Origin of the sequence: Cedecea davisae DSM 4568 (genome assembly GCF_000412335.2) — a bacterium.
In the GTDB taxonomy this organism is placed as follows: domain Bacteria; phylum Pseudomonadota; class Gammaproteobacteria; order Enterobacterales; family Enterobacteriaceae; genus Cedecea; species Cedecea davisae.
Window position 1 is genome coordinate 843174 of the sequence record NZ_KE161030.1, and the last position, 57671, is coordinate 900844.

Here is a 57671-nt window from a genome sequence, read left to right on the forward strand (position 1 = left end):
GCCTGGTCGGTACGCTGGTCGGCACCGTTGATGCTCAGCGTTACGCCCATCAGGCTTGGATCCTGCTGCGGCAGCGTAATTTTTGGCGAAACTTCAATGGTGGTTGGCGGTGTAGCACAGCTGGCCAGCATAAACATGGCAACCAGCGGGAAAAGTAATTTTTTTAACATGTTCGCTTTCTCAATGTACTCAAAGGGCAGGCTGATAAAAAATCACGCCATCATAACACTGCGGCCGTTCAGGGGAAGTGCTTAACGCACGGAATTTCATCGCGTTGCATTATTTCCGAACCGCAGCAACTCCTTCTGACAACATCAGGCGCTTTTAGTGCCTTAAATGCATGACTCTTCAGAGGTCTGACCCGCAAAGGCTCGCGAAAGCTAAATTTTTGTTGTGTTTGGATTAAAAGCTGGCTAAAAGCGGCTAACATTTAAAGGGATGAGTGGCATCTCTACGTTGTCGAGGAGAAAGTTCATGCTGATACGCGAGCAGATAGAAGAGAAGTTAAAAGCCGCATTTACCCCCGCGTACCTGGAAGTCGTGGATGAAAGCTATCGTCACAACGTTCCGGCGGGCTCCGAAAGCCATTTTAAAGTGGTTCTGGTTAGCGATCGCTTTGTTGGCGAGCGCTTTTTAAACCGGCATCGTATGATTTATGGCACATTAAGCGAAGAGCTGGCAGGCCCGGTGCACGCCCTTGCGCTGCATACCTACACCATTAAAGAGTGGGAGGGGCTGCAGGATACGGTGTTTGCCTCGCCGAACTGTCGCGGAGCAGGCAGCATCGCCTGATTTACCGCTAAGCGTTTGCAACTAAGGGAACTTTTCCGTTATGTTGCGGTATGTATACTGCGTTTTAAAAAAACGGCCTGCGGGCCGTTTTGTTTTGTCCGGCACCCCGGCAGGGGCAGGCAAAAAAGAATAAATGACAGAGAAGTGTGAAAAAGGCCGCAGCCGCGCGCTATTGCCGTTCTCGACTCACCCCAGCGATGCCGCTATAATGCTGCGTCTTATTTTTCGGAATGTCTTCGGGATGATTCTGACGACAAGGAATGTGTTTCTGATTCAGAGAACATCCTGGTTCTGTGAAGCCATCTGGGCTTCCGGAGTTGACCGAGCACTGTGATTTTTTGAGGTAACAAGATGCAAGTTTCAGTTGAAACCACTCAGGGCCTTGGCCGCCGTCTCACGATTACTATCGCTGCAGACAGCATCGAAACCGCTGTAAAAAGCGAGCTGGTCAACGTGGCAAAAAAAGTTCGTATTGACGGCTTCCGTAAAGGCAAAGTGCCGATGACCGTCGTTGAGCAGCGCTACGGTGCTTCCGTTCGTCAGGACGTGCTGGGCGAGCTGATGAGCCGCAACTTCATTGATGCGATCATCAAAGAGAAGATCAATCCGGCTGGCGCACCGAACTACGTTCCGGGCGAATACAAACTGGGCGAAGACTTCACCTACTCCGTAGAGTTCGAAGTGTACCCGGAAGTTGAGCTGCAGGGTCTGGAAGCAATCGAAGTTGAAAAACCGGTTGTTGACGTGACTGACGAAGACGTTGACGCGATGCTGGACACCCTGCGTAAGCAGCAGGCGACCTGGAAAGAAAGCGAAGCGGCTGCGACTGCAGAAGATCGCGTAACCATCGATTTCACCGGTTCCGTTGACGGCGAAGTGTTCGAAGGCGGCAAAGCCTCTGACTTCGTGCTGGCAATGGGCCAGGGCCGCATGATCCCGGGCTTTGAAGACGGTATCGTTGGCCACAAAGCTGGCGAAGAGTTCACTATCGAAGTGACCTTCCCGGAAGATTACCACGCTGAAAACCTGAAAGGTAAAGCAGCCAAGTTCGACATCGTTCTGAAGAAAGTTGAAGAGCGCGAACTGCCGGAATTCACCGAAGAGTTCATCAAACGTTTCGGCGTTGAAGATGGCTCCGTTGCTGGCCTGCGCACCGAAGTGCGTAAAAACATGGATCGCGAGCTGAAAGGCGCAGTGCGTAACCGCATTAAGTCTCAGGCAATCGACGGTCTGGTTAACGCCAACAACATCGACGTTCCAGCTGCGCTGATCGACAGCGAAATCGACGTTCTGCGTCGCCAGGCTGCACAGCGCTTCGGCGGTAACGAGAAGCAGGCTCTGGAGCTGCCTCGTGAGCTGTTCGAAGAGCAGGCTAAACGCCGCGTAGTGGTTGGTCTGCTGCTGGGTGAAGTGATTCGTACCCACGAGCTGAAAGCTGACGAAGACCGCGTTAAAGGTCTGATCGAAGAAATGGCTTCTGCCTACGAAGATCCGACTGAAGTCATCGAGTTCTACAGCAAAAACAAAGAGCTGATGGACAACATGCGTAACGTGGCTCTGGAAGAGCAGGCTGTTGAAGCGGTTCTGTCTAAAGCTAAAGTGTCTGAAAAAGCCACCAGCTTCAGCGAGCTGATGAACCAGCAGGCGTAAGCCTGATTTTGGCAAGTTAGCCAAAAACTGAAGCATCAGGCCCGTCACCTTCAGGTGGCGGGCTTTTTTTTATCGCTAAACCACACGATAAGCCATCAATAAATCACCTTTGCAGGGTTAGCGTATCAAGAAAAGGTTGTTATGCTTGAAACAGGGCAAATCATCCCCATAACTCGGGTGAGGTTCCATTAACAATCCCTGACTGACTCCGTCCAGAATCGGCGCAAGGAACATAGTCAATATCCTGCGTCTCAAGTAGAATCAGTACAGTAGGCAAAATTACTCCAGGAGACGGACATGTCATACAGTGGCGAACGAGATCAATTAGCACCCCATATGGCCCTGGTGCCGATGGTTGTTGAGCAAACATCCCGCGGCGAACGTTCATACGATATCTACTCCCGTCTGCTCAAGGAACGCGTCATCTTCCTGACCGGTCAGGTAGAAGATCATATGGCTAACCTGATTGTGGCGCAGATGCTGTTTCTGGAAGCAGAAAACCCGGAGAAAGATATCTATCTCTACATTAACTCACCGGGTGGCGTAATTACCGCCGGGATGTCGATTTACGACACCATGAAATTTATCAAGCCGGATGTGAGCACCATTTGTATGGGCCAGGCCTGTTCAATGGGCGCGTTCCTGCTGACCGCCGGGGCTAAAGGTAAGCGTTTCTGCCTGCCTAACTCCCGCGTAATGATTCACCAGCCGCTGGGCGGTTATCAGGGCCAGGCGACGGATATCGAAATCCACGCCCGTGAAATCCTGAAAGTGAAAGCGCGCATGAATGAGCTGATGGCTGAACATACCGGCAAATCACTCGATCAAATCGAGAAAGACACCGAGCGCGATCGTTTCCTCTCCGCCAGCGAGGCGGTAGAGTATGGTTTAGTCGATTCGATCCTGACTCACCGTAACTAATGCCCGAAGCTGCGGGCCGTTATACTATAGTGATAGTGAATGTAGCGGCCCGAACTGATGCTTCAATATCGGCTGCGCCGTAGAATGGCACTTGTGCTGCCGGTGGTAGCATAAAGAAACAGAGAAGAGGTTTTACTGATGACAGATAAGCGCAAAGACGGTTCAGGCAAACTGCTGTACTGCTCTTTTTGCGGCAAAAGCCAGCATGAAGTGCGTAAGCTGATTGCCGGGCCGTCAGTGTATATCTGCGATGAGTGTGTCGATTTATGTAACGACATCATTCGCGAAGAGATTAAAGAAGTTGCACCGCACCGCGAACGCAGTGCGCTGCCAACTCCGCATGAAATCCGCAACCACCTTGATGACTATGTTATCGGGCAGGAGCAGGCCAAGAAAGTGCTGGCCGTTGCGGTTTACAACCACTACAAGCGTCTGCGCAACAGCGACAGCGCCAACGGCGTTGAGCTGGGTAAAAGTAACATCCTGCTGATTGGCCCAACCGGTAGCGGCAAAACGCTGCTGGCGGAAACCCTGGCTCGCCTGCTGGATGTACCTTTTACCATGGCCGATGCTACCACGCTGACCGAAGCCGGTTACGTGGGTGAAGACGTTGAAAACATCATTCAGAAACTGCTGCAGAAATGCGACTACGATGTGCAGAAAGCACAGCGCGGCATCGTTTATATCGATGAGATTGACAAAATCTCCCGCAAATCTGACAACCCGTCTATCACCCGCGACGTGTCCGGTGAAGGCGTACAGCAGGCGCTGCTGAAGCTGATTGAAGGCACCGTGGCTGCCGTTCCACCGCAGGGTGGGCGTAAGCATCCGCAGCAGGAATTCCTGCAGGTTGATACCTCCAAGATCCTGTTTATCTGCGGCGGCGCATTTGCAGGCCTTGATAAAGTCATCGCTAACCGCGTTGAAACCGGCTCCGGCATTGGTTTTGGCGCAACGGTAAAAGCGAAGTCCGAAAAAGCCAGCGAAGGCCAGCTGCTGGGCCAGGTGGAGCCGGAAGATTTGATCAAATTCGGTCTTATTCCTGAGTTCATCGGTCGTCTGCCGGTTGTGGCAACCCTGAGCGAGCTGAGCGAAGACGCGCTGATCCAGATCCTGAAAGAGCCGAAAAATGCCCTGACCAAACAGTATCAGGCATTGTTCAATCTTGAAGGCGTTGAGCTGGAGTTCCGCGACGAAGCGCTGGACGCGATTGCCAAAAAAGCGATGATCCGTAAAACCGGCGCTCGCGGCCTGCGTTCCATCGTTGAAGGCGCGCTGCTGGACACCATGTATGACTTGCCGTCCATGGATGACGTGGAAAAAGTGGTGATTGACGAGTCCGTCATTGCCGGCCAGTCCAAGCCGCTATTAATTTACGGCAAGCCGGAAGCCCAGCAGGCATCCGGTGAATAATTCGCCAGAATAACCAGTCAGTTAATAAAAAAATGGGGGATTTTATCCCCCATTTATTTTTCCGTCATTCCTGCCGTTGAATGTGCGGGAAACATCCCCATATACTGATTTACTTATTGGTGGAGCTGAAGCGTTCACCTAATCACCTGGCGGACATTAAACTAAGAGAGAGCTCTATGAATCCTGAGCGTTCTGAACGCATTGAAATCCCCGTATTGCCGTTGCGCGATGTGGTGGTTTATCCGCACATGGTTATCCCACTGTTTGTCGGGCGTGAAAAATCCATTCGCTGCCTGGAAGCTGCGATGGACCATGATAAAAAAATCATGCTGGTGGCGCAGAAAGAGGCTTCGACGGATGAGCCGGGTGTTAACGACCTGTTCACGGTAGGCACCGTCGCGTCTATTTTGCAGATGCTGAAACTGCCTGACGGCACGGTAAAAGTGCTGGTCGAAGGCCTGCAGCGTGCTCGTATCACCGCGCTTTCTGACAACGGCGACCACTTCTCTGCCCAGGCAGAGTACCTGAACTCGCCGGCGATTGAAGAGCGCGAGCAGGAAGTGCTGGTACGCACCGCAATTAATCAGTTTGAAGGCTATATCAAACTGAACAAAAAGATCCCGCCGGAAGTGCTGACGTCGCTCAATAGCATTGACGATCCTGCACGTCTGGCCGACACCATCGCCGCGCATATGCCGCTCAAACTTTCGGACAAGCAGTCAGTGCTGGAAATGTCCGATATCAACGAGCGTCTTGAATACCTGATGGCGATGATGGAGTCGGAAATCGATCTGCTGCAGGTTGAGAAACGCATTCGCAACCGCGTCAAAAAGCAGATGGAAAAAAGCCAGCGTGAGTACTATCTGAACGAGCAAATGAAAGCCATTCAGAAAGAACTTGGCGAGATGGACGACGCGCCGGACGAAAACGAAGCGCTGAAACGCAAAATTGATGCGGCGAAAATGCCGAAAGAAGCGCGCGAGAAAACCGAAGCCGAGCTGCAAAAGCTGAAAATGATGTCGCCGATGTCCGCGGAAGCAACCGTGGTTCGCGGCTACATCGACTGGATGGTTCAGGTTCCGTGGAACGCCCGCAGCAAGGTCAAAAAAGATCTGCGTCAGGCGCAGGAAATCCTTGATACCGACCACTACGGCCTCGAACGCGTTAAAGATCGCATCCTTGAGTATCTTGCAGTTCAAAGCCGCGTTAACAAACTGAAAGGCCCAATTCTGTGCCTGGTAGGGCCGCCGGGGGTGGGTAAAACCTCTCTGGGTCAGTCCATCGCAAAAGCGACCGGTCGCAAATACATTCGTATGGCGCTGGGCGGCGTGCGTGACGAAGCGGAAATTCGCGGTCACCGCCGGACTTACATCGGCTCAATGCCGGGTAAACTGATTCAGAAGATGGCGAAAGTCGGGGTTAAAAACCCGCTGTTCCTGCTGGATGAAATCGACAAAATGTCGTCTGACATGCGCGGCGACCCGGCATCTGCTTTGCTGGAGGTGCTTGATCCAGAACAGAACGTGGCGTTTAACGACCACTATCTGGAAGTGGATTACGACCTCAGCGACGTGATGTTTGTGGCGACCTCTAACTCCATGAACATCCCGGCACCGCTGCTGGACCGTATGGAAGTGATTCGTCTGTCCGGTTATACCGAAGATGAAAAACTGAACATTGCCAAACAGCACCTGCTGCCGAAGCAGATTGAGCGTAATGCGCTGAAAAAAGGCGAGCTGACGGTGGATGACAGCGCGATTAGCGGCATCATTCGCTATTACACCCGTGAAGCGGGCGTGCGTAGCCTGGAGCGTGAAATCTCGAAACTGTGCCGTAAAGCGGTGAAACAGCTGCTGCTGGATAAAACGCTCAAGCACATCGAAATCAACGGCGACAACCTGAAGGACTTCCTCGGGGTACAGCGCTTTGATTACGGTCGCGCCGACAGCGAAAACCGCGTAGGGCAGGTGACTGGCCTTGCATGGACCGAAGTGGGCGGCGACCTGCTGACCATCGAAACCGCCTGCGTACCGGGTAAAGGTAAACTGACCTACACCGGCTCGCTGGGTGAAGTGATGCAGGAGTCTATCCAGGCCGCGCTGACCGTGGTGCGCGCTCGTGCCGAGAAGCTGGGCATCAACGGCGACTTCTACGAGAAACGCGACATTCACGTTCACGTCCCGGAAGGCGCTACGCCGAAGGATGGCCCAAGTGCCGGTATCGCAATGTGTACCGCGCTGGTTTCTTGCCTGACGGGTAACCCGGTTCGCGCTGACGTGGCGATGACCGGTGAAATTACCCTGCGTGGCCAGGTTCTGCCGATTGGCGGCCTGAAAGAGAAACTGCTGGCAGCTCACCGCGGCGGTATCAAAACCGTGCTTATCCCGGACGACAATAAACGCGATCTGGAAGAGATCCCGGACAACGTCATTGCCGATCTGACGATTCATCCTGTGAAGCGTATCGAAGAGGTTCTGACCCTCGCATTGCAGAATGAGCCTTACGGAATGCAGGTTGTAACCGCAAAATAGTGACCTGACGCAAATACAGTCAATAAAATAGGGGCTGGTAGGTGAATTGTCACTTGCCAGCTTTTTTTTGTGTCGCTAATTTAGTTGCTGGCTTAAGCTTATCCCCCACAACTCCTGTTGTAAGGGCATGACGAGCCTGTTATAACTGCTGCGCGGTCGCACTCTGAGGGACATCAGGTGCGATATAAATTATAAAGAGAGGAAGAGAAGAGTGAATAAATCTCAACTGATAGACAAAATTGCCGCAGGTGCTGATATTTCTAAAGCCGCGGCTGGACGTGCATTAGATGCTGTTATTGCTTCTGTTACTGAATCTCTGCAGGCCGGAGAAGACGTAGCACTGGTAGGTTTTGGTACTTTTGCGGTTAAAGAGCGTGCAGCCCGTACCGGCCGTAACCCTCAAACCGGCAAAGAAATCACCATCGCCGCAGCAAAAGTACCAGGCTTCCGTGCTGGTAAGGCGCTGAAAGACGCTGTTAACTGATTTATTAGCCCCGATTGGCTGGGGTATATGGTGTCAGGTATCGCAGGGGCGCATCGTTTGATGTGCCTTTTTTATTGCCTGAAGCTGAATTTTACTCGCTGTTGATGATTTGCAGCGGGTTTCTTGTCACAATACGCCTTTGCGCGCAGCAGTGGGCAGCTCGAGTTTCTAAGGATGCCAGCTTAGCGCCTGCGCAGGTTTACCAAGTCATACTACAGCGGAGTGTTGTTACACCATGATGGACAATTTACGAGCGGCGGCTAACCACGTCGTGCTCAAGATCATTCTGGGTTTGATTATCTTGTCATTCGTTCTGACTGGCGTGGGTAGCTACCTGACTGGCGGTAACAATAATTATGCCGCAAAAGTAAATGGCCAGGAGATCGGTCGCGGCCAGTTCGAGAACGCCGTTGCTAACGAGCGTAACCGCCAGCAGCAGCAACTGGGCGATCAGTTCTCTGAGCTTGCGGCCAACGAAGGCTACATGAAGCAGATGCGCCAGCAGGTGCTTAACCAGCTGATTGACGAGTCGCTGCTTGACCAGTACGCCAAACATCTCGGCCTCGCTATCAGCGACGAACAGGTCAAAATGGCTATCTTTAGCCAGCCTGCCTTCCAGAATAACGGTAAATTCGATAACGCCCGCTATAACGCGATAATCGGCAATATGGGGATGACGGCTGACCAGTACGCTCAGGCGCTGCGCAACCAGCTCACCACCGACCAGCTGATCAAAGCCGTAGTTGGAACCGACTTTATGCTCACCGGCGAAACCGACGAGCTGGCGGCGCTGGTTTCCCAGCAGCGCGTGGTTCGTCAGGCAACGATTAACGTTCAGGCCCTGGCTGCGAAGCAGGAAGCCTCCGAGCAGGAAATCAACGCTAACTACGAGCAGAATAAAAACCGCTACATCACGCCTGAGCAGTTTAAGGTCAGCTACATCAAGCTGGACGCTGCCTCTATGCAGGAAGATGCCAGCGACGCGGATATTCAGTCTTACTATGACCAGCATAAAGACGAATTTACCCAGCCGCAGCGTAACCGCTACAGCGTTATCCAGACCAAAACCGAAGATGAAGCCAAAGCGATTCTCGACGAGCTGAGCAAAGGCGGTGACTTTGCCGCACTGGCTAAAGCGAAGTCTGCCGACATTATCTCCGCGCGTAACGGCGGCGACATGGGCTGGCTGGAAGCTTCCACCACTCCGGACGAACTGAAAAACGCCGGGCTGAAGGACAAAGGCCAGCTTTCCGGCGTGGTTAAATCTTCCGTTGGCTTCCTGATTGTGCGCCTGGACGACATTCAGCCGGCGGTTGAAAAACCACTGGCAGAAGTGCGCGCCAGCATCGTTGATAAAGTGAAGCAGGAAAAAGCGGTTGATGCTTATTATGCGCTACAGCAGAAGGTAAGCGATGCGGCAAGCAACGAAAACGAATCTCTGGCAGGTGCAGAGAAAGTTGCGGGCGTGAAGGCGGTTGAAACCGGCTGGTTTGGTCACGATAACCTGCCTGCCGAGCTGAACTTCAAGCCGGTTGCCGATGCTATCTTTAGCGGCGGTCTGGTAGGCGAAAACGGCACGCCAGGCAGCAACTCTGACATCATCACCGTGGACGGCGACCGCGCCTTCGTGCTGCGCGTGACCGAACATAAAGCCGAGGCGGTTAAACCGCTGGCTGAAGTTCGTGACCAGGTTATCGCTGCGGTTAAGCAGCAGAAAGCCGAGCAGCAGGCTAAGCTGGACGCCGACAAACTGCTCACCGCTCTGAAACAGGGTAAAGGCACTGACGAAATGAAGGCCGCTGGCCTGAGCTTCGGCGAGGCTAAAACCCTGAGCCGCACCGGTCAGGATCCTGTCAGCCAGGCTGCGTTTGCGCTGCCTCTGCCGGCTAAAGACAAGCCGAGCTATGGCGTAGCCAACGATATGCAGGGCAACGTGGTGCTGCTGTCTCTGGACGAAGTGAAAGCGGGCTCAATGCCGGAAGAGCAGAAGAAAGCGATGGTTCAGGGCATCACCCAGAACAACGCACAAATTGCCTTCGAAGCTTTGATGTCCAACCTGCGTAAAGAAGCGAAGATCAAACTGGGCGATATTATCGACCAACAGCAGTAATGCTCGCAAATTTTTGCAACGCAGTGTAATTCCCAAAGGCCGCTTTCGCGGCCTTTTCCATTTTTGAATATTGACGTTTGTTGCTGTTTCTTCGCTCTTGTAGGGTGGCCTCGCTGTCAACATACATGGAGGACACAGCATGACATCAGGAATCAAAGCGCTCTATTTTTCTCTCGCTCTCGCGGGACTGGCGGGTTTTACTTCCGTACAGGCCGCGCCGGAAAAAGCGGACTCACCTCAGGCTTCATCTACTCAACCATCCACTAAAACGGCTGCGGCGGCTAAACCGGGCGCGCAGGCGGAGACGCTGGTCAGCATCAACCGTGCCTCGGCGGAGGAGCTTGCCAGCAGCATGAATGGGGTCGGCCTTAAGAAGGCGCAGGCCATCGTCAGTTATCGCACCGAGTTCGGGCCTTTTAAAACGCTGGATCAGCTTCAGGAAGTGCCTGGAATTGGCGCTTCGCTGGTAGAGCGTAATCTGGGTCGCATAAAACTTTGAGTTTACGTGCTCACGCTTCCACCTGAAGGGAAAAGTTTGCTACGCTGAGTTAGAGGTCATACCAGTTGTTTCGGGTATGGCCTCGTTTACCTCACCTTATTACAACAAAGAAAGTACAAGGGTTTCGCGCTATGCAAACACATATCAAAGTTCGTGGATATCATATGGATGTCTACCAACATGTTAACAACGCCCGCTATCTTGAGTTCCTGGAAGAGGCCCGCTGGGAGTGGCTGGAAAAGACCACCGGCTTTCAGTGGATGACGGCGCGCAACATCGCTTTTATCGTGGTGAATATCAATATCAGCTACCGCCGCCCGGCGGTGTTGGGCGACCTGCTGCGCATTGACAGCAAGCTGCAACAGTTGAACGGGAAAAGCGGCGTGCTCAGCCAGGTCGTGACGCTGGAGCCGGAAGGTGAAGCCGTTGCCGACGCGCTGCTGACTTTCGTCTGCATCGACTTAAAAACGCAGAAGGCGCTACCGCTTGAAGGGGAACTGCGCGAGCAGCTTGAGCAGATAATGGGCTAGGCATGCAGGGCGTGGCATTAACCACGCCCGTTACGCTTATTTCAGGCCGGTTTTTTGCTTCATTGCCGCCATCACCGCAGGCTTGTTCGCCTGGTAGTGGTTAAGGCCATTGGCGCGCAGATTACAGGCCGCACATTCGCCGCAGCCGTCGCCCTGAATGCCGTTGTAGCAGGTCAGCGTTTCGTGGCGAATGGTTTCCAGGTGCTGCCAGTAGTCCGCCAGCGCCCAGGTTTCTGCTTTATCCAGCCACATCAGCGGCGTTTCAAAGCGAATGTCCCGCGCCATGCCGAGGCTTACCGCATGGTTTAGCGCCTTCACAAATTCGTCTCGGCAGTCCGGGTAGCCGGAAAAATCGGTTTCACACACGCCGGTTATTACGGACTCGGCTTCAACCTGGTACGCGTAAATAGCCGCCAGCGTCAGGAACAGGATGTTACGCCCCGGCACGAAGGTGCTTGGAATACCGTCATCATGAGGGTTGTAGCCCGGCACTGGAATGCTGTCCCGGGTCAGGCTGCTAACCGCCAGTTCATTCAGCAAGGTGACATCCAGCACTTTGTGGGCACGGGCGCCCAGTTTCAATGCCAGTTTTTGGGCAACGTCAATCTCCGCGCGATGGCGCTGGCCATAATCAAACGTTACGCAGTGCACTTCATCATATTGCTGTAATGCCTGAATCAGGCAGGTGGTGGAGTCCTGCCCGCCGCTGAAAACCACGACTGTACGTTTCATTATTTATCCTGTCATTCACAAGAGTTATCCGGAAGGGCGCTATGGTAACGCCCCTGTACGACACGAACCAGCTTCTTCATGCCATTCCCGGAGGCGGCAGCCAGGCTTCGCTAAAATCGAACCAGCCCCAGGCGTTCAGCTCAATGCCGTTGACGCCGGGCGGAGCGCTAATCTGGTAGCGGTAATTAAACAGCGGCGTCACGATGGCGTCGCGCATCAGGCCATGAAAGACCTCTTTCAGGCCGTCGTAGCGCTCCGGTTCGCGGATATAAACCTGCACCGCATCCAGCGTCGCCTGGAGGTGAGCGTAGCGGCTGGCGTTAAGCAGGTTAGGCCAAAGCACGTCGCTGCGCAGCCACTGCTCCAGCGTGTACTCCGGCGCTTCGCCAATCAGCCGGTCGCCCATTACCATATCCGCTTCGGCCAGATGCTGGCAGCCAGCCCAGGTTTTTGCATCGTGGAAAATGACGGTAAGCTCGCAGCCGCGCTCCGCAAGGTAGCGCTTAAGCTGCTGTGCCATAGCGTGAAGTTCTACCGGCAAATGGTAAACCAGCGTGAGCTTCTCGGGTAATTTAACCGCCTGATGCTGCTCCCAGTCGGGGATTTGCCAGCCGGGGATCATTTCTGTGTTGGGCGTGATCAGGGCGCTGTTGAGCGGCAGGGTGGCTATCATTTCCGGCTCGCGCACAATTTGCATGATAGTTCTGGCCTGCCCGGCGTTAAGCCGCCCCTCCGGTTTAATCGCCAGATAGCAGAACCCAAGGCTAATACTGCTGCTGACCGGGCGCAGGTTTTCCAGCTCATCCTGCTGGCCAATCGCTATCTGCACCGGGTGAAGGCAGCTGGTGCCGAGAGTGGTTTCAAACAGCTGCGGGGTTATCCAGTATTCAATGGCTTTTAGCAACGGGTGGCGCAGGTGGTAGCTTTCAAAGCTTTCAAGCCGCACCAGGCTTTCTTTAAAGCTGGCAATGCGGAACGGTCCGCAGCCAAGCTGCGTATCCTGCGGGTGGGCAAGTCGGCTGCAATAGCTGGCAAGCCGGTGTGCCAGCCAGTAATCCGGGCGGTGAAGAACAAAGCGCAGGCATTGCGCGTGGGGCAATTCAATCCCCTTCACGCTGATAAATAGCCGCCGCAAAGCAGGCTGCTCAAGCAGCATCAGAAGCCTCTGCTGTAGCTGGTAGGTTTCTACCGGCTCGCCGTTATGCCAGTACAACGTCGAGCGAATAAAAAAGTCCCAGCACAGGCCGTTGCCGGACACCTGCCAGTGGTGAGCAAGGTCGGGCTGAGGCTGTGCGCTTTCCCGGGTAAATCGGGTCAGGCCCGCAAAAACCTGCCCGGCAAGATGCTGTTCCGCGCGGCCCGGCAGGAATCCCGGCTGCACCGGCTCAAGCGGGCGGTAATAGGGGATGCGCAGGGTGGGAACATCGTTTTGCCACTGCCCGCCCAAAAACGGCTGTAGCAGCTGGCGCAGCTGTTCAGGTGCCAGCTGGGCCAGTTCCAGGGCATTCTGATGCTGACCTTTATCCAGCACCTGCTCCATCATGCCGGAGCGGACGCTCTGCGGTGAAACCAGGAAAGTCAGCTCACCGCGCTTGCCGCGCCCGGACTGCGAGTGCCAGCTAAGCCAGCCCGCATCCTGTAGCTGGTTGAGCAACGTGCGGACGTGGCGTTCGCTACAAAAGCAGCGCCCGGCCAGCTCGGCGACCGTCACCTGCTGCGGCTGTCCGCCGGAGGGCTGCCATAAACGCTGAAACTGATTGAGTCGATTCAGAAGTCGCATATAAAACCCGGAACATTTTTCCCCAAGTATTCACTATTAGTTCCGTATATTCCAGGAGATACTTTTTTGGTCCCGCTAAACCTTTGGAGTAACCATGGCTCGTCTGGCTGCATTTGATATGGACGGCACGCTGCTGCTGCCCGACCATCATCTTGGGGAAGCAACCCTTAATACGCTGAAACGCCTGCGCGAAGAGCGTGAGATGACCCTGGCATTTGCGACGGGTCGCCATGTGCTGGAGATGCGCCATATTCTCGGGACATTGGATCTTGATGCCTTCCTGATAACCGGCAACGGCACGCGCATTCACAGCATGGAAGGCGAGTTGATGCACCGTAACGATCTCTCTCCCGAGGCGGCAGAAATCGTGCTCCACGGGCACTGGGAAACCGAGGCGAGCATTCACGCTTTTAATGATTCCGGCTGGCTGACCGGGCAGGAAATACCGGAACTGCTGCATGCTCACGTTTACAGCGGCTTCCGGCCACATATCGTTGATCTGCGCACCTTGCCTTCTTACCAGGTGACCAAGATTTGCTTCTGCGGAGACCATGACGATTTGCGTCGTCTGCGTATTCAGCTAAATGAAGCCTTAGGCGACAAAGCATTCCTCTGCTTCTCTGCGGTGGACTGTCTGGAAGTGCTGCCGGTGGGCAGTAATAAAGGCGCGGCGCTCGGCGTTCTGAGCGCGCACTTAGGTCTAACGATGAAAGATTGCATGGCATTTGGCGACGCGATGAACGACCGCGAAATGCTGTCGGCGGTAGGGCACGGCCTGATAATGGGCAATGCCATGGCGCAGCTAAAAGAGGATTTACCTCATCTGCCGGTTATTGGCCATTGCCGTAACCAGGCGGTCTCGCACTATTTGACGCACTGGCTGGACACTCCACATCTCACTTATTCCCCCGAATTCTGAGACATTACGGCACCGGGCATAGTAAGCCCGGTTTTTTTATACCCGTCATACTTCAAGCCGCAGCGGCGTTAGCTGCGCTCCCGCACCCCAGTCACTTACTCAAGTAAGCTCCCGGGGATTTACTCCCTTGCTGCCTGGCTGCAACTCGAATTATTTAGTGTATTCATTTGATGAGCTGACTAATCTCAGCCGACCACGGTGTTAAATCCCCGATATTGGCCTTCACCCACTCCGCGTTGTAGTAGGTCTCAAGATAGCGCTCTCCGCTGTCGCAAAGCAGGGTCACAATTGAGCCGCTGCGGCCTTCTTCACGCATTCTTGCCGCCAGCTGTAGTACGCCCCACATATTGGTGCCGGTTGAAGCGCCAACTTTGCGGCCCAGCTGCGACTCCAGCCACTGCATGGTGGCAACACTTGCGGCATCCGGCACGCGCATCATCTCGTCGATCACATCCGGGATAAACGAAGGCTCGCAGCGCGGGCGGCCAATGCCTTCAATTTTGCTGCCCACCTCGCTTTTCAGGCCGCAGTCGCGCTGCTGCCAGTAGTCAAGAAACACCGAATTCTGAGGGTCGACTACGACCAGTTTTGTGTCATGACCCTGGAAGCGCAGATAGCGGCCAATGGTTGCGGAAGTCCCGCCGGTTCCGGCGCTCATGACGATGTAGTCCGGGACCGGATGCGGCTCGTGGGTCATCTGGCGGAAAATGCTGTCGGCAATATTGTTATTCCCGCGCCAGTCGGTTGCACGCTCGGCGTAGGTGAACTGATCCATATAGTGGCCGTTCAGTTCGCGGGCAAGCATTTCCGAGGCCGCATAGATTTCACAGGCGCTCTCCACGAAGTGGCAGCGGCCGCCATAAAATTCAATCTGCTCTATTTTACGTTTTGCCGTGCTCGCGGGCATTACCGCGATAAACGGCAGGCCAATCAGACGAGCAAAGTAGGCTTCAGATACCGCCGTTGAGCCGGAGGAGGCTTCTATAATGGTGGTGCCTTCTTTGATCCAGCCGTTACACAGCCCGTACAGAAACAGCGAGCGCGCCAGACGGTGCTTGAGACTGCCGGTTGGATGGGTGCTTTCGTCTTTCAGGTAGAGCTGAATACCGGGGAACCCCGGCAAAGCCAGGCGAATAAGATGAGTATCCGCAGAGCGTTGATAGTCGGCGTTGATTTCGCTGATAGCGTGGTTAACCCAGGTGTTAGTCATGGCAAATACTCGTTTATCAATTTGTGCTTAGCGTAATGCAAATGGAGGATAAAAAAGTTGCCATTTTGCCTTTTTAACGCTTCCATTAGAGAAAATATTTCTCCCGGGTGTCGCTGTGATAGATAAAATTGACCGTATACTGCTGTCCATGCTGCAACAGGACTGCACCCTTTCTTTGCAGGCGCTGGCAGATGCCGTTAATCTGACCACCACGCCGTGCTGGAAGCGACTAAAACGGCTGGAAGATGAAGGTTATATTCGCGGCAAAGTTGCGCTGCTTGACCCGGAAAAACTGGGGCTTGGGCTAACCGCTTTTGTGCTGATTAAAACCCAGCAGCACAGCAGCGACTGGTACTGCAAGTTTGTCTCGGTGGTGGAGGCGATGCCCGAAGTGCTCGGCTTCTGGCGTATGGCAGGCGAATATGACTATTTGATTCGGGTTCAGGTGGCGGATATGAAACGCTATGACGATTTTTATAAGCGCCTGGTCAACGGCATCCCGGGATTAAGCGATGTCACTTCGAGTTTTGCCATGGAACAGATAAAATACACCACGGCTTTACCCATAACTTTATGAGTTCGCCATTAGCGGAACGCTAAAGCTTTTCACTCTTTTACTCTGGGTCGGCAGACTGCATTTCAGGACGTAAACTTCGTGCGATTATTTGCTCAATTAAGCTGGTATTTCACCCGCGAGTGGCGACGCTATCTCGGTGCGGTGGCCTTGCTCATTATTATCGCTATTCTGCAACTGGTGCCGCCAAAACTGGTTGGCGTGATTGTGGATGGCGTGACGCAGCATACCCTCTCTTCTCAGCAGGTGCTGATGTGGATAGGCGTAATGCTGGCTATTGCCGTGGTGGTTTATGTCGTGCGCTACGTCTGGCGCGTGCTGCTTTTTGGGGCATCCTACCAGCTGGCCGTTGAGCTGCGGGAAAACTACTACCGTCAGCTTAGCCGCCACCATCCTGAATTTTACCTGCGTCACCGCACCGGCGACCTGATGGCGCGCGCCACCAACGATGTGGATCGCGTAGTGTTTGCCGCCGGGGAAGGGGTGCTGACGCTGGTGGACTCGCTGGTGATGGGGCTGGCGGTACTTATTGTCATGTCGACCCAAATCAGCTGGCAACTGACCCTGCTGGCGCTGCTGCCGATGCCAATTATGGCGGTGGTGATAAAACGTGACGGCGCGCGCCTGCACGACAGGTTCAAGGTGGCTCAGGCCGCTTTCTCTGCGCTTAACGATCGCACTCAGGAAAGCATGACTAGCATTCGCATGATCAAGGCGTTTGGTCTTGAGGATCGCCAGTCGGCGCTGTTTGCCGCCGAGGCGCAGGATGCAGGGGCGAAAAACATGCGTGTGGCGCGAATTGACGCACGCTTTGACCCGACGATTTATGTCGCTATCGGCGCAGCCAACCTGCTGGCGATTGGCGGCGGAAGCTGGATGGTTATCGAAGGGAGCCTGACCCTTGGGCAACTCACCAGTTTTGTAATGTATCTCGGCCTGATGATTTGGCCGATGCTGGCTCTGGCATGGATGTTTAACATTGTCGAACGCGGCAGCGCCGCCTATAGCCGCATACGTGCGATGCTGGAAGAAGAGCCTGGCGTGGTGGACGGAGACAAAATGCTGCCTGAAGGGCGCGCCGAGCTGGTGGCGAATATCCGTCAGTTCCATTATCCGCAAACCGCGCAGCCGACGTTGCAGAACATAAGCTTTACCCTTAAGCCGGGTGAGATGCTTGGCCTGTGCGGGCCTACCGGTTCCGGGAAAAGCACCATTCTGTCGCTGATCCAGCGTCATTTTGACGTTGAGGACGGCGATATTCGCTTCCACGATATGCCGCTGACCGCGCTGAAAATCGACGGCTGGCGCAGCCGCCTGGCCATTGTAAACCAGACGCCGTTCCTGTTTTCCGATACCGTTGCCAGCAATATTGCGCTCGGCAAGCCCGGCGCTACGCAGCAGGAAATTGAGCATGTGGCCCGCCTTGCGAGCGTGCATGAAGATATCCTGCGCCTGCCTCAGGGATACGAAACCGAAGTCGGCGAGCGGGGCGTAATGCTCTCCGGCGGCCAAAAACAGCGTATTTCTATTGCCCGCGCGCTGCTGTTGGATGCGGAGATCCTGATCCTCGACGATGCGCTTTCCGCAGTGGACGGGCGCACCGAGCACCAGATTCTTCATAACCTGCGCCAGTGGGGCGAACACCGCACGGTAATCATCAGCGCGCACCGCCTGTCTGCCCTGACCGAAGCCAGCGAAATTCTGGTGATGCAGCACGGGCATGTCGCCCAGCGCGGCAGCCATGAAAAACTGGCGTCTCAACCCGGCTGGTATCGCGATATGTACCGCTATCAGCAACTGGAAGCCGCGCTGGATGAAGCCCCGGAGCAGGAAGCAGCAAAGGAGAGCGTTGATGAAGCGTAAACAGCAGTGGCCTACCATTAAACGCCTGCTGGCTTATGGTTCTCCATGGCGCAAACCTTTAGCGGGGGCGATGCTGATGCTGTGGGTGGCGGCCGCGGCAGAAGTCTGCGGCCCGGTGCTGGTCAGCTATTTTATTGATAACCTGGTGGCGAAGAAACAGATGCCGCTCGGGCTTGCCGCCGGGCTGGCAACGGCCTATATCCTGCTTTCAATTACGGCCGCCGGGCTGCACTACCTTCAGGCGCTGCTCTTTAACAGGGCGGCGGTGGGCGTGGTGCAGAAATTGCGTACCGACGTGATGGATGCCGCGCTGCGCCAGCCGCTGAGCGCGTTTGACACCCAGCCCGTCGGGCAGCTTATCTCCCGCGTGACCAACGACACCGAAGTCATTCGTGACCTCTACGTGACCGTGGTCGCGACGGTCTTGCGCAGCGCGGCTCTGATTGGCGCAATGCTGGTGGCGATGTTCAGCCTCGACTGGCGTATGGCGCTGGTGGCGATAACTATCTTCCCGGCGGTGATCATCGTGATGTTTATCTACCAGCGTTACAGCACGCCAATTGTGCGTCGCGTGCGCGGCTACCTGGCGGATATCAACGACGGCTTTAACGAAGTGATTAACGGCATGAGCGTTATCCAGCAGTTCCGCCAGCAGGCTCGTTTTGGCGAGCGGATGGGGCAGGCGAGCCGCTCGCATTATCTGGCGCGCATGCAGACGTTAAGGCTGGACGGCTGGCTGCTAAGGCCGCTGCTTAGCCTGTTCTCGGCGGCTATCCTTTGCGGCCTGCTGATGCTGTTTGGTTTTACTTCGGTCGGCACTATCGAAGTCGGCGTGCTGTACGCGTTTATCAACTATCTTGGCCGCCTGAACGAGCCGCTTATCGAGCTCACCACCCAGCAGTCTATTCTGCAGCAGGCGGTAGTGGCCGGCGAGCGGGTGTTCGAGCTGATGGACGGCAAACGCCAGGACTACGGCAACGACAATCGCCCTCTGGCAAGCGGCCATATTGAAGTGGATGATGTCTCGTTTGCCTATCGCGGAGACCGGCTGGTGCTTCAGGATATTAGCCTCGATGTGCCTTCCCGCAGCTTTGTGGCGCTGGTCGGGCATACCGGCAGCGGGAAAAGCACCCTCGCCAATCTGCTTATGGGCTACTACCCGCTGACTAAAGGCGAAATTCGCCTCGACGGGCGGCCGCTCGACTCTCTGAGCCACGAAGCGCTGCGCCGCGGCGTCGCGATGGTGCAGCAGGATCCGGTGGTGATGGCCGATTCGTTCTTCGCCAACGTAACGCTTGGCCGTGACATCAGCGAAGAAGCGGTGTGGCAGGCTCTGGAAACCGTGCAGCTTGCCGAGCTGGCTCGTGCGCTGCCGGAAGGTATTCATACCCGTCTGGGCGAGCAGGGCAACAACCTGTCCGTCGGGCAGAAGCAGCTATTAGCGCTGGCACGCGTGCTGGTGGAAGCGCCGCAGATCCTTATCCTTGACGAAGCGACGGCTAATATCGACTCGGGTACAGAGCAGGCGATTCAGCGAGCGCTGGCTGCGGTTCGCCAGCATACAACGCTTGTCGTTATCGCCCACCGGCTGTCGACTATTACCGACGCTGACACCATTCTGGTGCTGCACCGCGGCCAGGCCGTGGAGCGCGGAACGCACGGCGAATTGCTGGCGCAGCAGGGCCGCTATTGGCAAATGTACCAGTTGCAGCTGGCCGGGGAGGAACTTGCCGCCGCAGCCCAGGAGGAAACGCTGACTGCCTGATGCACCACAATCACGCATTAAGCCCGTTTAAAACCAGCCTCTCACTGGGTTGGTGCAAAAGAAAAACGCATCCTGCACCGCAGTGGTGCGTTTTTTCTTTTTGCGATTCTCTCATCTCTTTTCCTTCCTGAATCCACCCCTCTGAATACCGCCAGAAACCTGAAAATTTGCTGAAAAAAGCGCGATTTTTATTCCTGGCATGGGCTTTGCTTTGCTCTTTGTGTGCAGGTAACAACCTAATTCTGAGTGGAGAGAATTTATGAAGCTGGTAACCGTGGTAATCAAACCGTTCAAGCTTGAAGACGTGCGTGAAGCGCTCTCTTCAATCGGCATTCAGGGGCTGACCGTTACCGAGGTTAAAGGCTTCGGTCGCCAGAAAGGTCATGCGGAGCTCTACCGCGGCGCCGAGTACAGCGTCAACTTCCTGCCTAAAGTAAAAATTGATGTCGCTATTGCTGACGATCAGCTCGATGAAGTCATCGACGTTATCAGCAAAGCCGCCTACACCGGCAAGATCGGTGATGGCAAAATCTTCGTTGCAGAACTGCAACGCGTTATTCGTATTCGCACCGGCGAAGCCGACGAAGCCGCTCTGTAACTGCTGGCAAGCCTTGATTGGGATGGGAAAAATGAAAAAATTAGCTTCACTTCTTGGTTTCGGCGGGCTGGCGCTTCTGCCTTCTCTCGCCCTGGCTGCGGATGCGGCGCCTGCCGTTGCGGACAAAGCCGATAACGCTTTTATGATGATCAGCACCGCGCTGGTACTGTTTATGACCATCCCGGGCCTGGCGCTGTTTTACGGCGGCCTGATCCGTTCCAAGAACGTGCTGTCGATGCTGACGCAAATCTCCGTGACCTTCGCGCTGGTATGCGTGCTGTGGGTTCTTTACGGCTACAGCCTGGCATTCGGCACCGGGAATAACTTCTTCGGCAACTTTGACTGGGTGATGCTGAAAAACATTCCGCTGAAAGCCTTAATGGGCACCTTCTATCAGTATATCCACGTCGCGTTCCAGGGCTCCTTCGCCTGTATCACCGTGGGGCTGGTCGTTGGCTCACTGTCCGAGCGCGTCCGCTTCTCTGCGGTGGTTATCTTTGCTGCGGTATGGCTGACGCTTTCCTACGTGCCGATTGCGCACATGGTCTGGGGCGGCGGTATCCTGGCAACGCACGGCGCGCTGGACTTTGCCGGCGGCACCGTAGTACACATTAACGCCGCGGTTGCCGGTCTGGTTGGGGCTTACCTGGTAGGCAAACGCGTTGGCTTCGGCAAAGAGGCATTTAAACCCCACAACCTGCCGATGGTGTTTATTGGCACTGCGATCCTTTACTTCGGCTGGTTTGGCTTTAACGCCGGTTCCGCAAGCGCCGCTAATGAAATCGCCGCTCTGGCATTCGTTAACACCGTGATTGCAACGGCGGGAGCTATCCTCTCCTGGGTATTCGGCGAGTGGGCCCTGCGCGGCAAACCTTCTCTGCTGGGGGCTTGTTCCGGCGCTATCGCGGGGCTGGTAGGCATCACTCCGGCCTGTGGTTATGTCGGCGTTGGCGGCGCGCTGCTGATTGGCCTGGTCACCGGCCTGGCGGGTCTGTGGGGCGTAACCATCCTGAAAAAATGGCTCAACGTTGATGACCCTTGTGACGTGTTCGGTGTGCATGGCGTATGCGGCATCATCGGCTGCATCATGACCGGCATCTTCGCGGCGACTTCTCTGGGCGGCGTGGGTTATGCGGAAGGCGTGACCATGGGGCATCAGCTTCTGGTTCAGCTGGAAAGCATTGCTATTACCATCGTTTGGTCTGGCGTAGTCGCTTTCATTGCCTTCAAGATTGCCGACCTGACCGTAGGCCTGCGTGTCCCGGAAGAGCAAGAGCGCGAAGGCCTGGATGTGAACAGCCACGGCGAAAACGCTTACAACAACTAATCAGATATACCCTCGCCCGCAGAGATTGCGGGCGAGGTTTTTTGCTTAACCGTCAACTACCCGCGATTGCGCATTACCCCTTCCTGAACCGTCGAAGCTACCAGTACGCCATCCTGAGTGTAAAACTCACCGCGTACGAAGCCACGAGCGCTGGAGGCAGAGGTGCTTTCCACGCTGTAGAGCAACCATTCGTTCATGTCGAACGGACGGTGGAACCACATTGAATGGTCAATAGTGGCAACCTGCATACCCGGCTCCAGGAAGCCCACGCCGTGCGGCTGTAGGGCGACCGGCAGGAAGTTAAAATCAGAGGCATAACCCAGTAAATACTGATGAACGCGCAGGTCCTGCGGCATCTGGCCATTGGCGCGGATCCAGACCTGGCGGGTCGGTTTGTCTACATGGCCTTTCAGCGGGTTATGGAACACCACCGGGCGAATTTCCAGCGGTTTCTCGCACAGGAACTTATCTTTAGCGTGAGGCGGCAGAAACTTCTCCAGCGAGCGGGCTATTTCCGTTTCGGACGGCAGGCCGTCCGGTGAGCGTGCAGGCGGCATCGGTTTTTGATGTTCAAAGCCGGACTCCGGCGCCTGGAAAGAGGCCGTCATATAGAAAATCGGCTTGCCGTTTTGCACCGCTGCAATGCGGCGCGCGCTGAAGCTGTTGCCGTCGCGCAGGGTTTCTACATCATAAACGATAGGTTTTTGGCTATCGCCCGGACGCAAAAAGTAGCTGTGGAACGAGTGAACCAGGCGATCTTCAGGCACGGTTTCTTTCGCGGCATAAAGCGCCTGGCCTACCACCTGGCCGCCAAAAACCTGGCGCAGCCCTAAATCCTCGCTTTGCCCGCGGAACAATCCCTCTTCAATTTTTTCCAGGTTAAGTAACGCCAATAAATTGCTGAGCGCCTGACTCATAAAATGTCCTCAATAACGGGGGATGTGGCAAATTGTGATGATTATAACATGCCCGTAAACCTTGTATCAGGCGAGCCGGAACTGGGAAGATTCCTGGTTTTGCGCAGAATTCAGTGATCTGTGCCACACTTAGGGGGTTAAGCGTGTTTTTCAACGGGGTTAACTCCCCGGCGCTACATTGATAATAAGGAGAAAAAATCAATGAAACTTGTGCATATGTTAAGTGGTTTGGCCGTTGCGGTTGCTGTTGCGGGCTGTGCTCAAAAGAGCGCTGATGTCCCTACGCCAGCGCCGGGCGCCTCAGCAAGCGCTTCACAGCAGGCCAACATCGCAATGCCTAATGTTTCCGGTACGGCATGGATCCGTCAGAAAATTGCTCTGCCGCCGGATGCCGTGCTGACGGTAACGGTGTCTGACGCCTCTCTGGCCGATGCGCCTTCTAAAGTCATTGCGCAGAAGGTTACCCGTACCGAAGGTAAACAGCCTCCATACAGCTTCGTGATCCCGTTCAACCCGGCCGATATTCAGCCTAAAGCCCGTATCTTGCTGAGCGCGGCGATTACCGTTAACGGCAAACTGATGTTTATCACCGATACCTTCCAGCCGGTGATTAACGAGGGTGGGACCAAGGCCGACCTGACGCTGGTGCCGGTACAGAATACCGAAATCCCGCTGCAGCAGGGCGGTGGGGCGGCTACAAGCGTACCGTCCACCTCCCCGACTCAGGTCACCCCTTCATCGGCGGTACCTGCGCCAACCAGCTACTAATCATGAACGCCTCTTCGGAGGCGTTTTTTTTGCGCCCGGCTATTCATAGCGCCAGCGGTAACGCACCATATCAATATGCCCGTCACCAGAGACCATCACGCCTTCCGAGAGCAGCGCCTGGCGCTGACGCTGTAAGTCTGGCCCGGTCAGGGAAATTATGCCCTGGCGGTTAACCACCCGATGCCAGGGTAAACGGCTGCCTTCCGGCAGACGCTTCAACACACCGCCCACCTGACGAGCCGCGCGCGGTGACCCGGCTAGCGACGCAATTTCGCCATAGGTCGTGACGTAACCTTCTGGAATGGCAGCGACAATCTGGTAAACCCGCTGGGGGAAGGAATCGTGATTATCCATCGTTTGCTCCTGACAAAATCGCTAATAAGGATAATCGGCGGCGACGAAAGCACCAAGTTAAACCGCGAGTGCGCAATAAACCAACACCTGACCGGCGCTGGCTTGCAATTGCCGGGGCCAATGTGGATAATGCGCCAGCGCGTTGGATAACAACGCTCTCAATGGGGGCCCTGTTGGTTCTCCCGCAACGCTAACTTGTGAACTCGGTCAGATCCGGAAGGAAGCAGCCGCAGCAGGTGACGCGTGTGCCGGGATGTAGCTGGCAGGGCCCCCACCCAATTCTGCCAATGGCAAGATCCTCATCATCGAAGTCCATCTCCTGCTCAAACAACGATTATCTCTGGTTAGCCATAATTCCGTCTGCATCGCTTGCTCTCTAACCTCAATCTTCCAATGGGAGTTGTATTAACGGGTTGAGTAATAAAGTATTGCTATCGTTTTTATCTCTTCCGGCATGTCAGGTTCGGCTACTTAAGCTCTGCACGGCATTCTTACTGTCCTCACGATATATTCTTTAGTAAACAAATAAATATGTAATAGCCTGTGGTTCTATGCCATGAAATAAGAAAAGGGTAACGCTTCTGTCCGGGATATTTATCGTCTGTACCTCACGTCGTAATGTAATGCTATAAGCGTTTTATTGTATTAGTCCTGCAACTAAATGATTTAGATAGGGCTGCATAAATAAATGCAGAATTAAATCACAGGAGTGAAATAATGCCCGCTAATATTCAGGAAAATTCTCGCCATATACCATCCCTACCAATTTACATCAGAGATAACAACAATGTTGATGCCTCTCCAGACCAGAAGGAAACCTCTCCTCTTACCTCAAAAATAAAAAATGTTAATAACAGTAAAGAGAAGCCCTCCGGTTCGGGTAATAAAAATTTTACCGGGAAGGTTCTCGGAACGCTGAATAATTTGCTGGTGCAGCGCAGCGGGCAGACGAATGTAGAAATGGAAGATGATGGCGTGGGGATCCCGCTGGCAGAGGTGATTACCGGAGGTGAGGCTTTGCGTTCGCAAGCTGAATCACTGCTCCGTTCCCGTGATGAGCAGCCTGTACCGCGAGGATGGAGGGGAGGGATGTTTCAACGTTTCCTGGTTGGGGCCGGTATTCTTACCGGTATAGGCACCCTGGGCGGAGCGGGATATAAATATTATGCAGGCAGAAGTAGCCCCGGCGAGCGGGCGGAAAATACTGCGCAAAACTCTTCCACGGAACCGTCGCTTAACCCGCTGAATGTGTATAACAGAAGTGAGGCTACTCCAGCTGGAGTATTCACGCCCCTACAATCCGACGGCAGTACAAAAAACAAACCAAGACATATAAGAAGACACCTGCCGCACCCTGCCACTGGAACTACAGCCAGCCCAGAACTACCTGCTGGTATTCTGGATGATGGGAAAATGAGTAAAGAAGAATTACTTGTTTCCGTTGCTGAATATTTATTAGATGGAAAAGACAGCATTAATAAAGAAAGAATTACCTTACTGGCCAGGAGTATTCAGAGTGCTTCTGGTTTGTTTGGCGAGGTAAAAGGGCAAGATAATGCATTAGCGAAAGCAGAATCAATTGTCCGCCAGTGGTTTTTCTATAATACGCTGGGAACGCATCCTGAAGAATGCGTTCTGGATGTGATAATCAATCAGGTGCAACATAAGGATTATGTGGTTGGCCAGATCCCATCATTTCTGCGTTTAACGAAATACTTAACGCTGGACAGCCTGACTCAATCACAAGTGAAGTCACTCAATAATCTTTGGCGTATTTTTTTGATTAAAGAGATACCTTTGCTAAGGGTATTGGATTACTCCGTGGCGGGTTTGAAAGTCAGAGAGAATGATTTTTTTGACCTTTATGTGGGAACTAAAGCCCTTGATGGTTTTCAAACTTACTCTGCTGATGATGCGATGGAAATAGGTAAGCTAGTTAATTGTATAGTATCAAGGGATAACACTTCTAAAAAAACAGATTTATTAAAAATGCCTTTCCTTCTTTCGACTAGTAAAAATCTTACTGCACAAGATATTGAAGTGGATAGAAAAAATCATGGCACTTTAGGAAAATATATTCATGGCATGAATGTTGTTAATGAAATAAATAAACATATCGAAAAAAAATACAATGAATACTCTTCCTCTATAGAATTATTAGTTGCAAATGACGCGATGCAGAGTAATGGCGTTAACCCTGTAAATAGCAACGATAATTCTTATATAAAACTACAGAGTGATTTGCCTGATGAGTACTGGAGTCTTGCCCACAGCGTGACCGAAAAATTTGAGAAACTCGATGAAATTCTTATTCTTGCCGCATTTGGTGAATTGCCAAAAAAAGAGCGTGAATATATTTCATCCTCTCAAATAAGCGTTCATCCTATGTCAATTATAATACGTGCGAAAGAGTCTGGATCGGCAGAAAGTGGCAGAAAACATATTAATGATATTTCGCTGAGAGAAGATGATGTTGACCTGATATCTGTCAGATTGGGTGAAGAAGAAAGAATATATGCTCTGGAAAAGAAAAAAAATGACCAGCCGGGCTATCATTTTATTCGTGTAGATAGAGATGTTCATAAATATATTGAAAGCGGAATACTGAATTATCGCATAGATGATGTTTTCTCCGCTGATGAGAATACAATTACCTGCGGTGATGATACCTTCAGCTACGTTATAAATACCAGAGAGGATATCATTCAAGGGGAGCATGGAAATAATGGGGTTGATATTTTCATCAATCACTTGTCAGCGACTCACAAAATGAATATGCATATATATTTAGATCCTTCCGCTGTGTCTCCGGTAAGGAGGGATGAATTCCCCATTGTGGTTAAGAAAAAAATCCCTTTCTATAATTATATACAAGCTGGCTTTGAATCTAAATCTGCCGACCGTGCGCCATCTTGCCGAACTCGAGCAGGGCTGCCAATGACAGTTGAACTGGCAAATATAATAGCCTCTTCTGGCATAGTAGACATTACCCCTGAGTTAACACTGGATAAATTGGATCCCGCTCTCTCCAGCTCAGCGAAAGAGGAACTGAGAAATTTAGTCTCTGATGGTTTTCTAAATAAAAAAATCATGGATATAGAACAACAGATTACTGCAATATCTGGTTATTTATTTGATGTGGAAAATGGTATCACGAAAGATGAAGGACGCATTCTTTTATTAGCAAGAGAAATTTTCGATAATTCAGAGTTATTTAAGGGGAAGGATTTAGAAGAAATATCTGTCGTACAAGCCAAATCAATCATCCGCCTGTGGTTTTTTGACACACTTATGGGAAAACAACCGGACGATTTTATATTAGATGCAATGAGCAGAGACAGGCGGTCGCAGGGGTACACGGTTGGCGATATTTCAGATTTGCTTCATCTATTTAACTTCTTCATTAAAGATGGCTTCTCAGAGCAGCAATTAACGTCAGTACATAGCGTGTGGCACACTCTCCTGATGGAGAAATTACCTCTTTTAAAATTAGAGGAAAACTCTGTTAAAAACATGAGCCTTTGGGATTTTAATTTCTCTAATCTCTATACAGGAACTCAATTTCTGGAGAGCCATTCACTTCAGGATTATACTGCCGATGAGGCAATGAAAGTAGGCGAAATGCTTTGGGGCGTCGCAGATAAAGAACCCTGGATAGTGGGGGGGAATAATCTATTCAAAATGCCTGCGCTAATATTTATTGAGTCTGGAAACCCTAAGTTAAATAAAAGAGATAAATTTTATAGATTCCTGGCTGTTAATGAGTATATAAATTACCGAGCTACAATAAAGGAAGCAGAAAAGAATATAACAAATAAATACAATGATTATTTATCTTCGTTAAAACTATGGTTTGATGATGTACAGAGTAAAAAATCAGAAAGCGATGATTTTTCATCGGCTTTCAATGTCATACATAAATTCCAGGTGATTGACAAATACCTTATCTTATCTGCGTTTGGTGGTCTGCCTGTTGAAGAACGTGAATTTATCTTATCACCGCAGGCTAAAATATATCGTGCTGATGTTAATGTCGAAATAGATAACCCGGAGTCTGGCAAAGGTGAACATACTTATACGAAAAGGAATGATGTTGATATCATTTCCGTCTGGGTAAATGATGTAGAAAGAATATATGCTATTAAAAATAAAATTGATAATCGAAATGTATGCCAATTCATCCGCCTGGAACGTGATGTTCAAAGCTATGTCAGTAACGATGTTTTGGATTCTGGTAGTAATGATGAAATCATCATTTCTGATAACGATAATGTCATCTGCAATTTAGAACTTGTCAGTGAGAATTTGATAGGCGATTATGTGGATAATAATATTGAAGCACTTGCTGATAAATTTAGCTTAGATCATGGGGTCAATATTTTTTATGATTTTCAATATCCAATTGAAGGCTCTGTTCATGAAGATGATAAATGGAGTTTAGTCAATGATAGCATCCCTTTTTCTTATTGCCTGAATAATAATTCAGTACAGAGTGTTCCCTCATACTTTATGAATCAGGCAGGATTATCATCAACAATTAACTTTCAATCGGTGATAACGACTGAGAATATTTCTGAAAGTATAGATTTAGTCGTCTCAAATAAATCAAAGTCAGTTGTTCCTGCAATTGAAAGAATGGAAAGAAAAGAAGAGCAGTTGCTGGCAGTAGCCGACTATTTATTTGATGAGAAGAATGGCATAACGGACAATGTTGAAGTCATAGAAAAATTGGCTATAAATATTTTGGCCGAGTCAAACCGGTACTGGGGAGAGAGCGGGGAAGGGGTCTCTATTGCGCAGGCTAAATTAGCGATCCGCCGATGGTTTTTTCATAAAATGTTGGGAATGCTTCCCGAATACTATGTTTTTGACAAATTATACGAAGGGGAGCTTTCAGAAGATTGTTCCGTGGCTACCCTTCCGGAATTGTTATCTATAGACAAAGTTTTTAGAACTGAAGGTATACCCGAAGCGCAATTGTCCGTGTTGCGTACGGTGTGGACCTGTTTGCTGAAAGAAGAGATGCCGTTCCTGAGGTTCAGCGACAAATCAGTAACAAAGTTGGATATAAGGGGCAATGATTTTGCCAATCTTTATACCGGTATGCGCTATCTGGAGGCTAATTCTGTTAAGGAGTATACTCCTGAAGAAGCGATGAGCATTGGAGTGGCTATGTGGGATGTAGCCGTTACTGAAGGCATTTCAATAAACGAAGCTTGTTTATTTAAAACCCCTATACAGTATTATGTTAACTCCATTTCGTTCAAGTCAAAATACCGAAATGAGATGCTGGCTCTTATTTCCATAAATGAATATATTCAGTATCGGCAGGCGGTTAAGCAACAATATGAAAAAACACTAACGGCGGCAGACTCCTGGCTAAGTAAAGGGGGGTTGGCAGAAAAAATTATATCAGAATGTCCAGTCACGCGGAAAGTACATTATTTTGAGCCCTTTCATTCCAGACCCAGTGAAAGGAAGGGAAAAGATAAAGAGTATTATTTGAAAGAAGATTATCTCAGTGCTTCAGATAAACCCTGCCCGACAGCACCAGACAGTTTGTCAGACGAGTATCAAAAACAGACTAAAAATATTTCGAACAGCTTTAAAGAATTAGATAAGCTACTTCTTATTAATGCGCTTAATAAATTGCCGAAAAGCGATAGTGATTTTATTACCTCACCAGCAGCGAGCATCTTTCCGATAAAACTGAAAGGTTTTGATCCTAAAGATAAATCGTTTCATTCTTATCAGGAAATTAAATGTGAGCTTATTTCAGTTAAATTGAATGAAGAGGAAAGGATATATGCTTTGAGGCGTGGTAATGCAGATAACCCCGACGATCTTTTTATTAGAGTTGATTTTAATATCGCAAAATATCATAACTATAAAATAATAGATCGCCATGTTTATGCGCATTATGTCTGGACGAAGAAAGGAGAGAGTGAAATATCATTAAACGGAAATGCTTTTGAAGATATTGCGGAGACATGGAGTGAGAAAAATAGATTAAATGTTTACAGTTCTCTTTATGAATTGGGTAATGATAAGACTGATGCTCAGACAATATGGTCTTATATACAAGATTTTATTCCTTTTTATACCTGTGTTGAAAGTAGTATTAATCATAACCTTGAGGATGCTGTTACGGCATGTATTATCGATGGTATTTCACTTATTCCAGTTGTTGGGCAAGCAACACGTCTGGTCGTTAAAACAGCTAAAGCGGGCATCATTGGTTTTAATGCCGCCAAAATGGGGGCTAAAACAGGAAGAGTGATAAATCTTGCAGCAGCAGGATTGCCGACTAAAGCTGAAGTCACTGCACTCGGGAAAAGCATGATCGGTGCTCTTGATCCTGGATTTGAACTGGCGGCAAGGGGCAGCAGGGCGTTAACTCAGAATATTTTAAAATTCATGCGAAGTGATAAAAAAATGACCGGCGCGGTGGTAAAAGTTGCTGCTTTGGAAGCGGGTTATAAACAAGCTGTAGCTTTGCCAGAAAAAACTATCATGGCTTTACTGCCCGGCACAGAAATCCTGGTTCCTGTTGTTCCTGTTGGTGAAAGGTCTGGGCTAAAAATATATGTGCGTTTTGATGAGGAAACCGGTGAAAGGTTTGGTAGAAAATACTTTATTACCAAATCTAATAAGCTTGAGCCGGTTCCTGTTTCACTGGCGGACAGAATTAAGAAGATACAAACTGAGGGTATGGGAGGAAAGGGTTCAAAATCTGCGCCGGCTAAATGGGAATCACAAAACAACCAAAGGTCGAAAGGGAAAGCTAAAGACCCCGAGAAATTGACCAGAGGCGAAATGGAATCACTCCATGCATATGGAAGACAATATCATTACGAGGTTAATGGATTTATGATGGCAGGAATGCCAGAGGAATATGTCGCGAAGCATTATCGGGATGAGGTATACGAAACAGTAATGGAGATTAAATCAGCATTAAAAAAAATACCGCCCTATGAAGGCTGGGTTTATCGCGGTGGAAACATAGGTTCTCATAATTTAAACCGATTGAAAAAAGGCAGTCTGGTTTCGAGTCATGGTTTTTTATCAACCTCAATGGACTTTTATGAGGCGAAAAAATTTAGACGTAGAGATATACTTGATCAAGTTCCTATGGTTTATTCAATTGAACTAAAAAAAAGTGGCCACCCTATTAGCCTCTACACGGCAAACCCTCGTGAACAAGAAGTATTGATTGAGAATGACAAATTTTTTAGGGTGATAGATTTTAACCATAAATCTATTATTATGGAAGAGATTGATATGCCTTCATTCAGTCAGGTTGATGCATCCTCATTAAGCCAGGCTGAAAAGGACTCTATAATTTATATCGATGAATACCAGAGCATAATTAACTAGGTATATCATTAATAATAGGTGGCCTGTGCTATTAACAGGCCTTTTCTTTCCACACTTTTTCTCCCCATCCCAGATTAATTCCCGCAGCCGCCAGCAGGATCATTGCGCCGCCGACGAACTGAATCGGGCTCATGCTGTGATTAAAGGCAAATCTGTCCACGATGACTGCAACAATAGGGTAAATAAAAGAGAGCGAAGCGGTGATTGAGGTGGGCAGCTTTTGAATTGCTCCGTACAGAAGCTGATACATAATGCCGGTATGGACAACGCCCAGCATCACCACAATGCCCCAACTGCCATACGATATACTTTGCTGGAAATCGACTACGGGCAGCAGCGCAAGCGTACCCACGGCTACCTGAACCAGCGCAATTTGCTGGGGCGGCACGCCTTTTAGCTGACGGGTAATCAAGGCCGTGAGAGCATAAAAAAAGGCGGCTCCCAGAGCCATAATCACGCCCAATAACCAGCCGTTGCTGCCGTTATGGCTCAGGCCGCTGGAGAGCACCAGCAGCATGCCGGCAAATGAAATGCACAGCCAGAACCACTTGCTGTAGCTAACTTTCTCTTTAAGAATAAACACTCCCATACCCACCAGCATCAGCGGCTGCGTATTATAAAGCACCGTGGCCAGCCCAATAGAAGTGCGGGAATAGGCGGCGAAAAGCAGCATCCAGTTCACGACCAGAGCTACGCCGCCAAGCGCGGCGATAATCACGACTCTACGAGAAAGGTGACTACGCCAGCTTCCACCCACAACGCCCAGAACAAACAACGTTATGGCCGCAAATACGCAGCGCCAGAACACCACGTTGGCGATAGGCTGCCCGGAAAGCACCACTAAAGCGCCGATGGTGCCGGAGATGAGCATCGCGGCAATCATTTGCAGGCTGCCGGTTTTTATTTCGCTGATCATTTTTGCTCTCCTGAATAAAGAGCTTTATTTTGCTCACTCTCTCTGGCCTGATGAAGTGCTAAAATTAGGCAATATAAACAATCTACCTTTAAAAATGAGATAAAAATGAGTGATTACCTTCCCGATGATATCGACAGAGATATTCTGACTATTTTAGCTGCAGATTCCCGCATCTCATTGAAAGTGCTCAGCGGCAAAGTGGGGCTCTCTTCCCCCAGCACCGCGGAGCGGGTGAAGCGCCTGGAAGAGCGGGGCGTGATTAACGGCTATACCATGAACGCCAACCTTGCGGCGCTCGGCTACACGCTTCAGGGACTGGTGCGACTCAAGCCGCTGCCCGGCATGTTGCACAAAGTCGAGAAGATGATTCAGGCGATACCTCAATGCATCGAGTGCGACAAAATCACCGGTGAAGACTGCTTTATTATCCGGCTGGTGATCCGCTCGATTGAGCAACTCGATGAAATCCTGGATGAGCTGGCTGATTTCGCCCAGTGCAACACTTCTATAGTAAAAAGTTCCCCGGTAAAGAGAAGGCTGCCGCCGTTGTGATGCTCTTACCCGGATATATTTTATGGGTATTGAATTATGACAGAAATATTAAATTTACCGCGCTAGCTGGATCTTATTTATTCTCTATAGTATTAAACATCAACCTCTGTTTAAGCATTAAGGATTTGCAATGACGACGGCTACTTTAAACGTAAAAATAAGCAGCGAGTTAAAAGAAAAAATCCGTCACTATGCGGAAGAAAATAGTGAGACCCTGGCAAGCGTAACGGAGAAACTGCTGTCAAAAGCCTTCGACGAACTCGACGGTGACGTAGGGATTGATGAAGATGATGTCGACAGCCAGCACACCTCTGAAGTCCGCGTAACGCCGCTAAACGATCGTGAGATCAAGGCATTGCGTAAACTCCTGAAGAAGAAAAAATGAATGCCGGTACGGACAGTACCGCCCATGATTACCAGCAGGCCTGCGAGTTATTACGTTCAGGCTATCTGAAAAAGGTAAAATTGGGGTGGAATATCGGCAGCGATGAGTTTTTCCGCATCGCTTCAGACTGGTGTGATACGGGTGCCAGTATAAAAAAAGAGGGCGAATATTTTACTATTACCCTTAAAGGTTTTGCGATCCCCCGCCTGACACAACATTAATATTTAATGTTGTCGCAGAATATTATTTCCCTCGTTTATATCAGAGGGAAATAATCAGCTGTCGTTACAGCACTATTCCCCGGAATGAATCAACACGCGTTGTGACCAGATGTTGCCACAGGGGTTGTAATCGCTGCATCGCCATACGCATTTCATCCGGCTCCAGGCTAAACGGCAGGCGCAAATAGCGTTCAAAAGCACCGTCCACGCCAAAACGCGGCCCGGCCCCAATGCGAATGCCCTGGCTTTCCGCTGCGGCAGCAAAAACCGTTGCCAGCGCTCTCGGCAGCTCAACCCACCAGGAAAGCCCGCCTTCAGGCTGGCTGGTTTGCCAGTCAGGAAACAGCTCCCGCATGGCGGCAAAGCTTGCTTCGCAGCGCTGGCGTAAAAGCTCCCTGCGCTGGGGCAAGAAACTTTCTGAATCATTAAACAGATGAACCGCTGCCAGTTGCTCAAGCAGGGGCGTACCCAGGTCAAAAGTATTGCGGACCTGAATTAGCGAGCTGATGGTTTTGGTGGAGGCTCTGATCCAGCCAAGCCGCAGACCTCCCCAAAAGCTTTTCCCGGCGGAACCCAGCGAAATCGTGTGCTCCTCGTTCCCAAAAGCGGCCAGCGGGGGCGGCGGAGGTGCATCAAACCAGAGATCGGCCATGGTTTCATCCACCACCAGCATCGTGTGGCTGCGGGCGGCAATATCACTGACTCTCTGGCGCGTGGCTTCATCCATGCAGCGGCCGGTGGGGTTATGAAAATCCGGGATCAGATAGGCGAGGCGGGGCGAAGTCTGGGCTATTGTTGCCGCCAGGCCGTCAACGTCCCACCCGGTTGCGGGCAGGCTGACCGGCACCGGGCGGCAAGATGCGCCGCGAATCGCCGCCAGCGCCATCGGGTAGGTTGGATGGTCAACCACCACACGGTCGCCGGGGCCGGTAAATAGCCGTAGAACCAGACCCAGAGCGCTAACAGCGCCGTTCACCACCATAATCTGCTCGGCCTGGGTTGGCAGACCGCGTGCCCGGTAATGGCGGGCGATGGCTTCCCGAAGCTCCGGGAGCCCCTGGCTGTCATAACCGGTAGAGGCTAAATGTTCCGGGAGGGAGGTCAGCGCGGAAGAGTACGCTTTGTGGATTTCCGGCCCGGCGCTAAGCGCGGCGGTGGAAAGATCAAGCACCGGAGCATTGCCCGGCAGGGGGGAAACGGCAGGGGTAGCTTCCGGTAGCATCGTCACCGAGCCGGAACCCTGGCGGCTCTGGAGGTAACCTTCCTCCCGCAGCCGGGCCAGGGCCGAAGCCACGGTCGTACGGCTAACGCCCAGTCCGGCAGAAAGCTCTCTTTCGCCCGGCAGGCGGCTGTCCAGCGGCAGGCGGCCATCCAGAATCAGCAGCCGCAGCCCGTCCGCCAGTTGGCGGTAGACCGGGGTGCGTACTGCCTGCTGGTGCCAGTGGCCTAACAGGCGTGTTAAAGACGAGGTTCCGATTCTGCGCTGGGTCATAGCAGTCCACTTTTTGATAACTGGACCTTAATGCTAAGTCCATTTTGCGAGAAGGTATAGCCATAACTGAATGAAGAGGATGTTTCTGATGATGGCTCGCCGCTTGCTACAGCTCTATACCGGGCTGTTTTTTTACGGTGTTTCAACCGCGATGTTTGTGCGTGCCAATTTAGGTACCGACCCGTGGAACGTGTTCCACCTCGGCGTGGCGCGGCTGTTTTCCCTAAACCTCGGGCTGGTGATGATCGTGGTTGGCGCTTTGGTCCTGCTGCTGTGGATCCCGCTGCGCCAGCGGCCAGGGCTGGGTACGGTCAGCAACGTTATTGTTCTCGGCCTGGCGGCGGATGCTGCCCTGGCGCTGATGCCGCCGCTTGAATCGCTGGTTGCTCGTTCATTGCTGCTGGCGGGTGCGCTGGTGCTGAACGCTCTGGCAACCGGCATGTATATTGGCGCAGGCTTTGGTGCAGGCCCACGAGATGGCCTGATGACCGGCGTTCATGCCCGGACGGGCTGGTCGGTGCGCAGCATTCGCACCGCAATAGAAGTGACCGTGCTGGCATCCGGCTGGCTGATGGGCGGCAGCGTTGGCGTTGGCACGGTTTTATACGCTTTAGCCATCGGGCCGCTTATCCAGCTTTGCCTGCCGTGGTTCCGCGTTAACCCCGTGAGTAAACCGGTGACTAATGCACCGGAAATAGCCTCATGAGCAGATAACTGTGCTACACATTATCTTCTGAATTGCTTTAACCGGGAGGTAGCATGCAGCAGGATATCATCAGCAAACCGACGCTCAACTGGAATGGTCACCAGCTCACCGAGATACTGAACCATTGCTTTGAGCAGTACGTGGTGCCGTTTCGGCTGGATAGCGAAACCTTTGGCTGGCGCTTTGTTGCCGAGGATCTTAACCCCAACGACAGCACCGTCTGGCTTTATCGTGGAGAGCCAAAAGCCATCGCGCTGATCACCCGGCGCGGGCAAACCTGCCGCCTGGCGGCTTTCGCTATTCGCCCGGAACTGCGTGGGCAGGGGCTGGGCAAAATTTTTATTCAGCAGCTGATAGATGCCGCAAGGGCGCGGGGCGATAAACAGTTCTTGCTGGAGGTTATCGTCGGTAACGACAGCGGGCTGGCGCTCTACGAGCGGATGGGCTTTGTGCGCCAACAAACGCTTGCTGGGTTCCAGAGTGAGGGAACGGCCCGGCCTTCTACCTCTGAAGATTTGCTGGAAATAGATCCCTTGCACATGGCTCATAAAATGATGGTGGCCAACGAGGCTCCGCTGCCGTGGCTTAGCGCGCCTGAAACCCTGTTCAAGCTGCCGGGTAAAGCTTTTACGCTCAATGACGTGGCCTATGCACTGGTGATTCCGGGGGAAGTGCCGAAGCTAAGAGGGCTGTATGTTGAGCCACATGCCCGGCGCAAAGGGCATGCGAAAAAGCTGCTGCTTCTGCTTCAGGAGCAATTCCCGGGGCTGGCAACCGCAGGTGCTATTCCCGAGCAGGTTGCGCCGCTGTTTGTAAGCAGCGGCTTCCGGCAGGACTCGCTAACGCAGTATGAAATGAAGCTAGTTCTGTAGGGGAGTGAGTGAGGGCAAAAGCCCTCACCGTAATGCTTACAGCACGCCCTGGGCCAGCATGGCATCGGCCACTTTCACAAACCCGGCAATGTTTGCCCCGCGCACGTACTGAGTCTGTTTTCCTTCTCCGCCGTATTCCACGCAGGCCTGGTGAATATCCAGCATGATGTGATGCAGGCGAATATCAACCTTTTCGGCTTTCCAGCTCAGGCGAGCCGCGTTTTGCGCCATCTCCAGCCCGGACGTTGCCACGCCGCCGGCGTTGGCTGCTTTACCCGGAGCAAACAGCACGCCAGCCTCAACAAACAGGTCAGTGGCTTCAATGGTGGTTGGCATATTTGCGCCCTCTGCCACGGCTTTTACGCCGTTAGCAATCAGGGTTCGTGCTGCTTCAACATCCAGCTCGTTTTGCGTTGCGCACGGTAACGCGATATCTACAGGCACGCTCCACGGCTGCTGGCCTTCAAGGTAAGTCAGGCCAAACTCGCGGGCGTAATCCGCCACGCGGCCATCACGGCTGGCTTTGATTTCGCACAGGCGAGCCAGTTTTTCAGCGTTAAAGCCGGTTTCATCAACCACCGTGCCGTTGGAGTCCGAGGCGGTAACCACGCGCGCGCCAAGCGACATCGCTTTTTCAATCGCGTACTGCGCCACGTTGCCGGAGCCGGATACCGCCACGCGCATACCTTCAAAACCAAGGCCGTGGCGCTGTAGCATAGCGTCGGTGAAGTAAATCAGGCCGTAGCCGGTGGCTTCCGGGCGAATCAGGCTGCCGCCGAAAGAAAGCCCTTTGCCGGTAAATACGCAGGCGGTGTTGTTGGAGAGCTTTTTCATCATCCCGGCCATATAGCCGACTTCGCGGCCGCCAACGCCGATATCACCCGCTGGGACGTCAGTATCCGGGCCAAGATGGCGGTACAGCTCAACCATCAGCGCCTGGCAAAAACGCATAATTTCGCCCTCGCTTTTGCCCTTCGGATTAAAGTCGCTGCCGCCTTTACCGCCGCCCATCGGCAGCGTGGTCAGCGCATTTTTGAAGGTTTGCTCAAAGCCGAGGAACTTGAGGATCGACAGATTTACCGACGGGTGGAAACGCATGCCGCCCTTAAACGGGCCGATAGCGGAGTTGAACTGCACGCGCCAGGCACGGTTAACCTGCACCTGATTTTTATCATCCACCCAGGCGACGCGAAACTGGATAACGCGCTCCGGCTCGACTAAACGCTCAAGCAGCGCCTGCTGGCGATATTGAGGATTATTTTCAAGAAACGGCCACAGCGTGCTCATCACTTCGCGAACCGCCTGAGCGAATTCAACCTGATGCGGGTCGCGCAATTGCACTGTGGATAAAAACTCTTCGAGAGATAATGCTTGAGCCATCAGAGGTAACTCCTTGTTGCGAGTAGTGTTGTGTGTGTTTTGGGTCTGGTTATTTTTTGACTATAACATTTTCTTATGAACGGGCATCAAGCGATTTTTTAATCTACGGGGATAAAAAAGAGAGGGGCAGGAGACGTAAAGCGCCTCCCGCCTGGGGTTTAGAAGTGAGTGTTAACGCTCATATAGTAAGTGCGGCCGGACTCGTTGTAGGTCTGGGCGCCTGCGCCATACATATAAGATTTAGTGGTGTCGTTCCCGGTCGTCTGGGCATTACCCGCGCGCCAGTGGCGCTTGTCGAGCAGGTTGTCGACACCGGCGGTTAAGCTGACGTTTTTGGTGGCATCCCAGGTCGCGCTCATACCAATAATGCTGTAAGGGCTCACTTCGTTGGTATCGCTTCCCGTCACCGGTGTGCCCTTATAGTTGTACTTTTTCGGCTGCTGTTTGCCGTACCACGTCAGGGTGCTTTGCAGCGAAACGTCCGGTTGAACCTGCCAGCTAAGCGTAGAGTTCAGCGTATATTCCGGGATGATCGACAGGCGATCGCCGGTCTCTTTGTTTTTGCTTTGCAGCATATACGTCAGGTTATTGTTCCAGCTTACGGTATCGGTCAGCGGCAGGTTGACGGTGCCTTCCAGCCCCTCAACAACGGCTTTTGGCACGTTGTTCCACTGGTAGATATCGGTCTTCTTGCTGTTGGAAGCAATCGGTGAATAGCCGGACTCAATCTTGTTGCGATAATCGTTGCGGAACCAGGTTATCCCTGCCTGATAGCCGTCGCGCTTGAATTCGAGGCCAATTTCTTTGTTGATGCTGGTCTCGGCTTTCAAATCCTCATTACCCATCAGGTAACAGGCTCCGCCGCTGGCGGCACAGCCCTGGCCGCGGCTGTAGAGAACATAGTTAGGGTTGGTCTGGTACAGGCTCGGTGCTTTATAGGCGCGGGCGATGCCGAGCTTCAGCGTCAGGTCGTCGGTCAACTCCTGGGAGAGGTTGAGCGACGGGCTCCAGTTGTCACCGACGATGGAGTGGTGGTCGAAGCGCAGTCCCGGCGTCAGCATGGTGCTGCTGGTCAGCTCCATGTTGTTTTCCGCAAACAGCGAGAAAATTTGCGCTTTCGAGTAGGGGCTGCGGTTGGTGGAAGAGACGCCCGGGATAGCGCCGCCTTCGCTCAGGGACTGAGTATTGGACGAACCGTCCTTCATGCGCTGTTGGTTCCACTCGCTGCCGAAGGTCAGGTTCTGGTTCACCAGCAGCTCGAACGGCACGCTGGCTTCGCTGTGCAGCAGCACGTCGCTGAGATCGATATCAGAGAACTGGCCGTTGGAGAAAATGCCCTCGGTGCCGCCTGCCAGCCCTTCGTTCACGCGCGTGTTGCGGGTGTGCTCGTACTGAACATAAGAGTTGGTGGTTACGCCGTTATCCCAGCCGCCCGTCCAGGTGACGGAATAATTCTGGCGATAAAGACGGTTGGTCTCTTTGCCGTAATTGTCCTTCACCAACTGATTGCTGTTGGTGTTCTGGGTATCGCCCGCGTAGAGGTTGCCCTGGCGGCTGTAGCCGGTTTCAAACTCCAGCGCCTGCATTGGGGCAAATTCCCAGCGCAACAGGCCGTTGATATCTTTATGGATAACGCCTTCACGCCCGGCGGGCAGCGTGCTGGCGTAAGAGCCGGTACGCAGAGACTGATGCCCCTGGTTAATGTCCCAGGCATCGGCCTGCGTTTTGTCCAGGTTGCCGTAAAGACGGAAGCTTACGTCGCCGCCCAGCGGGCCGGTGAGGTTGAAGTTAGTGCGTTTGGTCGAGCCTTCATCTTTATGCTCAGGCACGTTGAAATAGGTATTCCAGCTGCCGTGGAATTCATTGCTGCTGCGTTTGGTAATGATGTTTACCACGCCGCCTGCCGCGCCGTTACCGTAGCGAGCCGCCGCCGGGCCGCGAATAACTTCGATGCTGTCGATCATTTCCGGCGGCACCCAGGAGGCGTCGCCGCGGGTATCACGTTCGCCGCGCCAGCCAAGGCGCACGGCGTTACGGCTGGTCACTGGTTTACCGTCAATCAGGATGAGGGTGTTTTCCGGCCCCATGCCGCGAATATCTATCTGGCGGCCGTTGCCGCGCTGGCCGCTGGTGGAGTTGCCGGTAAGGTTAACCCCCGGCATGGTGCGCACAATTTCAGAGATGTCGCGCGCGGGTGGGCGCTTCTTTAGCTCATCGGCGCTGATAATCGACACGCCCGGTGCCTGGAGCGTTTGCTGCGCCGCGGTCACCACCAGAGTGTCTTCATTCTCTACCGGCGCGGTCTGCGCCGAAGCGGGAAGGGCAATGCCATAAATGCCCAGACTCACCAGAGTGGCGAGGGAGTAAGAAAATTTATTATTCATTATCTGTCCTGAGTGTCACCGCCAGCGTCCCGGTTAGCTCCATTCCCAAATAAGGAAAGGACGCGGCAGAAGTGCCTGATGTTGAAACTGCGGCAACACGCTATTGCAAATGAAAATAATTATCAATTTATTTCTCAGTCGCGTCTTTGAATCAATTAAGGCGGCTTATTAATTAGCGTGGGTTATCAAAATGGTCATTAACTATTCATCAACCTGATATTCCAGAATTGACCTCGGCTATTACCTGAATGACACAAATTAGAGTGATCTTATTAACAAAGTCGCGTAAAGGGCGGCCATTTTGGCGGGTTCAGATTGTGAGAAAAGACATTCCAGGCTAGATACAAAATGTAACAACTCTCGATATCCAATTAGAAAACGGACAAAATTATGGATAGATTTGGGAAACACCTCGTCTGGGTCGTGCTCGCCTTAATTGGCGCGTTCGCCCTCGGTTACATCGCACTCAACCGCGGCGAGCAGATCAACGCCCTGTGGATAGTGATTGCTTCTGTTTGTATTTATCTCATCGCCTACCGCTATTACGGCCTGTTTATCGCTAAACGCGTATTAACGGTGGATGCCACACGCATGACCCCGGCCGTGCGCCATAACGACGGCCTCGACTATGTTCCAACGGATAAAAAAGTGCTGTTTGGGCACCACTTTGCGGCTATCGCCGGGGCGGGGCCGCTGGTGGGGCCGGTACTTGCGGCACAAATGGGCTATCTACCCGGCATGCTCTGGCTACTGGCGGGCGTGGTGCTGGCCGGTGCGGTACAGGACTTTATGGTGCTGTTCGTCTCTACCCGTCGCGACGGGCGCTCCCTGGGTGAGCTGGTAAAAGAAGAGATGGGCAACACCGCCGGGGTTATCGCCCTGGTCGCCTGCTTCATGATAATGGTCATCATCCTTGCGGTACTGGCGATGATTGTTGTTAAGGCGCTAACCCATAGCCCGTGGGGGACTTACACCGTTGCCTTTACCATTCCTCTGGCCATATTTATGGGTATTTATATCCGCTACCTGCGGCCGGGTCGCATCGGCGAAGTGTCGATTATCGGCCTGGTGATGCTGGTCTTTGCCATTATTTCCGGCGGCTGGGTGGCGCAGAGCGAAACCTGGGCACCGTACTTCGACTATACCGGCGTGCAGCTAACCTGGATGCTGGTGGGCTACGGCTTTGTGGCCGCCGTGCTGCCGGTCTGGCTGCTGCTTGCGCCGCGTGATTACCTGTCCACTTTCCTGAAAATTGGCACCATTATCGGGCTGGCAGTGGGCATCCTCATCATGCGCCCGACGCTGCAAATGCCATCATTAACAAAATTCATCGATGGCACCGGCCCGGTGTGGAGCGGCGACCTGTTCCCGTTCCTGTTTATCACCATCGCCTGCGGGGCGGTTTCCGGCTTCCACGCGCTGATTGCCTCCGGCACTACGCCGAAAATGCTGGCTAACGAAAATCAGGCCTGCTTTATCGGCTACGGCGGCATGCTGATGGAGTCCTTTGTTGCGATCATGGCGCTGGTTGCTGCCTGCGTGATTGACCCCGGCGTTTACTTTGCGATGAACAGCCCGATGGCGGTGCTTGCTCCAGCGGGAACGGCTGACGTAGTGGCTTCTGCGGCGCAGGTTGTTAGCGGCTGGGGCTTCCACATTACGCCGGACACGCTAACAAATATCGCCAACGAAGTGGGCGAGCAGAGCATCATCTCTCGTGCCGGTGGCGCACCTACGCTTGCCGTCGGGATGGCCTATATTCTGCACGGCGCGCTGGGCGGGCTGATGGACGTCTCGTTCTGGTATCACTTTGCGATTCTGTTTGAGGCGCTGTTTATCCTGACGGCGGTGGATGCCGGTACGCGCGCCGCACGTTTCATGTTGCAGGATTTGCTGGGCGTAATATCTCCGGGGCTGAAGAAAACCGACTCGCTGCCGGCCAACCTGCTCGCCACCGCGCTTTGCGTGCTGGCCTGGGGCTATTTCCTGCATCAGGGCGTGGTCGATCCATTGGGCGGCATTAACACGCTGTGGCCGCTGTTCGGCATCGCCAACCAGATGCTGGCGGGCATGGCGTTGATGCTGTGTGCCGTGGTGCTGTTCAAGATGAAGAAACAGCGTTATGCCTGGGTGGCTCTGGTGCCAACCGCATGGCTGCTGATTTGTACCCTGACGGCAGGCTGGCAGAAAGCGTTCAGCTCAGATGCAAAAGTGGGCTTCCTCGCCATCGCCAATAAGTTCCAGGCGATGATCGACAGCGGCAATATTCCGGCGCAGTACACTCAATCCCAGCTTAGCCAGCTGGTGTTCAACAACCGGCTGGATGCTGGCCTGACTATCTTCTTTATGGTGGTTGTGGTGGTGCTGGCATGGTTCTCGCTGAAAACCGCGCTTAAAGCTCTGAAGTCAGATAAGCCGACGGCTAACGAGACGCCGTATGAGCCAATGCCGGAGAATTATCAGGAGATTGTGGCCAGGGCAAAAAGCGTGCACTGATTTTTACCCTCACCCTAACCCTCTTACCTCATCATTTCCCCCTCTCCCCTTTGGGGAGAGGGCCGGGGTGAGGGGCAACCCACTGGAGGCATTATGTTCGATACTCTGTCCAAAGCCGGAAAATACCTCGGCCAGGCAGCAAAACTGATGATCGGCGTCCCGGACTACGACAATTACGTGCAGCATATGCGTTTGACCCACCCGGAACAGACGCCGATGACTTATGAAGAGTTTTTCCGCGAACGCCAGGACGCGCGCTACGGCGGTAAAGGCGGCGCTCGCTGCTGCTAAAGCGGCTGAGATGCGTTGCATTGACCCGGTGGATGTTGCAGTCAGTATGTAAATCAAATGTGACATTCGGCGTGTTTTTTAACACCAGACGAAAATCCTGTTGTGCGAAACCGGCGAGTGTGATTTTATCAATGACGACTTTTAACGCTAATTCAGGAACCCCATGACTCATTCCCTGCAAACTTCGACCCTACTAATTACCGCGCTACCAGCCGCGGTGGTCGTCGTGCGTGTGGTGGTGGTCGTCGGCAATGCGCCGTAGGGACTGAATCAACGTATCGATTCCAAACCCCGCCGGCGCAAACCGGGCGGGGTTTCTTGTTTTAAGTGCCTGCCCAGAAGCGAACCGGCTAATAAGAAGGACTGGAGCATGGCAATTTCGGACACACCCTCACAGCGCATCACCGGCGCAGAACTGATTGTAAAAATGCTGGAACATCATGGCATTACCACAGTTAGCGGTATTCCTGGCGGCACGGTATTGCCGCTCTACAATGCGCTGAGCCAAAGCACCCGCATTCGCCATGTTCTGGCGCGCCACGAGCAGGGCGCGGGGTTTATGGCGCAGGGCATGGCGCGTACCAGCGGTAAACCTGCGGTCTGCATCGCCTGTAGCGGTCCGGGGGCGACCAACCTGGTCACCGCGATTGCCGACGCCCGCCTCGACTCCATTCCTCTGGTTTGTATTACCGGGCAGGTGCCTACCTCGATGATCGGGGCGGACGCTTTCCAGGAAGTCGATACCTACGGCATTTCGATTCCCATTACCAAGCATAACTACCTGGTGCGCAGCATCAGCGACTTGCCGCAGGTGATTACCGACGCATTCCGTATCGCCCAGTCCGGCCGCCCTGGCCCGGTATGGATAGACATTCCGAAAGATATTCAGACCGCAGAAATTGAGATTACCGAACTGCCGGAAGTGGCCGCTCCTTCTGCTGCCCCGGCCTTCGACCATCAGGACATTGCCCGCGCGGCGGCGATGATTAACGAAGCTAAACGCCCGGTATTGTACCTTGGCGGCGGGATTATCAGCGCGGGCGCAGCGGAGCAGGCTCGCGAACTGGCTGAGCGTGCCGGGCTGCCAACAACCATGACGCTGATGGCGCTGGGGACCCTTCCGGCGCGGCACCCTCTTTCTCTCGGCATGCTGGGCATGCACGGCGCGCGCAGCACCAACTTCATTCTTCATGAAGCCGATCTGCTGATTGTCCTCGGCGCACGCTTTGATGACCGCGCTATCGGCAAAACAGAAGAATTCTGCCCGAACGCCAAAATTATCCATGTGGATATCGACCGCGCCGAGCTGGGTAAAATTAAGCAGGCCCACGTAGCGATTCGCGGCGATGTTGGTGAAGTGCTGCGCCAGCTGACCCCGCAGACCAAAGCGCTGCCGCGCGGCGAATGGCTGCAAACGGTCGCTAATTTGCAGCGCGAGTTCCCGTTTGCCATGCCGGGCGAGGACAACCCGCTGATGCCTTACGGGCTTATTAAAGCGGCGGCGGCCTGCGTGGATGACGAAGCAATCATAACGACCGACGTGGGCCAGCATCAGATGTGGGTGGCTCAGGCTTATCCGCTTAATCGCCCTCGCCAGTGGCTGACTTCCGGCGGGCTGGGCACCATGGGCTTCGGCTTACCGGCTGCGGTTGGCGCGGCGCTGGCTGAGCCGACGAGAAAAGTGCTGTGCTTCTCCGGCGACGGCAGCCTGATGATGAATATTCAGGAAATGGCTACCGCAGCGGAAAACAATCTGGATGTGAAAATCATCCTGATGAACAACCAGGCGCTGGGGCTGGTTCATCAGCAGCAAACCCTGTTCTATCAGCAAAATATCTTTGCCGCGACCTACCCTGGCATGACTGACTTCCTGACCATTGCGCGCGGTTTTGGCCTCGCTACCTGCGATTTAAATCAGGCAGAAGATCCGCAGGCTGCGCTCCAGGAGGCGATTTCCCGCCCGGGGCCATGCCTGATTCATGTGCGCATCGACGCGGACGAAAAAGTATTCCCGATGGTGCCGCCGGGTGCCGCCAACACTCAGATGATTGGAGAGTAAGCCATGCAGCAATCAACCGTTATTCTGGAACTTACGGTACGCAACCATCCGGGCGTGATGTCTCATATCTGCGGCCTGTTTGCCCGCCGCGCATTTAACGTAGAAGGCATCCTATGCCTGCCGCTGCCGGAAGGCGACCAGAGCCGCATCTGGCTACAGGTTGAGGACGACAGCCGCCTTGAGCAGATGGTTAGCCAGGTCGATAAGCTGGAAGACGTGGTGCAAATTATCCGCCACGCCGATGACCCGGGCATTTTCAACCGACTAACCGCCTTTGTGCAGTAAATGAAATGAGGCTTTCAACCCATTTTTTGAAAGCCCCGTCATTGATTACAGCGCAGAGTGGAACCCATGCCGAAGGAACGGCATTCCGCTATAGCCCCTGGCGAACCAGCAGTTCCGGGGTAATTTCAGCGATGGAGCGTGCGCCGGTTAGCGTCATCGCTACCCGCATCTCTTTCTCTATCAGGTCCAGCAGGTTGCTGACTCCGGCTTCACCGTGGGTCGCCAGGGCGTAGAGGAAAGCGCGGCCCAGCAGCACGGTATCCGCGCCCAGCGCAATCATGCGTACCACGTCGAGGCCGTTGCGAATACCGCTATCGGCCAGAATAGCGATGTCGCCTTTCACCGCATCGGCGATGGCGGGCAGGGCGCGAGCGGAAGAAAGCACGCCGTCCAGCTGGCGTCCACCGTGGTTTGACACCACTATCCCATCCGCGCCAAAACGCACCGCGTCTTTCGCATCTTCGGCATCAAGGATCCCCTTAATAACCATTGGGCCATCCCAGAACTCGCGGATCCACTCCAGGTCGCTCCAGGAGATAGACGGGTCAAAGTTTTTTGCCAGCCAGCCAATGTAATCTTCCAGCCCGGTCGGTTTGCCCAGGTAGGCGGAAATATTGCCCAAATCATGCGGGCGGCCGTTCAGCCCTACATCCCACGACCACTGAGGATGCGTAACCGCCTGCATATAGCGGCGCAGCGCGGCGTTCGGGCCGCTCATCCCCGAGTGGGCGTCGCGATAGCGGGCACCCGGCGTTGGCATATCCACGGTAAACACCAGCGTTGAGCAGCCGGCGGCTTTTGCCCGCTCCAGCGCGTTGCGCATAAATCCTCTGTCTTTCAGGACATAAAGCTGGAACCACATAGGGCGGTTGATAGCCGGGGCCACTTCTTCAATCGGGCACACCGAAACCGTCGAGAGCGTGAAGGGAATGCCTTTGGCGGCCGCGGCCTTCGCCGCCTGCACTTCACCGCGACGGGCATACATACCGCACAGCCCAACGGGCGCAAGGGCGACCGGCATTGACAGCGTTTCGTTAAACAGTTTGGTTTCGAGACTCAGCGCCGACATATTTTTCAACACGCGCTGCCGGAGAGCCACCTGCGCCAGATCTTCCACGTTACGCTTCAGGGTGTGCTCCGCGTAGGCTCCCCCGTCGATATAGTGGAATAAAAATGGCGGCAGAATGCGCTCGGCGGCGGCACGGTAGTCGGTTGCTGCGGAAATAATCATCGTTTCTGTTCCCTTTTTTCATCACTTGCTTCGTCCGGGAGGCGGGTAATACGTGCCTGACGGGCTTCATCTTCTTGCAGGGTTTTAATCGTGGAGTGGACAAACCCCAGGTGCGACTGGGCGGCACGCCTTGCCCGCTCGGCATCACCCGCGAGTATGGCTTTCAACAGCTCGTCGTGCTGTTCGGTAAGCCCGGCGAAAATAGCCGGAACGGTATACATGCGCTGGCGGCTGTGCAGCACCGAGGATTGCAGCAGATCGAAGAATCCGCGCATGGTCTGGAGCAGCACGATATTGTGCGAGGCTTCGGCAATCGCCAGGTGAAACCGCACGTCGGCCTGGGCCGCAAGATCCGGGTCATCGCTTTCTTTAAACTTGAGGGTGGCGTCAAAACAGGCGATCAGTTTTTCTTTATCGGCGGGCGTGGCGCGCATTGCCGCATACCAGGCCGTGCTGCCCTCGATAGTGTGGCGCGCTTCGAGGATATCCAGCTGATAGTTAGGATCGCCCTCAACCAGCGTTTTCAGCGGCTGAACAATACGTTGTTCCGACCACTGTTCTATTTGGTAACGAAGATAAGTGCCGCCGCCCCGGCGGCTGGCAAGCACGCCTTCACCAATTAGCTTCTGAATGGCTTCGCGCAAAATAGACCGCGAACAGCCCAGCTCTGCGGCGAGCTGACGTTCGGCGGGCAACCGCATGCCCGCCTCCAGTTTGCGTTCATTAATCAGCGCCTTAACACGTTCAACCATCTGGTCGGCAAGGCGCGGTACTGCTTGGGTCATGGGATCATCCAGGTTAAAACATAAGCCTGCAGCGTGGTAATTACGCCCACCATGCAGGTGAATATCAGGCTGTGTTTCACGGTAAAGCGGAACAGGTCTGACTCCTTACCTACCAGCCCCACCGCGGCGCAGGCAATGGCGATAGACTGCGGCGAAATCATCTTGCCGGTCACGCCGCCGGTGGTATTAGCCGCCACCAGCAGCAGGTCTGAAACGCCAATCTGCTGCGCCGTTGTGGCCTGTAATGCGGCAAACAGCGCGTTGGAGGAGGTGTCTGAACCGGTCAGGAACACGCCCAGCCAGCCGAGGAACGGCGAGAAGAAGGTAAAGGCGTGGCCGGTATGGGCCAGCGCCAGAGCCAGCGTCGCCGACAGCCCGGAATAGTTTGAAATAAACGCGAACGCCAGCACCATGCCGATGGAGTAAATCGGCAGCGCCAGCTCCTTCAGCGTTTCCCCGAAGGTTACCAGCGCCGCTTTTGGCTTCATGCGCAGGTAAACAATCGAAATCAGCGCGGCCACCAGGATGGCGGTGCCGGTCGCGGAGAACCAGTCGAACTTGTAGACCGCCGCATAGGGCGCGCTTGCGGCAACGACCGGTGGCATTTTGGCGACCAGGTTGTCGAGAAACGGCACTGAGAAATTATAGACCCAGTCTGCCAGCGCTCCGCCTTTAGCAAACAGCGCTTTAAACGGCGGTATGCTCCACAGCGTAACGGTGGCGGTTAAAAACAGGAACGGCATCCACGCCCGAATAATCTGCCGCCCGCTGTATTTCTGCGGCGCAACAGCCTGCTCGCCAGCCGTTTCATCTATGTTATCAAAGCGGAAAATACGCACCGGCTTCCATACGCGCAGGAAGGCCGTCAGGCACACCAGCGACACCAGAGAGGAGATAATATCCGGCAGCTCAGGGCCGATGAAGTTGGAGCTAAGATACTGGGCGATAGCAAATGATCCCCCGGCGACCATCACCGCAGGCCACGTCTCTTTGATGCCTCGCCAGCCATCCATAATCGCCATGATCCAGAACAGCACGATAATCGTCAGGAACGGCAGCTGGCGGCCAACCATCTGGCCGATTTCGAAGCTGTCCAGCCCGGTGACCTGGCCGGCAACAATAATCGGGATCCCCATTGCGCCGAAGGCGACCGGCGCGGTGTTGACTATCAGGCACAGCCCGGCGGCGTAAAGCGGCTTAAAGCCCAGGCCAACCAGCAGCGCGGCGGTAATGGCGACCGGCGCGCCAAATCCTGCGGCACCTTCCAGAAACGCGCCGAACGAGAAACCGACAATTAACATTTGCAGACGCTGGTCCGGCGTAATCGACAGGATAGACGAGCGAATAATGTCGAACTGCCCGGTTTTGACGGAAATTTTATACACAAAGACCGCGGCAACAATTATCCAGGCTATTGGCCACAGGCCATAAAAGAAACCATAAACAACCGAGGCAAGCGCTCTGTCCACCGGCATGCGGTACAAAAACAGGGCAACCAACAGGGCGAGAATGACCGTCAACGTGGCGGCTTTATAGCCCTTCATCCGCAGCTTAATCAGCGCGAAGAAGAAAAACAGGATCGGGATAGCCGCAATCAGGCTGGACAGCCAGATATTCCCGAGCGGATCGTAGAGTTGTTGCCAGACTTGCATGCAGGATTCTCCAGGGTGATGCGTGTATCGTTTCTTATTAGATTGGTAGGACCAATTTTGTTATGTAGAGCAAATGATGGCTAATGGTTAACGTTGTGTTAATCGATGGCAATGGTCTGGCGAGGATTTATCGGCGTTTTGTAGAAAAGTGCACGTTTTTATCTGAATTGGTAGGACCAAAAAAGCCCCTTTTCCGGGTGGAAAAGAGGCGGAATGTTAAAGTTTCTGGCGGGGAGGGGAAAAACCGTCGTTATTTTTTGTACTGCTCGTCGCTGACCTTTTCCAGCCACTCAACCGGGCTGCCGTTTAGCGACTCGGCGATGGCGATATGGGTCATCGCGGTTTGTGGCGAAGCGCCGTGCCAGTGCTTAACGCCTTCCGGTATCCATACAATATCGCCCTGATGCATCTCCTGAATTTCGCCGCCCCATTCCTGTAACCATCCCCGCCCCTGGGTGATGATGAGCGTCTGCCCGAGGGGATGGGTATGCCAGGCGGTACGTGCGCCGGGTTCGAAAGTTACCGTAGCGCCGCCCACGCGGGCGTTATCGCTGCCGCTGAACGGAGCATCGATGCGAACCGTGCCGGTAAAATAATTCTCAGGCCCTTTTTGCGAGGGCAGCGAGCCGCTGCGGGTAATTTTCATCGTCTTCTCCAGATGGAACGTCACTGTGCGTAGAAATACAGTAGACCCGATCCAGAAAGGGCACTAGCCGGTGAAATCTGCAAGAACCTATGAATGGGATTCATGAGTCTCAGTCAGAACCAGGCCCCGGCGAGAGGTTTAAACCAGGACAAAGAAACGATCGAGCGACCAGCGGCCTGCGCCCCGGGAGAGGATGAGCAGCAGCAGCCCGCCCCAGATCAGGTGCGTTGGCCATGCGTCCGGGTAGACGAAGATTTCAATCACCAGCGTCATAAACAGCAGTCCTGCGGCGGCGAAGCGTGAAAACAGGCCAAGAACCAGCAATACGGGGAAGCCATGTTCGGCCAGCGTCGCCAGGTGAGCGGCAATATCGTAGGGAATCAGCGGTAGCGCGTATTCGGTGCGAAACAGCTCGTAGGTGGACGGTTTTAAGGTCATAAAACCGGTCACTTTGGTGCGGCCGGACAGGAAAAATACGGCGGCGATGCCGACGCGTGCAATCAGCAATAACAGGTTATCGCTCACATAGCGCTCAAGAGTGCGCCAGGCGTTATTCCACAGCGAGCGCAACCCGTGCTCCGGGGAAGAAAATTCAGTCGTTTTCATAGTGGCCTCAAAGGTTAACGTTCCGGGGCGGCAAAAACGCCGCTGTGTAACAGGTGGCTGAAAAAAGTGCCGAGAGCTAATGCGGGCTCTGCCAGCAATGCCCGCTCGCTTGCCTGTTGAAGGTTCGCGCCGTCGTGGCAGGCGGAAAGAAACACGGCTCCGCCCCGGCTTAATGGTCCGGCAACTATCTGCCGTTGCTGCCGCACCAGCAGAGCGCCCTCTGCGCACCAGGCGATGTTTTCTGGCGCTTCCAGCCCATAGCGATTGAACTGCCAGAGGGTGAAGGCCGGTAAGGTCGGGTGCCATTGCCAGCGCACGCCGTCCCGCAGTTTTAATTTCCGCATAGCCAGCTCATCGGTTGAGAGGTGTGCCAGCGCGTTGGTATCCAGCGGCGGCGAGTCTTTGGCGCAAAAGACCTCAAGCCACAGCCAGTCCAGTTGCGCCACAGCGCTTAAATAGGGCAGTTCACCCGCCGCCGCCCAGGCTTCAATAAAGGCGGGAAAGGTCTTGCCATAGCGAATTAATTCTCCTTCTGTTGGGCGATGTTCAAGCGCGTAGCTGCGAGCCATTTCCCGAAAAAACTCGCTGCCCGTCAGGCTGGCAACGCTGGGGAAATTAGCCTCCAGGGCATCAATACAGGCTTTCAATACGCCGTTGCGGTAGACGGCAAAACCCGGCTGGCTCAGCAGATGAGCCAGTTCCGGCGAATCTTCGCCATAAATTGCGCCAATAAAGGCCCGCTGATAGCGACTCAGGGCTGTATTCATGGCTGCTCTCCGGCGGTATTAAGGATCTGCTGAGCTCGCTCCCGCTCTGCAATCAGCTCCGCAAATGCAGGCAGGTTATCGTCCCGCTCGATAAGCGTAGGTATTGCGCCAGCCTGCTGGATCAGGCGCTGATACAGCTGCCAGACATCGGCAGATATCGGCGCGTCATGGCTATCAATCAGCAAATCGCTGCCGCCTTCATCGCGGCTGAACCCCGCCAGATGGAGCTCGGTAATCCGCTCAACAGGGAAGCGTGCCAGCCAGGCTTCGGCATCAAATCCCAGATTATGGGCGCTGAGCCAGACGTTATTGAGATCGAGCAGCAGGCCGCATTGCGTCCGGTTGCTTACCTCGTTAAGAAACTCAATTTCGTCCCACTCATGCCCGGGTATCTGCAAATAATGTGTCGGATTTTCCAGCGAGATCTGGCGACCCAGCGCATCCTGTGTACGGTTAATGTTGTCGATAAGCCGGTTCATGACCTGCGTGGTTCGCGGCACCGGCAGCAGATCGGGGTAATAAATGCCTTCCCAGCGTGACCAGGCCAGGTGCTCGGAAACCAGAGCCGGTTTAATATCGTCAATAAGCGCCTTTAGCTGCTTCAGCAGTTTGCCGTCCGGCGCGGAGTCTGCCGCCAGAGAAAGCGAAACGCCGTGCAGGGAAATCGCGTGCTGTTGGCGAATCGCCTCCAGCCATTCTCTGCGTGGGCCACCCGGCATCAGGTAATTTTCACTATGGACTTCATACCAAACGTCCGGCGGGCTGGCGTAAGCCTCCGCATAATGCCCGGGCTTTAAGCCCAGCCCGGCACCGAGTTTTTCCGTTGTTGTCATGCGAGTGGCCCCCGTTATTTAGCCTTCGGTCAGCGAGCCGTGGCCGCCGGGCGTCTGGATAGAGGTGCAGGTCCCGGCCGGAACCATCTTGTAGGCGTTTTTCTGGTAATCGACTTTTGAAGTGCCCGCGCAGGTGGTTCCCGCGCCCGCTTTACAGTCGTTATCTGCGGCTTTGGCAATACCAAAACAGCGCTCAAGATTAGGCCCGGTTAATTCGGCGGCAAAAGAAGTGGCGCTGAAAGAAACCAGAGACAGGGCAATAGCAGACATAGCGATACGGTTCATATCTTTCTCCAGATAATCAAAATTAATAAGCTGAGGGTAATTAAATAGTCAGAGATTAATTAAGAGCGTTATTTCCTCCTTATTAAATAAAACCAGGTTAATTGCCTGAGGTAATATTCACGGCTTTGAAAATAGTGCGCGCGACGTTTTTCGGGTCATACAGCATCGGCACATGGCTAACCGGCAATTCGGTTATCTGAGCGTGAATCTTTTTCGCCATCGCACGTTCCAGGTCCGGATTAATCATGCGGTCATTGCTGCCGACCAGGAACCAGCTCGGCTTCTGCTGCCAGGCGGCGCTGCTCACCTTCTCGGTAAAACTCGCGGCGGCAATGGGCATCTGGGTGATGCCGATAATATTTTGCGCCTCAGGCGTGGCGTCCTGGGCGAAGTCGGTGGCGACGGCCTTAGGATCGAGGCTCAGGAAACCGTCAGCCCCTTTGATAATTTTTGCGCTGCCCGGCGGAGCAGGGAAGCTATTGGCTAAGTCAGCGGTAGACTGGCCGGGTGAGGGTGCGAAGGCGTTGATATACACCAGCCCTTTCACTTTCGGATCGTTGCCCGCCTCGGTAATCACCGTTCCGCCCCAGGAATGGCCAACCAGGATAACGTCGCCTTTGGCGCGGGCAATGGCTCGTTTTGTCGCAGCCACGTCATCCGCAAGAGACGTTAAAGGAATTTGTGCGGTGATAATTTCGTAATGGCGCGTTTGCAGCACTGGGATCACCTGCTCCCAGCTGCCAGTGGCGTCGGCAAATGCACCGTGAACCAAAACAATGGTGTGCTGGGTTTCAGCTTGGGCGGCAAATCCGCTCATCAGGCCGGTGGCTGTCAGCGCCAGCAGCGTTTTACGCAATGGTTTCATGTTGTTCTCCATTTAGAAAAGAAAGCGTTAGCGGTAAATATCCGCGCTGCCGAAATAGCTGTTATTGCCCCCGGCGGAAACGATGCGGTAGGCGCTGGCACCGGCTTTATCGGCTTTTGCGGCCAGGCTGGCGTTGAGCTGGCTCAGGGAGAGGGTGGTGCCGCTGCTTTCAGACACGGTGCCGATTTTGACCAACCCCTGAGCGTGGTTAACTTCTTTGGCGGCAAAAGCCGGAGAAACGGCAGCGGCGATAATCAGCGGGAGCAGCAGGTTGCGGATAAGTTTCATCATAAGCCTCGCAAGAATCAGTTCGTTAAACGGGTTGCCGCCGTAACGTTTGGCGGATGGCCTTATTTAACGCGTTCTTTGTATGCGGGCTGTGTCAGGCGCGGGGCGATTTGTTTTGTTGTTTAGCTAAATGAGGTGTGGATACATAACAACACAATTCTTCGGTGAGAGTGCCCTCTCCCCGGGCGGGAAGAGGGCACGATTAAGAAGGTTAAAGCCCTTCCTGGCTCTCTTTTTTGGCTTCAGCGGCGCGGATGGCGCGATACCAGCGCGGGTGGTGTTTCTGCGCCCAGCGGCGGCTGACCTTTCCGGCAATCATGCCTTTAATCGAGCCTTTCACCCAAAATGCCATGTACATATGGATAAGGATGGCGTGGATCAAAATAATGGCGGAAGCGGCGTGGATAAGCAGGCCGTAGCGAATCATCCAGATAGGGAAATAATCGGCGAACCAGGGCCGCCAGATAATAATTCCGGTCACCAGCAGCACGAAAATCATGCTCATAATGGTCCAGAACATCATCTTTTGCCCGGCGTTATATTTCCCGACATCAGCCACTTTATGCTCGTTGCCTTTCAGCACTTCAACAATGCCTTTCAGCCAGGGTAAATCCTGCTTGTCGGGAATGTTGTGATGCACAAAACGGGCGAACATAAACATCAGCGCGACGAAAATAGCCACGCCAAAGTACGGGTGCAGAATGCGCCCCATTTGTGGCGTGCCGAACGTTTCCGTCAGCCATTGCAGCGTTGGGAAAAACAGCGCAATGCCTGAAAGCGACACAAGAAAGAAGCACACTACTACCGTCCAGTGACAGGCACGGTCGATGAATTTCGTTCTGACAATCATCTTACTCATGGCTATCTTCCTCGTCTTCGTCCGTCTCTTCGTTCGGCCCAACGCCGATATAGTGGAACATCAGCCCGGCAAACGTGGCAACGAACCCCATCGCTGACAGCGGCTTGAGTATGCCTTTCCACAGGTTGACCGGGGTGTCGATTTTCGGCTCCTTCGGCAGGTTGTGGTACAGCTCCGGCTGGTCGGCATGATGCAGCACATAAATAACGTGCGTGCCGCCCACGCCCTGCGGGTTATAAACGCCCGCGTGTTCGAAGCCGCGTTTTTTCAGCTTTTCGACGCGCTGGTCCGCCATTTCAAGCATCTCTTTGCGGCTGCCAAAATGTATCGCCCCGGTTGGGCAGGTTTTTACGCAGGCCGGTTCCTGGCCAATGCTGACCCGGTCTACGCACAAGGTGCATTTATAAACGCGGTTATCGTCTTTATTCAGGCGAGGCACGTTGAACGGGCAGCCGGCGATGCAGTAGCCGCAGCCGATGCAGTGTTCCGACTGAAAATCCACAATGCCGTTAGCGTACTGAATAATGGCCCCGGCGGAGGGGCAGGCCTTAAGGCAGCCCGGATCCTCACAGTGCATGCAGCCATCTTTGCGGATAAGCCATTCCAGTTTGCCGTTTTGCGTGGTTTCGCTAAAGCGCATCACGGTCCAGGATTTGGCGCTCAGATCTGCGGGGTTGTCGTACACGCCAACGCAGTGCCCCACCTCATCGCGGATGTCGTTCCACTCCGAGCAGCCGACCTGGCAAGCCTTACAGCCAATGCAGCTCGACACATCGATGAGTTTGGTGACTTCTTCCTTGAAGTCACGTACCCGCGGCGGCGGCGTAAAACCGTTGGTCGCCGAACGTTTAATAATATCCTGAGATTGCATGGACATTGTTCTCTCCCTTACGCCTTCTCAATGTTGACCAGAAACGCCTTGTATTCCGGCGTTTGCGAGTTGGCGTCGCCAATGGACGGCGTCAGGGTGTTCGCGAGATAACCCTTGCGGGCCGCCCCCTCAAAGCCCCAATGCAGCGGGATGCCGACGGTTTCAACCTCCTGGCCTCCTGCATGCAGGGTTTGCAGGCGCGGGGTCACTACCGCTACGGCCTTAATAAAGCCGCGTTTACTGCTGACCCTGACCCAATCACCGTTAGCAATCCCTTTTGCCTTCGCCAGGCGCTCGCTGATTTCCACAAATTGTTCCGGCTGGGCGATGGCGTTAAGCCGCGCGTGCTTGGTCCAGGTGTGGAAATGCTCGGTCAGGCGATAAGTGGTGCCGACATAAGGGAACTGCTGCTTACGACCCATACGTTTGGCGTCGGCTTCGTAGAGACGCGCCGCCGGGTTAGAGACTACGTTCGGGTGCAGCGGGTTGGTGCCGAGCGGCGTTTCAAACGGCTCGTAGTGCTCCGGGAATGGCCCTTCGGCGAGTTTGTCCAGGGCGAACAGGCGTCCCAGACCTTCCTGCTGCATGATAAACGGCCCAACGCCGCTGCCCGGTGCCGCAGTGCTGAAGTCCGGGATGTCGTTCCCGACCCATTTCGTACCGTTCCATTCGATCAGCATTCGTTTCGCGTCCCACGGCTTGCCTTGTGGGTCGGCGGAGGCGCGGTTGTACAGTACGCGGCGGTTCATTGGCCACGCCCACGCCCAGCCGAGGGTGTTACCCAGCCCGGAAGGATCGGCGTTATCGCGGTTCGCCATCTGGTTACCTTTGGCGGTCCAGCTCCCGGCGTAAATCCAGCAAGCGGAAGCGGTAGAGCCGTCGTCACGCAGCAGCGCAAAGGAGTCCAGCAGCTGGCCTTTTTTCGCCAACAGAGTCCCGCTGGCATCAAACAGGTCTTCCAGCGCGTAGCCGTTGTTTTCTTTGGCAATCTCTTCCGATTCTGGCTTATCAGGCTGATGATAATTCCAGCCCATTTTCATCAGCGGTTCGATGCCTTTACCGCCTTCGGCCCGGTACATCTGGCGCAGCTGGTGGTAAAGTCCGGCGAGGATCTCTCCGTCGTTCAGCGCTTCTCCCGGCGCGTCCGCACCCTTCCAGTGCCACTGTAGCCAGCGGCCGGAGTTGGCGATGGATCCATCTTCTTCCGCAAAGCAGGTGGACGGCAGGCGGAACACTTCGGTCTGAATAGCGGCCGGGTCAACGTCGTTCATCTCGCCGTGGTTCTGCCAGAAATTGGAGGTTTCCGTGACCAGCGGGTCGATAATCACCAGGTACTTCAGCTTGCTGAGGCTGGCAACAACTTTGTTTTTGTCCGGGAACGAGGCCACCGGGTTAAACCCCTGGCAGATATAGCCGGTGACCTGGTTGCGGTCCATCATGTCGAAGTATTTCAGCACGTCGTAGGACTGATCCCACTTCGGCAGCCAGTCGAAGCCCCAGCCATTCTCTTTGCGGGCATCATCGCCGTAGAACGCTTTCATCAGGCTGACGAAGAACTTCGGATAGTTGCCCCAGTAGTTCACCTGGCCCGGCAGCGTGGCTTTTGGCGTATTAGCCGCAAGGTACGTTTGCAGGTCGGTGTGCTTCTCAGACGGCAGCGTCAGGTAGCCCGGCAGGCTGGTGGAGAGCAGGCCGAGGTCGGTCAAACCCTGAATGTTGGAGTGGCCGCGCAGGGCGTTAACGCCGCCGCCCGCCATGCCCATATTACCGAGCAGCAGCTGGATCATCGCCATGGTACGGATGTTCTGGGCGCCAACGGTATGCTGCGTCCATCCCAGAGCGTAGAGGAACGTGGTGGTACGGTCCGCCGCGCTGGTTGAGGCCAGCACTTCGCAAACTTTGAGGAAATCCGCCTGAGGCGTGCCGCAAATGTTCTCAACCACGTCCGGCGTATAGCGGGCAACGTGCTGTTTGAGCAAGTTCCACACGCAGCGCGGATGGCTCAGCGTGTCGTCGCGTTTGGCGAAGCCGTTTTCGTCGAACTGGTAGTTCCAGCTGGTTTTGTCGTACTGGCGTTTTTCGTCGTCGTAGCCGCTGAACAGGCCGTCTTCAAAACTGAAGTCGTCGCGCACCAGCAGCGCCGCGTTAGTGTAGTGTTTGACGTATTCGGCGTTAATTTTACCGTTGGAAATCAGGTACAGGATAACGCCCGACAGGAAGGTAATGTCGGTTCCGGAGCGGATCGGCGCATAGATATCCGCCACCGAAGCGGTGCGGGTAAAGCGCGGATCGACCACAATCAGCGTGGCGTCGTTGTTGTTTTTGGCTTCCATCGCCCAGCGGAAACCGACCGGGTGGGCTTCAGCGGCGTTGCCGCCCATCACCATCACTACGTTGGCGTTTTTGATATCAACCCAGTGGTTGGTCATCGCACCGCGACCAAATGTTGGAGCAAGACTTGCTACCGTTGGTCCGTGTCAGACGCGCGCCTGGTTATCTACCGCCAGCATGCCCAGCGAGCGGGCAAATTTTTGGGTGAGCATCCCGGTTTCATTGCTGGCCGCCGAAGCGCACAGCATGCCGGTTGAAAGCCAGCGATTAACGGTGACGTCGTGCTCATTTTTCTCGACGAAGTTAGCGTCACGGTCATCTTTCATCAGGCGGGCGATGCGTGAAAACGCTTCATCCCAGCTGATGCGCTGCCATTTATCAGAACCCGGCGCGCGGTATTCCGGGTAGCGCAGGCGGCTGTCGCTGTGAATATAGTCGAGCAGGCCAGCCCCTTTGGGGCAAAGCGCGCCGCGGTTAACCGGGTGATCCGGGTCGCCTT

The 57671-nt window shown here is 53.8% G+C and carries 50 protein-coding genes and 1 other RNA gene (2 of these 51 cut by a window edge); 28 read left to right on the plus strand and 23 right to left on the minus strand.

Annotated features, from left to right (window positions below):
- Positions 1-170, minus strand: partial view of a lipoprotein gene (locus HMPREF0201_RS03975; protein ID WP_016535187.1) — the 5' end (the start) only. 409 nt of this gene lie to the left of the window's left edge; the window shows 170 of its 579 coding nt (coding positions 1-170); it begins with the start codon at positions 168-170; its stop codon lies off the left edge, out of view.
- Positions 171-474: 304 nt separating this feature from the next.
- Between HMPREF0201_RS03975 and bolA the strand changes: the two genes are divergently transcribed.
- The 9 genes from bolA (at position 475) to HMPREF0201_RS04020 (ending at position 10930) form a co-directional block, all read left to right on the plus strand.
- A complete protein-coding gene (gene bolA, locus HMPREF0201_RS03980) occupies positions 475-792 on the plus strand; it encodes a transcriptional regulator BolA (RefSeq protein ID WP_039897969.1) in 318 nt (105 codons plus the stop codon).
- Between the two features lie 351 nt (positions 793-1143).
- The gene (gene tig / locus HMPREF0201_RS03985; protein WP_016535190.1) at positions 1144-2442 is read left to right on the plus strand and encodes a trigger factor; all 1299 of its coding nucleotides are present in this window, start codon (positions 1144-1146) and stop codon (positions 2440-2442) included.
- A 297-nt stretch (positions 2443-2739) separates the two neighbouring features.
- A complete protein-coding gene (gene clpP / locus HMPREF0201_RS03990) occupies positions 2740-3363 on the plus strand; it encodes an ATP-dependent Clp endopeptidase proteolytic subunit ClpP (RefSeq protein ID WP_039897970.1) in 624 nt (207 codons plus the stop codon).
- 138 nt (positions 3364-3501) lie between these two features.
- Positions 3502-4776, plus strand: coding sequence for an ATP-dependent protease ATP-binding subunit ClpX (clpX, locus tag HMPREF0201_RS03995; protein ID WP_016535192.1), 1275 nt, complete (start codon positions 3502-3504; stop codon positions 4774-4776).
- A 176-nt stretch (positions 4777-4952) separates the two neighbouring features.
- Positions 4953-7307 carry an endopeptidase La gene (lon, locus tag HMPREF0201_RS04000; protein ID WP_039897971.1) on the plus strand — a complete coding sequence of 785 codons (2355 nt, stop codon included), beginning with the start codon at positions 4953-4955 and terminating at the stop codon, positions 7305-7307.
- 211 nt (positions 7308-7518) lie between these two features.
- Complete coding sequence (gene hupB / locus HMPREF0201_RS04005; protein WP_016535194.1) at positions 7519-7791, plus strand: nucleoid-associated protein HU-beta; 273 nt, start codon at positions 7519-7521, stop codon at positions 7789-7791.
- A gap of 235 nt (positions 7792-8026) precedes the next feature.
- Positions 8027-9901 (plus strand): peptidylprolyl isomerase, encoded by a 1875-nt coding sequence (gene ppiD / locus HMPREF0201_RS04010; protein WP_016535195.1) that lies wholly within the window; start codon positions 8027-8029, stop codon positions 9899-9901.
- Between the two features lie 139 nt (positions 9902-10040).
- Entirely contained in the window at positions 10041-10400 is a 360-nt protein-coding gene (locus tag HMPREF0201_RS04015) for a ComEA family DNA-binding protein (protein ID WP_016535197.1), read from the plus strand.
- Positions 10401-10531: 131 nt separating this feature from the next.
- Positions 10532-10930: a YbgC/FadM family acyl-CoA thioesterase gene (locus tag HMPREF0201_RS04020; RefSeq protein ID WP_039897972.1), complete on the plus strand. Its 399-nt coding sequence runs from the start codon at positions 10532-10534 to the stop codon at positions 10928-10930.
- 36 nt (positions 10931-10966) lie between these two features.
- Here HMPREF0201_RS04020 and queC read toward each other — a convergent pair whose 3' ends face one another.
- Together queC and HMPREF0201_RS04030 are read right to left on the minus strand one after the other, a co-directional pair.
- Entirely contained in the window at positions 10967-11662 is a 696-nt protein-coding gene (gene queC, locus HMPREF0201_RS04025) for a 7-cyano-7-deazaguanine synthase QueC (RefSeq protein WP_016535199.1), read from the minus strand.
- A gap of 76 nt (positions 11663-11738) precedes the next feature.
- Positions 11739-13442, minus strand: coding sequence for an SgrR family transcriptional regulator (locus tag HMPREF0201_RS04030; protein ID WP_016535200.1), 1704 nt, complete (start codon positions 13440-13442; stop codon positions 11739-11741).
- A 94-nt stretch (positions 13443-13536) separates the two neighbouring features.
- On the opposite strand from HMPREF0201_RS04030, the gene cof reads away from it, so the two are divergent.
- Entirely contained in the window at positions 13537-14361 is an 825-nt protein-coding gene (cof, locus tag HMPREF0201_RS04035; protein ID WP_016535201.1) for an HMP-PP phosphatase, read from the plus strand.
- Positions 14362-14524: 163 nt separating this feature from the next.
- Here cof and HMPREF0201_RS04040 read toward each other — a convergent pair whose 3' ends face one another.
- Positions 14525-15571, minus strand: coding sequence for a PLP-dependent cysteine synthase family protein (locus HMPREF0201_RS04040; RefSeq protein WP_016535202.1), 1047 nt, complete (start codon positions 15569-15571; stop codon positions 14525-14527).
- Between the two features lie 115 nt (positions 15572-15686).
- Between HMPREF0201_RS04040 and HMPREF0201_RS04045 the strand changes: the two genes are divergently transcribed.
- The 5 genes from HMPREF0201_RS04045 to amtB all read left to right on the plus strand — a co-directional run bounded on the left by HMPREF0201_RS04045 (position 15687) and on the right by amtB (position 21698).
- Complete coding sequence (locus HMPREF0201_RS04045) at positions 15687-16148, plus strand: Lrp/AsnC family transcriptional regulator (protein ID WP_016535203.1); 462 nt, start codon at positions 15687-15689, stop codon at positions 16146-16148.
- A 78-nt stretch (positions 16149-16226) separates the two neighbouring features.
- The gene (locus HMPREF0201_RS04050) at positions 16227-18008 is read left to right on the plus strand and encodes a SmdA family multidrug ABC transporter permease/ATP-binding protein (RefSeq protein ID WP_039897973.1); all 1782 of its coding nucleotides are present in this window, start codon (positions 16227-16229) and stop codon (positions 18006-18008) included.
- Positions 17998-19773, plus strand: a complete 1776-nt coding sequence (locus HMPREF0201_RS04055; RefSeq protein ID WP_016535205.1) for a SmdB family multidrug efflux ABC transporter permease/ATP-binding protein — start codon at positions 17998-18000, stop codon at positions 19771-19773. The genes HMPREF0201_RS04050 and HMPREF0201_RS04055 overlap by 11 nt, the downstream gene beginning before the upstream one ends.
- Positions 19774-20032: 259 nt before the next feature.
- Positions 20033-20371 carry a P-II family nitrogen regulator gene (glnK, locus tag HMPREF0201_RS04060; RefSeq protein WP_002891893.1) on the plus strand — a complete coding sequence of 113 codons (339 nt, stop codon included), beginning with the start codon at positions 20033-20035 and terminating at the stop codon, positions 20369-20371.
- A gap of 31 nt (positions 20372-20402) precedes the next feature.
- Positions 20403-21698 (plus strand): ammonium transporter AmtB, encoded by a 1296-nt coding sequence (gene amtB, locus HMPREF0201_RS04065; RefSeq protein ID WP_039899120.1) that lies wholly within the window; start codon positions 20403-20405, stop codon positions 21696-21698.
- A 56-nt stretch (positions 21699-21754) separates the two neighbouring features.
- Here the strand turns inward: amtB and tesB are convergent, their stop codons facing one another.
- Entirely contained in the window at positions 21755-22615 is an 861-nt protein-coding gene (gene tesB, locus HMPREF0201_RS04070) for an acyl-CoA thioesterase II (RefSeq protein ID WP_016535208.1), read from the minus strand.
- 201 nt (positions 22616-22816) lie between these two features.
- Between tesB and HMPREF0201_RS04075 the strand changes: the two genes are divergently transcribed.
- Entirely contained in the window at positions 22817-23383 is a 567-nt protein-coding gene (locus tag HMPREF0201_RS04075; RefSeq protein WP_016535209.1) for a YbaY family lipoprotein, read from the plus strand.
- Positions 23384-23422: 39 nt separating this feature from the next.
- Here the strand turns inward: HMPREF0201_RS04075 and HMPREF0201_RS04080 are convergent, their stop codons facing one another.
- Complete coding sequence (locus tag HMPREF0201_RS04080) at positions 23423-23737, minus strand: MGMT family protein (protein ID WP_016535210.1); 315 nt, start codon at positions 23735-23737, stop codon at positions 23423-23425.
- A gap of 171 nt (positions 23738-23908) precedes the next feature.
- Here HMPREF0201_RS04080 and ffs point away from each other — a divergent pair.
- Together ffs and HMPREF0201_RS04085 are read left to right on the plus strand one after the other, a co-directional pair.
- An RNA gene (gene ffs, locus HMPREF0201_RS22365) (signal recognition particle sRNA small type) lies at positions 23909-24005 on the plus strand.
- Between the two features lie 449 nt (positions 24006-24454).
- Positions 24455-31114, plus strand: coding sequence for an ADP-ribosyltransferase domain-containing protein (locus HMPREF0201_RS04085; protein ID WP_016535212.1), 6660 nt, complete (start codon positions 24455-24457; stop codon positions 31112-31114).
- Between the two features lie 31 nt (positions 31115-31145).
- Here the strand turns inward: HMPREF0201_RS04085 and HMPREF0201_RS04090 are convergent, their stop codons facing one another.
- Complete coding sequence (locus tag HMPREF0201_RS04090) at positions 31146-32030, minus strand: DMT family transporter (protein WP_016535213.1); 885 nt, start codon at positions 32028-32030, stop codon at positions 31146-31148.
- 105 nt (positions 32031-32135) lie between these two features.
- On the opposite strand from HMPREF0201_RS04090, the gene HMPREF0201_RS04095 reads away from it, so the two are divergent.
- The 3 genes from HMPREF0201_RS04095 to HMPREF0201_RS04105 all read left to right on the plus strand — a co-directional run bounded on the left by HMPREF0201_RS04095 (position 32136) and on the right by HMPREF0201_RS04105 (position 33188).
- On the plus strand, positions 32136-32582 hold the full coding sequence (locus HMPREF0201_RS04095) for an Lrp/AsnC family transcriptional regulator (protein ID WP_016535214.1): 447 nt from the start codon (positions 32136-32138) through the stop codon (positions 32580-32582).
- Between the two features lie 130 nt (positions 32583-32712).
- Positions 32713-32967, plus strand: coding sequence for a hypothetical protein (locus HMPREF0201_RS04100; protein WP_016535216.1), 255 nt, complete (start codon positions 32713-32715; stop codon positions 32965-32967).
- The gene (locus HMPREF0201_RS04105; protein ID WP_016535217.1) at positions 32964-33188 is read left to right on the plus strand and encodes a hypothetical protein; all 225 of its coding nucleotides are present in this window, start codon (positions 32964-32966) and stop codon (positions 33186-33188) included. Before HMPREF0201_RS04100 ends, HMPREF0201_RS04105 begins: the two co-directional genes overlap by 4 nt.
- 64 nt (positions 33189-33252) lie before the next feature.
- Here the strand turns inward: HMPREF0201_RS04105 and yczR are convergent, their stop codons facing one another.
- Positions 33253-34680, minus strand: a complete 1428-nt coding sequence (gene yczR, locus HMPREF0201_RS04110; RefSeq protein WP_016535218.1) for a MocR-like transcription factor YczR — start codon at positions 34678-34680, stop codon at positions 33253-33255.
- A gap of 91 nt (positions 34681-34771) precedes the next feature.
- Between yczR and yczE the strand changes: the two genes are divergently transcribed.
- Both yczE and HMPREF0201_RS04120 read left to right on the plus strand, forming a co-directional pair.
- The gene (yczE, locus tag HMPREF0201_RS04115; RefSeq protein WP_039899122.1) at positions 34772-35386 is read left to right on the plus strand and encodes a membrane protein YczE; all 615 of its coding nucleotides are present in this window, start codon (positions 34772-34774) and stop codon (positions 35384-35386) included.
- A gap of 53 nt (positions 35387-35439) precedes the next feature.
- Positions 35440-36258, plus strand: coding sequence for a GNAT family N-acetyltransferase (locus HMPREF0201_RS04120; protein ID WP_016535220.1), 819 nt, complete (start codon positions 35440-35442; stop codon positions 36256-36258).
- Positions 36259-36294: 36 nt separating this feature from the next.
- Here the strand turns inward: HMPREF0201_RS04120 and gdhA are convergent, their stop codons facing one another.
- Both gdhA and HMPREF0201_RS04130 read right to left on the minus strand, forming a co-directional pair.
- Complete coding sequence (gene gdhA / locus HMPREF0201_RS04125) at positions 36295-37638, minus strand: NADP-specific glutamate dehydrogenase (protein WP_016535221.1); 1344 nt, start codon at positions 37636-37638, stop codon at positions 36295-36297.
- Between the two features lie 158 nt (positions 37639-37796).
- Positions 37797-40022: a TonB-dependent siderophore receptor gene (locus HMPREF0201_RS04130; RefSeq protein WP_016535222.1), complete on the minus strand. Its 2226-nt coding sequence runs from the start codon at positions 40020-40022 to the stop codon at positions 37797-37799.
- A 390-nt stretch (positions 40023-40412) separates the two neighbouring features.
- On the opposite strand from HMPREF0201_RS04130, the gene cstA reads away from it, so the two are divergent.
- The 5 genes from cstA (at position 40413) to ilvN (ending at position 45153) form a co-directional block, all read left to right on the plus strand.
- Positions 40413-42518, plus strand: a complete 2106-nt coding sequence (gene cstA, locus HMPREF0201_RS04135; protein ID WP_016535223.1) for a pyruvate/proton symporter CstA — start codon at positions 40413-40415, stop codon at positions 42516-42518.
- Positions 42519-42611: 93 nt separating this feature from the next.
- A complete protein-coding gene (locus HMPREF0201_RS04140) occupies positions 42612-42809 on the plus strand; it encodes a YbdD/YjiX family protein (RefSeq protein ID WP_016535224.1) in 198 nt (65 codons plus the stop codon).
- Positions 42810-42972: 163 nt separating this feature from the next.
- Positions 42973-43071: an ilvB operon leader peptide IvbL gene (gene ivbL / locus HMPREF0201_RS22370; RefSeq protein ID WP_071704074.1), complete on the plus strand. Its 99-nt coding sequence runs from the start codon at positions 42973-42975 to the stop codon at positions 43069-43071.
- Between the two features lie 108 nt (positions 43072-43179).
- Positions 43180-44868, plus strand: coding sequence for an acetolactate synthase large subunit (gene ilvB / locus HMPREF0201_RS04145; RefSeq protein ID WP_016535225.1), 1689 nt, complete (start codon positions 43180-43182; stop codon positions 44866-44868).
- A gap of 3 nt (positions 44869-44871) precedes the next feature.
- Positions 44872-45153, plus strand: coding sequence for an acetolactate synthase small subunit (gene ilvN, locus HMPREF0201_RS04150; RefSeq protein WP_016535226.1), 282 nt, complete (start codon positions 44872-44874; stop codon positions 45151-45153).
- Between the two features lie 88 nt (positions 45154-45241).
- Here the strand turns inward: ilvN and lldD are convergent, their stop codons facing one another.
- The 13 genes from lldD to fdnG all read right to left on the minus strand — a co-directional run.
- Positions 45242-46384, minus strand: a complete 1143-nt coding sequence (lldD, locus tag HMPREF0201_RS04155; protein WP_016535227.1) for an FMN-dependent L-lactate dehydrogenase LldD — start codon at positions 46382-46384, stop codon at positions 45242-45244.
- On the minus strand, positions 46381-47169 hold the full coding sequence (gene lldR, locus HMPREF0201_RS04160; protein WP_016535228.1) for a transcriptional regulator LldR: 789 nt from the start codon (positions 47167-47169) through the stop codon (positions 46381-46383). The genes lldD and lldR overlap by 4 nt, the downstream gene beginning before the upstream one ends.
- A complete protein-coding gene (lldP, locus tag HMPREF0201_RS04165; protein ID WP_016535229.1) occupies positions 47166-48821 on the minus strand; it encodes an L-lactate permease in 1656 nt (551 codons plus the stop codon). The genes lldR and lldP overlap by 4 nt, the downstream gene beginning before the upstream one ends.
- 250 nt (positions 48822-49071) lie before the next feature.
- A complete protein-coding gene (locus HMPREF0201_RS04170) occupies positions 49072-49467 on the minus strand; it encodes a (R)-mandelonitrile lyase (RefSeq protein WP_039897974.1) in 396 nt (131 codons plus the stop codon).
- Between the two features lie 138 nt (positions 49468-49605).
- Positions 49606-50073, minus strand: coding sequence for a DoxX family protein (locus tag HMPREF0201_RS04175; protein WP_016535231.1), 468 nt, complete (start codon positions 50071-50073; stop codon positions 49606-49608).
- Positions 50074-50087: 14 nt separating this feature from the next.
- Positions 50088-50840: an HvfC/BufC N-terminal domain-containing protein gene (locus HMPREF0201_RS04180; protein ID WP_016535232.1), complete on the minus strand. Its 753-nt coding sequence runs from the start codon at positions 50838-50840 to the stop codon at positions 50088-50090.
- Positions 50837-51673: an MNIO family bufferin maturase gene (bufB, locus tag HMPREF0201_RS04185; protein WP_016535233.1), complete on the minus strand. Its 837-nt coding sequence runs from the start codon at positions 51671-51673 to the stop codon at positions 50837-50839. Before bufB ends, HMPREF0201_RS04180 begins: the two co-directional genes overlap by 4 nt.
- Before the next feature lie 18 nt (positions 51674-51691).
- Positions 51692-51958: a BufA1 family periplasmic bufferin-type metallophore gene (locus tag HMPREF0201_RS04190; RefSeq protein WP_016535234.1), complete on the minus strand. Its 267-nt coding sequence runs from the start codon at positions 51956-51958 to the stop codon at positions 51692-51694.
- 97 nt (positions 51959-52055) lie between these two features.
- Positions 52056-52823 (minus strand): alpha/beta fold hydrolase, encoded by a 768-nt coding sequence (locus HMPREF0201_RS04195; protein WP_039897975.1) that lies wholly within the window; start codon positions 52821-52823, stop codon positions 52056-52058.
- Positions 52824-52850: 27 nt separating this feature from the next.
- Positions 52851-53114: a YdgH/BhsA/McbA family protein gene (locus tag HMPREF0201_RS04200; protein WP_016535236.1), complete on the minus strand. Its 264-nt coding sequence runs from the start codon at positions 53112-53114 to the stop codon at positions 52851-52853.
- Positions 53115-53322: 208 nt separating this feature from the next.
- On the minus strand, positions 53323-53976 hold the full coding sequence (fdnI, locus tag HMPREF0201_RS04205; protein WP_039899124.1) for a formate dehydrogenase-N subunit gamma: 654 nt from the start codon (positions 53974-53976) through the stop codon (positions 53323-53325).
- On the minus strand, positions 53963-54847 hold the full coding sequence (gene fdxH, locus HMPREF0201_RS04210; protein ID WP_016535238.1) for a formate dehydrogenase subunit beta: 885 nt from the start codon (positions 54845-54847) through the stop codon (positions 53963-53965). The genes fdnI and fdxH overlap by 14 nt, the downstream gene beginning before the upstream one ends.
- An 11-nt stretch (positions 54848-54858) precedes the next feature.
- Positions 54859-57671 carry the 3' portion of a formate dehydrogenase-N subunit alpha gene (gene fdnG, locus HMPREF0201_RS04215; protein WP_147293937.1) on the minus strand. The gene runs 235 nt beyond the window's last position, so the window shows 2813 of its 3048 coding nt (coding positions 236-3048); its start codon lies off the right edge, out of view; the stop codon is at positions 54859-54861.

Excerpts from the sequence above, each read along its gene's own strand:
- bufB (WP_016535233.1), bottom strand. The coding sequence starts at position 51,673 with ATGACAACAACGGAAAAACTCGGTGCCGGGCTGGGCTTAAAGCCCGGG.
- ivbL (WP_071704074.1), top strand. The coding sequence starts at position 42,973 with ATGACTCATTCCCTGCAAACTTCGACCCTACTAATTACCGCGCTACCA.
- bolA (WP_039897969.1), top strand. The coding sequence starts at position 475 with ATGCTGATACGCGAGCAGATAGAAGAGAAGTTAAAAGCCGCATTTACC.
- HMPREF0201_RS04090 (WP_016535213.1), bottom strand. The coding sequence starts at position 32,030 with ATGATCAGCGAAATAAAAACCGGCAGCCTGCAAATGATTGCCGCGATG.
- ppiD (WP_016535195.1), top strand. The coding sequence starts at position 8,027 with ATGATGGACAATTTACGAGCGGCGGCTAACCACGTCGTGCTCAAGATC.
- glnK (WP_002891893.1), top strand. The coding sequence starts at position 20,033 with ATGAAGCTGGTAACCGTGGTAATCAAACCGTTCAAGCTTGAAGACGTG.
- HMPREF0201_RS04190 (WP_016535234.1), bottom strand. The coding sequence starts at position 51,958 with ATGAACCGTATCGCTATGTCTGCTATTGCCCTGTCTCTGGTTTCTTTC.
- tesB (WP_016535208.1), bottom strand. The coding sequence starts at position 22,615 with ATGAGTCAGGCGCTCAGCAATTTATTGGCGTTACTTAACCTGGAAAAA.
- HMPREF0201_RS04040 (WP_016535202.1), bottom strand. The coding sequence starts at position 15,571 with ATGACTAACACCTGGGTTAACCACGCTATCAGCGAAATCAACGCCGAC.
- HMPREF0201_RS04100 (WP_016535216.1), top strand. The coding sequence starts at position 32,713 with ATGACGACGGCTACTTTAAACGTAAAAATAAGCAGCGAGTTAAAAGAA.
- HMPREF0201_RS04030 (WP_016535200.1), bottom strand. The coding sequence starts at position 13,442 with ATGCGACTTCTGAATCGACTCAATCAGTTTCAGCGTTTATGGCAGCCC.
- cof (WP_016535201.1), top strand. The coding sequence starts at position 13,537 with ATGGCTCGTCTGGCTGCATTTGATATGGACGGCACGCTGCTGCTGCCC.
- lon (WP_039897971.1), top strand. The coding sequence starts at position 4,953 with ATGAATCCTGAGCGTTCTGAACGCATTGAAATCCCCGTATTGCCGTTG.
- HMPREF0201_RS04020 (WP_039897972.1), top strand. The coding sequence starts at position 10,532 with ATGCAAACACATATCAAAGTTCGTGGATATCATATGGATGTCTACCAA.
- HMPREF0201_RS04195 (WP_039897975.1), bottom strand. The coding sequence starts at position 52,823 with ATGAAACCATTGCGTAAAACGCTGCTGGCGCTGACAGCCACCGGCCTG.
- ilvB (WP_016535225.1), top strand. The coding sequence starts at position 43,180 with ATGGCAATTTCGGACACACCCTCACAGCGCATCACCGGCGCAGAACTG.
- HMPREF0201_RS04175 (WP_016535231.1), bottom strand. The coding sequence starts at position 50,073 with ATGAAAACGACTGAATTTTCTTCCCCGGAGCACGGGTTGCGCTCGCTG.
- HMPREF0201_RS04075 (WP_016535209.1), top strand. The coding sequence starts at position 22,817 with ATGAAACTTGTGCATATGTTAAGTGGTTTGGCCGTTGCGGTTGCTGTT.
- HMPREF0201_RS04170 (WP_039897974.1), bottom strand. The coding sequence starts at position 49,467 with ATGAAAATTACCCGCAGCGGCTCGCTGCCCTCGCAAAAAGGGCCTGAG.
- fdxH (WP_016535238.1), bottom strand. The coding sequence starts at position 54,847 with ATGTCCATGCAATCTCAGGATATTATTAAACGTTCGGCGACCAACGGT.
- HMPREF0201_RS04130 (WP_016535222.1), bottom strand. The coding sequence starts at position 40,022 with ATGAATAATAAATTTTCTTACTCCCTCGCCACTCTGGTGAGTCTGGGC.
- ilvN (WP_016535226.1), top strand. The coding sequence starts at position 44,872 with ATGCAGCAATCAACCGTTATTCTGGAACTTACGGTACGCAACCATCCG.
- HMPREF0201_RS04105 (WP_016535217.1), top strand. The coding sequence starts at position 32,964 with ATGAATGCCGGTACGGACAGTACCGCCCATGATTACCAGCAGGCCTGC.
- gdhA (WP_016535221.1), bottom strand. The coding sequence starts at position 37,638 with ATGGCTCAAGCATTATCTCTCGAAGAGTTTTTATCCACAGTGCAATTG.
- tig (WP_016535190.1), top strand. The coding sequence starts at position 1,144 with ATGCAAGTTTCAGTTGAAACCACTCAGGGCCTTGGCCGCCGTCTCACG.
- yczE (WP_039899122.1), top strand. The coding sequence starts at position 34,772 with ATGGCTCGCCGCTTGCTACAGCTCTATACCGGGCTGTTTTTTTACGGT.
- HMPREF0201_RS04140 (WP_016535224.1), top strand. The coding sequence starts at position 42,612 with ATGTTCGATACTCTGTCCAAAGCCGGAAAATACCTCGGCCAGGCAGCA.
- HMPREF0201_RS04055 (WP_016535205.1), top strand. The coding sequence starts at position 17,998 with ATGAAGCGTAAACAGCAGTGGCCTACCATTAAACGCCTGCTGGCTTAT.
- amtB (WP_039899120.1), top strand. The coding sequence starts at position 20,403 with ATGAAAAAATTAGCTTCACTTCTTGGTTTCGGCGGGCTGGCGCTTCTG.
- lldP (WP_016535229.1), bottom strand. The coding sequence starts at position 48,821 with ATGCAAGTCTGGCAACAACTCTACGATCCGCTCGGGAATATCTGGCTG.
- HMPREF0201_RS04180 (WP_016535232.1), bottom strand. The coding sequence starts at position 50,840 with ATGAATACAGCCCTGAGTCGCTATCAGCGGGCCTTTATTGGCGCAATT.
- HMPREF0201_RS04095 (WP_016535214.1), top strand. The coding sequence starts at position 32,136 with ATGAGTGATTACCTTCCCGATGATATCGACAGAGATATTCTGACTATT.
- HMPREF0201_RS04085 (WP_016535212.1), top strand. The coding sequence starts at position 24,455 with ATGCCCGCTAATATTCAGGAAAATTCTCGCCATATACCATCCCTACCA.
- HMPREF0201_RS04015 (WP_016535197.1), top strand. The coding sequence starts at position 10,041 with ATGACATCAGGAATCAAAGCGCTCTATTTTTCTCTCGCTCTCGCGGGA.
- yczR (WP_016535218.1), bottom strand. The coding sequence starts at position 34,680 with ATGACCCAGCGCAGAATCGGAACCTCGTCTTTAACACGCCTGTTAGGC.
- clpP (WP_039897970.1), top strand. The coding sequence starts at position 2,740 with ATGTCATACAGTGGCGAACGAGATCAATTAGCACCCCATATGGCCCTG.
- queC (WP_016535199.1), bottom strand. The coding sequence starts at position 11,662 with ATGAAACGTACAGTCGTGGTTTTCAGCGGCGGGCAGGACTCCACCACC.
- clpX (WP_016535192.1), top strand. The coding sequence starts at position 3,502 with ATGACAGATAAGCGCAAAGACGGTTCAGGCAAACTGCTGTACTGCTCT.
- HMPREF0201_RS04120 (WP_016535220.1), top strand. The coding sequence starts at position 35,440 with ATGCAGCAGGATATCATCAGCAAACCGACGCTCAACTGGAATGGTCAC.
- cstA (WP_016535223.1), top strand. The coding sequence starts at position 40,413 with ATGGATAGATTTGGGAAACACCTCGTCTGGGTCGTGCTCGCCTTAATT.
- lldR (WP_016535228.1), bottom strand. The coding sequence starts at position 47,169 with ATGACCCAAGCAGTACCGCGCCTTGCCGACCAGATGGTTGAACGTGTT.
- lldD (WP_016535227.1), bottom strand. The coding sequence starts at position 46,384 with ATGATTATTTCCGCAGCAACCGACTACCGTGCCGCCGCCGAGCGCATT.
- HMPREF0201_RS04200 (WP_016535236.1), bottom strand. The coding sequence starts at position 53,114 with ATGATGAAACTTATCCGCAACCTGCTGCTCCCGCTGATTATCGCCGCT.
- HMPREF0201_RS04080 (WP_016535210.1), bottom strand. The coding sequence starts at position 23,737 with ATGGATAATCACGATTCCTTCCCCCAGCGGGTTTACCAGATTGTCGCT.